Origin of the sequence: Nesterenkonia sp., from assembly GCF_029265375.1 — a bacterium.
GTDB lineage: Bacteria > Actinomycetota > Actinomycetes > Actinomycetales > Micrococcaceae > Nesterenkonia.
The window spans coordinates 1-56,864 of sequence record NZ_JAJUJJ010000011.1 but is presented as its reverse complement, the minus strand read 5'-3'; the positions used below and the strand labels follow the sequence as shown (position 1 = coordinate 56,864).

At 65.6% G+C, this 56,864-nt stretch carries 55 protein-coding genes, 2 tRNA genes and 1 pseudogene; 28 read left to right on the top strand and 30 right to left on the bottom strand.

Annotated elements, in window-relative coordinates:
* Positions 1 to 413: 413 nt before the first annotated feature.
* The 7 genes from Q1K09_RS06375 to rpmH form a co-directional block, all read right to left on the bottom strand.
* Positions 414 to 1,301 (bottom strand): AAA family ATPase, encoded by an 888-nt coding sequence (locus tag Q1K09_RS06375; RefSeq protein ID WP_300344076.1) that lies wholly within the window; start codon positions 1,299 to 1,301, stop codon positions 414 to 416.
* Positions 1,302 to 1,344: 43 nt separating this feature from the next.
* Positions 1,345 to 1,968 (bottom strand): 16S rRNA (guanine(527)-N(7))-methyltransferase RsmG, encoded by a 624-nt coding sequence (gene rsmG / locus Q1K09_RS06370; protein WP_300344117.1) that lies wholly within the window; start codon positions 1,966 to 1,968, stop codon positions 1,345 to 1,347.
* A gap of 107 nt (positions 1,969 to 2,075) precedes the next feature.
* Positions 2,076 to 2,696: a R3H domain-containing nucleic acid-binding protein gene (locus tag Q1K09_RS06365; protein ID WP_300344075.1), complete on the bottom strand. Its 621-nt coding sequence runs from the start codon at positions 2,694 to 2,696 to the stop codon at positions 2,076 to 2,078.
* Positions 2,693 to 3,673 carry a membrane protein insertase YidC gene (gene yidC, locus Q1K09_RS06360; protein ID WP_300344074.1) on the bottom strand — a complete coding sequence of 327 codons (981 nt, stop codon included), beginning with the start codon at positions 3,671 to 3,673 and terminating at the stop codon, positions 2,693 to 2,695. Before yidC ends, Q1K09_RS06365 begins: the two co-directional genes overlap by 4 nt.
* Positions 3,674 to 3,849: 176 nt before the next feature.
* Positions 3,850 to 4,302, bottom strand: a complete 453-nt coding sequence (gene yidD / locus Q1K09_RS06355; protein WP_366909094.1) for a membrane protein insertion efficiency factor YidD — start codon at positions 4,300 to 4,302, stop codon at positions 3,850 to 3,852.
* Positions 4,299 to 4,772, bottom strand: a complete 474-nt coding sequence (rnpA, locus tag Q1K09_RS06350; protein ID WP_300344073.1) for a ribonuclease P protein component — start codon at positions 4,770 to 4,772, stop codon at positions 4,299 to 4,301. The genes yidD and rnpA overlap by 4 nt, the downstream gene beginning before the upstream one ends.
* A 75-nt stretch (positions 4,773 to 4,847) precedes the next feature.
* Positions 4,848 to 4,985 carry a 50S ribosomal protein L34 gene (gene rpmH / locus Q1K09_RS06345; RefSeq protein WP_300344072.1) on the bottom strand — a complete coding sequence of 46 codons (138 nt, stop codon included), beginning with the start codon at positions 4,983 to 4,985 and terminating at the stop codon, positions 4,848 to 4,850.
* Between the two features lie 237 nt (positions 4,986 to 5,222).
* On the opposite strand from rpmH, the gene Q1K09_RS06340 reads away from it, so the two are divergent.
* The 14 genes from Q1K09_RS06340 to Q1K09_RS06275 all read left to right on the top strand — a co-directional run bounded on the left by Q1K09_RS06340 (position 5,223) and on the right by Q1K09_RS06275 (position 20,319).
* Positions 5,223 to 6,005 (top strand): TetR family transcriptional regulator, encoded by a 783-nt coding sequence (locus tag Q1K09_RS06340; protein WP_300344071.1) that lies wholly within the window; start codon positions 5,223 to 5,225, stop codon positions 6,003 to 6,005.
* Complete coding sequence (locus Q1K09_RS06335; RefSeq protein ID WP_300344070.1) at positions 6,002 to 6,940, top strand: ABC transporter ATP-binding protein; 939 nt, start codon at positions 6,002 to 6,004, stop codon at positions 6,938 to 6,940. Before Q1K09_RS06340 ends, Q1K09_RS06335 begins: the two co-directional genes overlap by 4 nt.
* Positions 6,940 to 8,595, top strand: coding sequence for a hypothetical protein (locus tag Q1K09_RS06330; RefSeq protein WP_300344068.1), 1,656 nt, complete (start codon positions 6,940 to 6,942; stop codon positions 8,593 to 8,595). The genes Q1K09_RS06335 and Q1K09_RS06330 overlap by 1 nt, the downstream gene beginning before the upstream one ends.
* A 147-nt stretch (positions 8,596 to 8,742) precedes the next feature.
* Positions 8,743 to 8,982 carry an NINE protein gene (locus Q1K09_RS06325; protein WP_300344067.1) on the top strand — a complete coding sequence of 80 codons (240 nt, stop codon included), beginning with the start codon at positions 8,743 to 8,745 and terminating at the stop codon, positions 8,980 to 8,982.
* Between the two features lie 120 nt (positions 8,983 to 9,102).
* Entirely contained in the window at positions 9,103 to 10,665 is a 1,563-nt protein-coding gene (gene dnaA / locus Q1K09_RS06320) for a chromosomal replication initiator protein DnaA (protein ID WP_366909091.1), read from the top strand.
* 608 nt (positions 10,666 to 11,273) lie between these two features.
* A complete protein-coding gene (dnaN, locus tag Q1K09_RS06315; protein ID WP_300344115.1) occupies positions 11,274 to 12,401 on the top strand; it encodes a DNA polymerase III subunit beta in 1,128 nt (375 codons plus the stop codon).
* An 18-nt stretch (positions 12,402 to 12,419) separates the two neighbouring features.
* The gene (gene recF, locus Q1K09_RS06310) at positions 12,420 to 13,646 is read left to right on the top strand and encodes a DNA replication/repair protein RecF (RefSeq protein ID WP_300344066.1); all 1,227 of its coding nucleotides are present in this window, start codon (positions 12,420 to 12,422) and stop codon (positions 13,644 to 13,646) included.
* Complete coding sequence (locus Q1K09_RS06305; protein WP_300344065.1) at positions 13,639 to 14,202, top strand: DciA family protein; 564 nt, start codon at positions 13,639 to 13,641, stop codon at positions 14,200 to 14,202. Before recF ends, Q1K09_RS06305 begins: the two co-directional genes overlap by 8 nt.
* A gap of 261 nt (positions 14,203 to 14,463) precedes the next feature.
* Positions 14,464 to 16,533 (top strand): DNA topoisomerase (ATP-hydrolyzing) subunit B, encoded by a 2,070-nt coding sequence (gyrB, locus tag Q1K09_RS06300; protein WP_300344064.1) that lies wholly within the window; start codon positions 14,464 to 14,466, stop codon positions 16,531 to 16,533.
* A gap of 53 nt (positions 16,534 to 16,586) precedes the next feature.
* The gene (gyrA, locus tag Q1K09_RS06295) at positions 16,587 to 19,202 is read left to right on the top strand and encodes a DNA gyrase subunit A (RefSeq protein WP_300344063.1); all 2,616 of its coding nucleotides are present in this window, start codon (positions 16,587 to 16,589) and stop codon (positions 19,200 to 19,202) included.
* A gap of 60 nt (positions 19,203 to 19,262) precedes the next feature.
* On the top strand, positions 19,263 to 19,925 hold the full coding sequence (locus tag Q1K09_RS06290; protein ID WP_300344061.1) for a DUF3566 domain-containing protein: 663 nt from the start codon (positions 19,263 to 19,265) through the stop codon (positions 19,923 to 19,925).
* A gap of 71 nt (positions 19,926 to 19,996) precedes the next feature.
* Positions 19,997 to 20,070: transfer RNA gene (locus tag Q1K09_RS06285), tRNA-Ile, on the top strand.
* Between the two features lie 40 nt (positions 20,071 to 20,110).
* Positions 20,111 to 20,230: a DLW-39 family protein gene (locus Q1K09_RS06280; RefSeq protein ID WP_300344059.1), complete on the top strand. Its 120-nt coding sequence runs from the start codon at positions 20,111 to 20,113 to the stop codon at positions 20,228 to 20,230.
* Positions 20,231 to 20,246: 16 nt separating this feature from the next.
* Positions 20,247 to 20,319: transfer RNA gene (locus Q1K09_RS06275), tRNA-Ala, on the top strand.
* A gap of 171 nt (positions 20,320 to 20,490) precedes the next feature.
* Here the strand turns inward: Q1K09_RS06275 and Q1K09_RS06270 are convergent.
* The 3 genes and pseudogenes from Q1K09_RS06270 to Q1K09_RS06260 form a co-directional block, all read right to left on the bottom strand.
* Positions 20,491 to 20,730, bottom strand: a pseudogene (locus tag Q1K09_RS06270) (type II toxin-antitoxin system RelE/ParE family toxin); the annotation flags it as partial.
* Positions 20,731 to 20,772: 42 nt separating this feature from the next.
* The gene (locus Q1K09_RS06265) at positions 20,773 to 20,958 is read right to left on the bottom strand and encodes a hypothetical protein (protein ID WP_300344058.1); all 186 of its coding nucleotides are present in this window, start codon (positions 20,956 to 20,958) and stop codon (positions 20,773 to 20,775) included.
* Between the two features lie 179 nt (positions 20,959 to 21,137).
* Positions 21,138 to 22,040, bottom strand: a complete 903-nt coding sequence (locus Q1K09_RS06260; protein ID WP_300344057.1) for an amidohydrolase family protein — start codon at positions 22,038 to 22,040, stop codon at positions 21,138 to 21,140.
* Positions 22,041 to 22,119: 79 nt separating this feature from the next.
* Here Q1K09_RS06260 and Q1K09_RS06255 point away from each other — a divergent pair, with 79 nt between their 5' ends.
* Positions 22,120 to 23,124 carry an MFS transporter gene (locus tag Q1K09_RS06255; RefSeq protein ID WP_366909107.1) on the top strand — a complete coding sequence of 335 codons (1,005 nt, stop codon included), beginning with the start codon at positions 22,120 to 22,122 and terminating at the stop codon, positions 23,122 to 23,124.
* 47 nt (positions 23,125 to 23,171) lie between these two features.
* Here the strand turns inward: Q1K09_RS06255 and Q1K09_RS06250 are convergent, their stop codons facing one another.
* From Q1K09_RS06250 to Q1K09_RS06220, 7 genes are all read right to left on the bottom strand, one after another.
* Positions 23,172 to 23,522: a VOC family protein gene (locus tag Q1K09_RS06250; protein ID WP_300344056.1), complete on the bottom strand. Its 351-nt coding sequence runs from the start codon at positions 23,520 to 23,522 to the stop codon at positions 23,172 to 23,174.
* 11 nt (positions 23,523 to 23,533) lie between these two features.
* Positions 23,534 to 23,896, bottom strand: coding sequence for a dihydrofolate reductase family protein (locus Q1K09_RS06245; protein ID WP_300344113.1), 363 nt, complete (start codon positions 23,894 to 23,896; stop codon positions 23,534 to 23,536).
* Positions 23,897 to 23,947: 51 nt separating this feature from the next.
* Positions 23,948 to 24,160 (bottom strand): hypothetical protein, encoded by a 213-nt coding sequence (locus tag Q1K09_RS06240; RefSeq protein ID WP_300344055.1) that lies wholly within the window; start codon positions 24,158 to 24,160, stop codon positions 23,948 to 23,950.
* 40 nt (positions 24,161 to 24,200) lie between these two features.
* On the bottom strand, positions 24,201 to 24,797 hold the full coding sequence (locus Q1K09_RS06235) for a dihydrofolate reductase family protein (RefSeq protein WP_300344054.1): 597 nt from the start codon (positions 24,795 to 24,797) through the stop codon (positions 24,201 to 24,203).
* A 3-nt stretch (positions 24,798 to 24,800) separates the two neighbouring features.
* Entirely contained in the window at positions 24,801 to 25,133 is a 333-nt protein-coding gene (locus Q1K09_RS06230) for a VOC family protein (RefSeq protein ID WP_300344053.1), read from the bottom strand.
* 136 nt (positions 25,134 to 25,269) lie between these two features.
* Entirely contained in the window at positions 25,270 to 25,494 is a 225-nt protein-coding gene (locus Q1K09_RS06225; protein WP_300344052.1) for a type II toxin-antitoxin system VapC family toxin, read from the bottom strand.
* A gap of 45 nt (positions 25,495 to 25,539) precedes the next feature.
* Positions 25,540 to 26,349, bottom strand: a complete 810-nt coding sequence (locus Q1K09_RS06220) for a winged helix-turn-helix transcriptional regulator (protein WP_300344051.1) — start codon at positions 26,347 to 26,349, stop codon at positions 25,540 to 25,542.
* A gap of 201 nt (positions 26,350 to 26,550) precedes the next feature.
* On the opposite strand from Q1K09_RS06220, the gene Q1K09_RS06215 reads away from it, so the two are divergent.
* From Q1K09_RS06215 to Q1K09_RS06200, 4 genes are all read left to right on the top strand, one after another.
* A complete protein-coding gene (locus tag Q1K09_RS06215) occupies positions 26,551 to 27,213 on the top strand; it encodes a hypothetical protein (RefSeq protein ID WP_300344049.1) in 663 nt (220 codons plus the stop codon).
* A 71-nt stretch (positions 27,214 to 27,284) separates the two neighbouring features.
* Positions 27,285 to 27,818, top strand: a complete 534-nt coding sequence (locus Q1K09_RS06210; RefSeq protein WP_300344048.1) for a peptidylprolyl isomerase — start codon at positions 27,285 to 27,287, stop codon at positions 27,816 to 27,818.
* Positions 27,819 to 27,951: 133 nt separating this feature from the next.
* A complete protein-coding gene (locus Q1K09_RS06205; RefSeq protein WP_300344046.1) occupies positions 27,952 to 28,746 on the top strand; it encodes a rhomboid family intramembrane serine protease in 795 nt (264 codons plus the stop codon).
* Positions 28,747 to 28,971: 225 nt separating this feature from the next.
* A complete protein-coding gene (locus Q1K09_RS06200; protein ID WP_300344044.1) occupies positions 28,972 to 29,742 on the top strand; it encodes a hypothetical protein in 771 nt (256 codons plus the stop codon).
* Positions 29,743 to 29,827: 85 nt separating this feature from the next.
* On the opposite strand, the gene Q1K09_RS06195 is transcribed toward Q1K09_RS06200, so the two are convergent.
* From Q1K09_RS06195 to Q1K09_RS06185, 3 genes are all read right to left on the bottom strand, one after another.
* Complete coding sequence (locus Q1K09_RS06195; protein WP_300344112.1) at positions 29,828 to 30,487, bottom strand: gamma-glutamyl-gamma-aminobutyrate hydrolase family protein; 660 nt, start codon at positions 30,485 to 30,487, stop codon at positions 29,828 to 29,830.
* 61 nt (positions 30,488 to 30,548) lie between these two features.
* Positions 30,549 to 30,716: a hypothetical protein gene (locus tag Q1K09_RS06190; protein WP_300344042.1), complete on the bottom strand. Its 168-nt coding sequence runs from the start codon at positions 30,714 to 30,716 to the stop codon at positions 30,549 to 30,551.
* Entirely contained in the window at positions 30,716 to 31,594 is an 879-nt protein-coding gene (locus tag Q1K09_RS06185; RefSeq protein ID WP_300344040.1) for a class E sortase, read from the bottom strand. The genes Q1K09_RS06190 and Q1K09_RS06185 overlap by 1 nt, the downstream gene beginning before the upstream one ends.
* Positions 31,595 to 31,663: 69 nt before the next feature.
* Between Q1K09_RS06185 and Q1K09_RS06180 the strand changes: the two genes are divergently transcribed.
* Entirely contained in the window at positions 31,664 to 31,966 is a 303-nt protein-coding gene (locus tag Q1K09_RS06180; protein ID WP_300344038.1) for a cell division protein CrgA, read from the top strand.
* A gap of 33 nt (positions 31,967 to 31,999) precedes the next feature.
* Here Q1K09_RS06180 and Q1K09_RS06175 read toward each other — a convergent pair whose 3' ends face one another.
* From Q1K09_RS06175 to Q1K09_RS06130, 10 genes are all read right to left on the bottom strand, one after another.
* Entirely contained in the window at positions 32,000 to 33,844 is a 1,845-nt protein-coding gene (locus Q1K09_RS06175) for a S41 family peptidase (protein ID WP_300344036.1), read from the bottom strand.
* Positions 33,845 to 34,011: 167 nt separating this feature from the next.
* Positions 34,012 to 34,767, bottom strand: a complete 756-nt coding sequence (locus tag Q1K09_RS06170; protein ID WP_300344034.1) for a glutamine amidotransferase — start codon at positions 34,765 to 34,767, stop codon at positions 34,012 to 34,014.
* The gene (locus Q1K09_RS06165) at positions 34,764 to 36,185 is read right to left on the bottom strand and encodes a Mur ligase family protein (protein ID WP_300344032.1); all 1,422 of its coding nucleotides are present in this window, start codon (positions 36,183 to 36,185) and stop codon (positions 34,764 to 34,766) included. The genes Q1K09_RS06170 and Q1K09_RS06165 overlap by 4 nt, the downstream gene beginning before the upstream one ends.
* 3 nt (positions 36,186 to 36,188) lie before the next feature.
* Entirely contained in the window at positions 36,189 to 38,333 is a 2,145-nt protein-coding gene (locus tag Q1K09_RS06160) for a protein kinase (protein ID WP_300344030.1), read from the bottom strand.
* Positions 38,330 to 40,336: a protein kinase gene (locus Q1K09_RS06155; protein WP_300344028.1), complete on the bottom strand. Its 2,007-nt coding sequence runs from the start codon at positions 40,334 to 40,336 to the stop codon at positions 38,330 to 38,332. The genes Q1K09_RS06160 and Q1K09_RS06155 overlap by 4 nt, the downstream gene beginning before the upstream one ends.
* Positions 40,333 to 41,787, bottom strand: a complete 1,455-nt coding sequence (locus Q1K09_RS06150) for a penicillin-binding transpeptidase domain-containing protein (protein WP_300344026.1) — start codon at positions 41,785 to 41,787, stop codon at positions 40,333 to 40,335. The genes Q1K09_RS06155 and Q1K09_RS06150 overlap by 4 nt, the downstream gene beginning before the upstream one ends.
* On the bottom strand, positions 41,784 to 43,274 hold the full coding sequence (locus tag Q1K09_RS06145) for an FtsW/RodA/SpoVE family cell cycle protein (RefSeq protein WP_300344024.1): 1,491 nt from the start codon (positions 43,272 to 43,274) through the stop codon (positions 41,784 to 41,786). Before Q1K09_RS06145 ends, Q1K09_RS06150 begins: the two co-directional genes overlap by 4 nt.
* The gene (locus Q1K09_RS06140; RefSeq protein ID WP_300344023.1) at positions 43,271 to 44,836 is read right to left on the bottom strand and encodes a PP2C family serine/threonine-protein phosphatase; all 1,566 of its coding nucleotides are present in this window, start codon (positions 44,834 to 44,836) and stop codon (positions 43,271 to 43,273) included. Before Q1K09_RS06140 ends, Q1K09_RS06145 begins: the two co-directional genes overlap by 4 nt.
* A 7-nt stretch (positions 44,837 to 44,843) precedes the next feature.
* Positions 44,844 to 45,347, bottom strand: coding sequence for an FHA domain-containing protein (locus Q1K09_RS06135; RefSeq protein ID WP_300344022.1), 504 nt, complete (start codon positions 45,345 to 45,347; stop codon positions 44,844 to 44,846).
* Between the two features lie 61 nt (positions 45,348 to 45,408).
* Positions 45,409 to 46,170: a DUF3662 and FHA domain-containing protein gene (locus Q1K09_RS06130; protein WP_300344021.1), complete on the bottom strand. Its 762-nt coding sequence runs from the start codon at positions 46,168 to 46,170 to the stop codon at positions 45,409 to 45,411.
* Between the two features lie 446 nt (positions 46,171 to 46,616).
* On the opposite strand from Q1K09_RS06130, the gene Q1K09_RS06125 reads away from it, so the two are divergent.
* The 8 genes from Q1K09_RS06125 to Q1K09_RS06090 all read left to right on the top strand — a co-directional run bounded on the left by Q1K09_RS06125 (position 46,617) and on the right by Q1K09_RS06090 (position 56,479).
* A complete protein-coding gene (locus tag Q1K09_RS06125) occupies positions 46,617 to 47,843 on the top strand; it encodes an ABC transporter substrate-binding protein (protein WP_300344111.1) in 1,227 nt (408 codons plus the stop codon).
* 3 nt (positions 47,844 to 47,846) lie between these two features.
* Positions 47,847 to 48,881, top strand: coding sequence for a sugar ABC transporter permease (locus Q1K09_RS06120; protein ID WP_300344020.1), 1,035 nt, complete (start codon positions 47,847 to 47,849; stop codon positions 48,879 to 48,881).
* Complete coding sequence (locus Q1K09_RS06115) at positions 48,882 to 49,781, top strand: carbohydrate ABC transporter permease (protein WP_300344018.1); 900 nt, start codon at positions 48,882 to 48,884, stop codon at positions 49,779 to 49,781.
* The gene (locus tag Q1K09_RS06110; RefSeq protein WP_300344017.1) at positions 49,778 to 51,220 is read left to right on the top strand and encodes a GH1 family beta-glucosidase; all 1,443 of its coding nucleotides are present in this window, start codon (positions 49,778 to 49,780) and stop codon (positions 51,218 to 51,220) included. The genes Q1K09_RS06115 and Q1K09_RS06110 overlap by 4 nt, the downstream gene beginning before the upstream one ends.
* A 5-nt stretch (positions 51,221 to 51,225) precedes the next feature.
* The gene (locus Q1K09_RS06105) at positions 51,226 to 52,230 is read left to right on the top strand and encodes a LacI family DNA-binding transcriptional regulator (RefSeq protein WP_300344016.1); all 1,005 of its coding nucleotides are present in this window, start codon (positions 51,226 to 51,228) and stop codon (positions 52,228 to 52,230) included.
* Between the two features lie 148 nt (positions 52,231 to 52,378).
* The gene (locus Q1K09_RS06100; protein WP_300344015.1) at positions 52,379 to 52,918 is read left to right on the top strand and encodes a YceI family protein; all 540 of its coding nucleotides are present in this window, start codon (positions 52,379 to 52,381) and stop codon (positions 52,916 to 52,918) included.
* A 211-nt stretch (positions 52,919 to 53,129) separates the two neighbouring features.
* The gene (locus Q1K09_RS06095) at positions 53,130 to 53,528 is read left to right on the top strand and encodes a (deoxy)nucleoside triphosphate pyrophosphohydrolase (RefSeq protein WP_300344013.1); all 399 of its coding nucleotides are present in this window, start codon (positions 53,130 to 53,132) and stop codon (positions 53,526 to 53,528) included.
* A gap of 218 nt (positions 53,529 to 53,746) precedes the next feature.
* Positions 53,747 to 56,479, top strand: a complete 2,733-nt coding sequence (locus Q1K09_RS06090; RefSeq protein WP_366909079.1) for a DUF3427 domain-containing protein — start codon at positions 53,747 to 53,749, stop codon at positions 56,477 to 56,479.
* Positions 56,480 to 56,864 lie beyond the last annotated feature (385 nt).

Sequence of the window (56,864 nt, the reverse complement as noted above, 5' to 3'; positions counted from 1 at the left end):
CTCAGTCCGTGGGTCATCGGTAGGGGGGATCGACCATCCGATCGAGCGGAAGCGCCAACTTCGGGAATCAGCAGGACCGATGCGGCGACACGTGGTTCTCTCTGTGGCTTGGGTTCACGCTCTCCCGGGTAGCGCAAGGGCAAGCATCCTGGACGGCGACGGCACCCTGGTTGCCGGCGCCATCCTGCGGCTCATCGGCCGGCCAGTCTCCTCGCGCCGACCGCCGCTAGAGTCGGGCTTAAGAGCGGTTCCTCACCCCAGGCGCCGTTCTCGCCACCGCTTACCCGCCCAGACACCCGATCGACATTCCGCGCCCTCCATGGAGAGCTACTGGCCAGTAATATCGAGGTGTCGCACGTGCCGGGGCTTCGCCGCGGAATGGCCTAGCCCGGATGTTTCACGTGAAACGGCGCTCAGCCTCGCTGCACCAGTTCTGCGGCAGCCTCCAAATAGGCCAGGGCCCCGGTGGAGGAACGATCATAGGAGATCACGCTCTGCTGATAGCTGGGCGCCTCAGCAATCCGAACGCTGCGCGGGATCTTGGCCTCCAGCACCTCCTGGGGGAAGTGCTCCTTCACCTCTTCGACCACCTGAGCCGCGAGGTTCGTGCGCGCGTCATACATAGTCAGCAGAATGGTGGATACCCGCAGCGGAGGATTCAGGTGCTTCTGGATCATGCGGATGTTGTTCAGCAGCTGGCTCAGGCCCTCCAGCGCGTAGTACTCGCACTGAATAGGAATAAGCACTTCACGAGCGGCGACAAAGGCGTTGACCGTCAGCAGACCCAAGCTGGGCGGGCAGTCGATGAACACGTAGTCCAGCCGCTCATCTCCGGACTCTTCACGGTGCCGGAAGTACTCTTCCAACGCCCGCTGAAGGCGCTGCTCCCGAGCCACCAATGAGACGAGCTCGATCTCCGCTCCGGCCAAATGGATGGTCGCAGGGACCACCGAGAGCCGCTCCACATCCGGGCACTCCGCCACCACATCGGCCATGCTCAGGTCGTCGATCATGACGTCGTAGATGGAGTCGGTCTCGGCTGAATGCGGCACCCCCAGTGCGGTGGAGGCGTTGCCCTGCGGATCGATGTCGATGACCAACACATTGAATCCATGATCGGCCAGGGCGGCAGCGAGGTTCACCGTGGTGGTGGTCTTGCCCACTCCACCCTTCTGATTCGACACGGTGATGATCCGTGTCTCCTCCGGCTTCTCCAGGGTCAGCTCGGAAAGCTTACGTCGGCGCTGCTGCTCGTCCTGAAGCTGTGCTGCCAGGGGGGACTCGGATAGCGATTCGGTCATGCTCGCCAGTTTAGGCCAGGGGGAGGATGCTGCGCAGATCAGCTCAGCGCCGCCGCGCCCGCACCACGGTGGTGGGCTCAGGCAGCATATCCTCACCCAGCAGCTGCACCCGCGGGGTCTGCAGCCGCGCCTTCTTGATGGCCTTGCCGGCTGCAGCGATCTCCTCAGCAGCGCTGCGGCCTTTGAGCAGCATAAGTTCGCCGTCGTCATCGAGCAGCGGTACGGTCAGGGGTATCAGCTTCTTCAGTGATGACACAGCCCGTGCGGTGACCACATCGGCCATGACCTCGTCGCTGACCTCCTCGGCACGGGCTCGGATCACCTGGACGTTGTCCACACCGAGGTCCTTGACCACGGCATCCAGCCAGTCCACGCGGCGCTCCATGGGTTCGATGAGCATGAAGTCGACATCAGGCCGGCTCAGCGCCAGTGCGATTCCGGGAAGACCCGCGCCGGATCCGACGTCGGCCACTGTGCCCCCTGACGGGAGCTCAGGTCCCAGGACGGCGCAGTTGAGCACATGGCGCGACCAGATCCGCGGCACCTCCCTGGGCCCCAGCAGGCCATGGGTGATGCCGGTGGTGCACAGGTGCTCGGCGTAGGTCCGGGCCAGCGGAAGACGCTGGTCGAAGAGCCGCTCGGCAGCCCGGAGCAGCTCTCCCTCCAGGGGCTCGGGCGCCTCTGCAGGGGACTCCTGGGCCCCGTCGCCGTGACTGCTCACCGCGTCCGGTCCCTCTGCAGGTTCGCCGTGTCCTGTGCGGCTCACACGCCCACCTAGTCCGTGCTCACCACAACGTGGCGGCGCTTGCCCTCGCCCTCAGACTCAGAGACCAAACCGGCTTCGGCCACAAAGTCGTGGACAATCTTGCGCTCAAAGGCGCTCATCGGCTCCAGGTGCACCTCGTCTCCGGTCTCCCGGGCCTTGGTCACTGCGTCCTCGGCGATCTTCTTCAGCTGGTCATTGCGCTGGGCGCGGTAGCCGTTGATGTCGAGCACCAACCGGGTCCGGTTGCCGGTCGCGGTCAGCACTGCCAGGCGGGTCAGCTCCTGGAGGGCGTCCAGCACCTCGCCCTTGGAGCCGACCAGGTCCTGCAGCTCTTCGCTGCCGGCTTCAGCCTGGATGGAGATGAAGGTCCGCTCCCCGCGGATCTCAATTTCGATATCCCCGTCGAGATCGACAATGTCCAGAAGCTCTTCCAGATAGTCGGCGGCGATATCGCCCTCGTCGCTGCCGGTGTCGTCGCCTTCCGGCTCTGGGCCGTCGGCCTGCTCCTGCGGCTGGTGCTGCGCGACCTGTCCATCGGCGTCCTGGTTCTCCACCAGGCGGGCCTCCTCCGGGGCTGCGGTCTCGTTGCCGGCCTCGACAACGTCCTCAGATGTGGTGTTTTCGCTCATCGGCGTCCCTTTTTCTTCTTTTTCTTCTTCTTCGGCTGTGCGGTGTGCCCCTTGTGCTGGCCGCTGGGCTTCTGCGCCTCTTCGCGAGCCTTGCGGGCCTCTTCACCCACCGGCGGCAGTCCCTTGGCCGCGCGCCGCAGGTTCAGCTCCTTCTCCGCCAGGGAGCCCGGCGTCGGGTTGTTGCGGATGACCCACCACTGCTGGCCGAGGGTCCAGAAGTTGGTTGCGGTCCAGTAGATCAGCACGCCGACGGGGAAGTTCACGCCGCCGACGACGAACACCAGCGGCAGCACGTAGAGCATCATCTTCTGGGTCTGGGCGAACTGTCCCTGCAGCGCCGCCTCAGACATGTTCTTGCTCATCAGCTGCTTCTGGGTGAAGAACTGGGCGCCGACCATCATCACGATCATCACCGAGGTCAGCACCAGCACATTGACTTCGGCGGGGTCGGACTGGACGGCCGGCAGGAAGATATCGGCCATACCGACTCCGAAGATGTCGGAGCTGGAGAACCCGACGACCTCCTGCGGGCTCAGCGCGTAGTAGCCATCAGTCTGATACTCACCGTTGGTTCGGCCGATGCGGTTCAGCATCCAGAACAGGGCGAAGAAGATCGGCATCTGCGCCAGGATCGGCAGGCAGGTCATGAAGGGATTGACCTTGTGCTTCTTGAACAGCGCCTGCTGCTCGGCCGCCTGCTGCTGCCGGGAGACCGGGTCCTTCTTGCCCTTGTACTTGGCCTGCAGCTTCTGAATCTCCGGCTGGATGATCTGCATCCCGCGCTGGGACTTGATCTGCCGGACGAACAGCGGGATCAGAATGATCCGCACCACCAGCACCAGCAGGACGATGGAGATGGTCCAGTTCCAGCCTGAATCGGTGGGCAGCCCAAGCATAGAGAGCACGCTGTGGAACATGCTCAGAATGAAGGACACGGCCCAGCTGAAGGGCCACATAATCGCGTCTAGGAAAGCCATTGATCTCTCAGGGTGTCAGGCCGGGCGCAGCGGTCCCTGAGGACGACGGCGATCGCAGCTCCCGTGCGAGGAACTGGATCACCGCCTCAGGAACAGAGGGGGTGCCCGGCACGCAAGGCACGTAAAAATCCAGCCTTAAGGGTACTTGATGTCACTGGAAGCCTGTGAATCGAGTCTCAGGCGCCGTCGTCGGGATCCATCGGCGGGTGGTTGAGCCGCACAATCTCCGGGACCTCGCTGCACCGCCAGAGACGCCCAGATGCGGGCACATGATCGATGCCGCCGCTGCTGAACGGATTGCAGCGCAGGATCCTCCACAGGGTCAGAGCTGCGCCGCGCAGCAGCCCGTGCACCGTGACGGCCTCCAGGCCGTAGGCGGAGCAGGAGGGGTAGTAGGTGCACACCTGGCCGTAGAGCGGGGAGACGATGCGGCGCCACAGGGTGATGAAACCGATGAGAATCCACGACGGCGCCCGGCGGATCGGACCCCAGCGGTGCCGGCGCAGCTGCTCGGGGTTCGGCTGGGACCAGGGGAGGCCGGGGGTCTGCCCGGGCGGCACATAGAAGTCACGGTGGCTGACCCACGGGTCCTCGGGCGGCGGCTGATCCGGAACACCGGGGCTGCTCACCGGGACTGCTCCGCCCCGCTGCTCAGACTCTTCTGGCGTGCGGCGACCTGCCTGCTGCGGTAATCGGTGCCGGGGTTCTGCCGGCCCGCAGCCTTCTTCAGCGCCCGCCGCAGGGCTGAGGCCGTGTCCTGACGCAGATTCCGATGATCGGCCGAGGGCGCCTCGGACAGGGCTCGGAGCACGATCTGGGTATGCCGGCCCTCCGGGAGGCTCACCTGACCTGCCTCGATCAGCTCCCGGACAATGTGGCGCAGCCGGCGCGTGGTGCGATGCCGCACCACCGCATTTCCCACTGCTTTGGACACGATGAATCCGCACTGCCATCCCGCAGATGGTGCGGCTGGGTTGCTGCTCTGCGCCGGCGTGATCAGCACGGCGGCAACCACAGTGCTGGTGCCGGCCCGGGCACCACCGCGCATCACCGCGGAGAACTCCTTCGGTGAGGTCAGCCGGTGGCGCGCAGGGAGCATGGCCTGGGTCGTCTCAGACAGAAACGACCCGCCACCGGCCAGAAGCCGGGACGGGCCGCAGGTGTTCGCGTGGCCTCAGGCAGACAGCGACTTGCGCCCGCGGTTGCGACGTGCCGAGATGATGGAGCGGCCGGCACGGGTGCGCATACGGGAACGGAAGCCGTGCTTGCGGCTGCGACGGCGATTGCTCGGCTGGAAAGTCCGCTTGCTCACTGTGTACTCCCAAAGTGATGGATGTGAAGTCTTGATTGCTCTGGTGCGCCGCCCGAGGGCGCGCAAGGTCAGCAGAGCGACCTGTCAACACTACGCGCCGCATCCGCGCCAGGTCAAATCGGCATACCTCGCCGCGGGGTCCTGCCCGGCCCTCTGCCCTCGCTCACAGAACCTCAGTGCTGAACGGCGTGCCCGCCGCGTTCAGCCCGACAGCGCACGCACGCTTGGAGGCCACCTGTGGTGTACACCTACGGAGCAACCCGCTCCCGTCGCGGACACGAGTCCCAGGAGACTCCTGCACCGCGCACCGCCGCCGAGTCAGGGAACTCATCAGCGCCGGCGCCGGAGCGGATCCTGCAGGCAGCCATCCATCTCTACGGCGAGCACGGATTCGATCGCGTCACCATCAAAGAGATTGCTCGTCACGCCGGGGTCTCGGCTCCTCTGGTGATCCACCACTTCGGGTCCAAGGCCGGGCTGCGCAAAGCCTGCGATGAGCATGCCGCAGAGCAGTTCCGCGAGGCCAAGACCGAGGGGGTCCACCATCAGGGGCCGATGCCGCGCAACTATGTCTATGAGGCGCTGCGGACCAACCGTCCGCTGATCAAGTATCTGGTCAGGGCCTTCGCCGTCGGCGGGCCGGAGATGGACCAGCTGTTCGACCGGCTCATCGAGGACTCGCTGGAGTACACCGCGGAGGCAGAGGAGCTCGGCCTGGTCTACCCCAGCGCCAATCCCCGCAACCGCGCAGCAGTGCTGCTGCTGCAGCAGTTCGGCTCGCTGATGCTGCACCGCCAGATGAAGCGGCAGCTGGACTTCGACCCGCTGGAGGACGAACCCGAGGCTGCGGGCCCGTACTGGGAGACCGTCATCGAGCTCTACACCCGGCCGGTGATCAACCCGGACATCTTCGGCGAACTGCTGCAGGCCCAGCAGGAGACCACCGACGGCAGCACCGCCACCCCGACCGACGTCGACAGCGTCCATAACCCGGACACCACGAAAGGAACTGAACGGTGAGCGAGAACCCTCCGGTCATCTATGCGCAGGATCTGGTCAAGCAGTTCGGATCCGTGCGCGCGCTGGACAACCTCAGCCTGAGCATCGCTCCCGGAGAGGTGCACGGCTTTCTGGGGCCCAACGGCTCCGGCAAGTCCACCACCATGCGGGTGCTGCTGGGTCTGCTGCGCCCTGACTCCGGCACGGTGAACCTCTTCGGCCGCGATCCGTGGCGCGACGCAGTCGAGCTGCACAAACGGCTGGCCTATGTCCCGGGCGACGTCGAGCTCTGGCCCAACCTCACCGGCGGTGAGGTCATCGATATGTTCCTGCGCCTGCGCGGCAGCTATAACCGGTCTCGCCGCGATGAGCTGATCGAGAGGTTCGACCTGGACCCGCGGAAGAAGACCCGCACCTACTCCAAGGGCAACCGCCAGAAGGTGGCACTGATCTCCGCCCTCGCCGCCGACGTCGACCTGCTGCTGCTGGATGAGCCCACCGCCGGGCTGGATCCGCTGATGGAAGTGGTCTTCCAGCAGGTCATCAAGGAAGCGGCCAGCAATGGACACTCCGTGCTGCTCTCCAGCCACATATTGGCCCAGGTGGAGGCGCTGTCGGACCGCATCTCCATCATCCGGGCCGGCCATATCGTCGAGTCGGGGACGCTCTCGGAGCTGCGCCATATGACCCGAACCACCATTGAAGCCGAGACGGCGCAGCCGGCAGGATTCCTGGGGGAGCTCGACGGCGTCCATGATGCGCGCAGCGAGGGCGAACGGACAGTCTTCGAGGTCGACGGCGAGCACGTCCAGCAGGTGATGGACCGTCTGGCGCCGCTGGGCATCCGCTCGATCGTGGCGCATCCGCCCACGCTGGAGCAGCTGCTGATGCGTCACTACGGCGATGACCTGCACGGCCGCGGCGTCGAGGACGCCACTGCGAAGAAGGTGTCCTGATGAGCTCCACTGCGACTGTCTCTGCACGGCACGCCCCCAGCCCGGAAGCCAGCGAGTCAACCCTGCACGACACCTGGACCCTTCTGAGGTTCATGCTGCGCCGGGACAGGATTCGGCTGACCCTGTGGGTCCTGGGCATCGGGGTAATGGCCTTCTACTTCGCCAACGCGATCCAAGGCATCGCCGAGGATGAGGCGGAGCTGGCTCAGATGGCCGGAATGTTCACCGACCCCGTAGGCAGGCTGATGACCGGCCCCGCCTTCGGCATGGACGAGCCGACCTTCGAACGGTTCTTCTCCGCCGGGTACGTGCTGTTCATCTACATCCTCATCGCGCTGATGAGCGTCTTCACTCTGGTGCGGCATACCCGCGCGGAGGAGCAGACGGGGCGGGCGGAGCTCGTCCGGGCCAATGTGGTGGGCCGCCACGCCACACTGACAGCGGCGCTGCTGCTGGTGGCCGCCGCCAATGCGGCCACGGCGGTATTGGTCTGCCTGGCTGCGCTGGTCGGCGGCTTCGATCCGGCTGGAACAGTGCTGGTGGCCGCCGCTGGGGCCGGCGTTGGGCTGTTCTTCTCCGGTGCGGCCGCGATCACCGCTCAGCTGAGCGAATCGTCCCGCGGTGCTTCCGGAATGGCCGGGGGTCTGATCGGGCTGTCCTACGTCATCCGTATGGGCGGAGACATGGCCGAACAGGGCGGCAACGCCCTGTCCTGGTTCTCTCCGCTGGGCTGGTCCCAGCAGACGGCTCCCTATGTGGAGGACCGGTGGGGTCCGGTGCTGCTGCTGATCGGCGGCGCCGCACTCCTGGTGCTGCTCGGCTACTGGCTGAGCACCAAGCGCGATGTGGGCGCCAGCCTGATGCCCACCCGGCCGGGTCGGCGCGATGCTCGCCCGGCGCTGGGCACCCCGGTGGGCGTGGCCGCGCGGGTGCTGCGCGGCGGCCTGCGGGCCTGGGGCATCGCCCTGGTGCTCTCCGGAATGATGTTCGGCGGGTACGCCCAAGCTCTGGTGGATGCCGCAGGTGATCTACCCGAGGAGTTCGCCCAGATCTTCACCGGCGAATCCATCATGCTCGGCTATATGGCCTGTATGGCCGTGTTCATGGCGCTGTTCACCGCAGCGGCAGGCGTCAGCGCCCTCACACAGATGCGGGGGGAGGAGGTTCGCGGACGAGCCGAGCTGACACTGTCCGCGCCCGTGGGACGCACCGGTTGGCTGGCCGCACATCTGAGTGTGCTGCTGGTGGGTCTGGCGCTCATCCTGGTGCTTGTGGGTCTGGGGACTGCCGCCGCCGCGGTAGCGGTGCTGGAAGACGACGGCGACTACTTCGGCGAGCTGCTGTTGGCCACCATCCACCAGGGACCAGCCGTGCTCGCAGTGGTGGGAATCGTCGTCGCGCTCTTCGGCTGGTTCCCGCGCGCTGCGTCACTGGTCGGCTGGCTGATCATCGGCTACTGCGCTTTCATGACCAATTTCGGCCGGCTGCTGGAGGTCCCCGAGCTGATGCACGATGCGAACCTCTTCGGGCACCTGGCGGAGTACCCGGTGGAGGAGGTCAGCTGGACGCCGGTGCTGGTGCTGACCGGTCTGGGTCTGGTCGGCATCCTGATCGGTTTTGTGGGGTGGAACCGCCGGGAGATCAACCGGGCCTAACCGATCCAGGCGACCGTCAGTCCCTGCTGCTGGCCGGCAGCTCCGATCCAGGGGCGTCCGGCCAGCAGCGGACTGCAGAGCTGGCACCCGGGCTGGCTGCGAAACCGGCAGCCCCGCCGCAGCGTCACGCGCCTGTAGACTCGGACTATGGCATATCCCCGACCGTATGACGGCCCGCAGAAGGATCCCGGCATTGCGCTGGTGCTGACCATTTTAGGGTTCTTCTTCGTGGCAGGTCTGCAGTACTTCTATCTGGGGAAGCACCTCAAAGGCCTGCTGTTTCTGCTGACCATCGGATTCCTCTATATCGGCACCATCATTTCGCTGTTCACCATCGGCGGCGCCACCCGTAAGGTCAATCGCGAGCGCGCCCTGGGACTGCGATAAGTCACCTCACCCGCTGAGCGCCGGTTTCCCACAGGTGCGGGCACTTATCCACAGATGTTGTGGAATACTGTTCGAACAATCTGAACCGTGCCCGACCACCGAACCATCAGGGGGAGCAGCGTGTCCGCTGAGTCCGACGCCACCGTGTCCGTGAAATGGCAGCAGGTGCTCACCGAGCTGCGCGAGCACCACGGCATCACCGGGCTGAAGCTCACCGATATGGGCCGCGCCGTTCCGCAGTCCGAGCAGCTCATCGGCGACACCCTGCTGCTTGCCGTACCCCATGAGCGGGTGCGCAAACTGATGCAGTCCCAGCTGCAGGCGGAGCTGTCGGACGCCCTGCGCAGCGTCTTCGGCCGCGACATTCTGGTCGCCTATGTGATCGATCCAGACCTGGACAAGCAGCAGGCCCAGGCCAGCCGCGGGACCACCGAGGAGACGCTCTCTGCCGCTGAGACCCCTTCCCCCGCTGTGGAGAGCCCTGCCGCCTCTGCCCCGTCTCCGGGCGGCAGCGACACCCCGCTTCCGCCCCACCCGGTGCCGGACCGCAGCACCGCCGTCCCCTACCCGGCCGGCTCTGCCGAGCGCGGCCCGTCTGCCGGTGCGCAGCAGTCGGTCCCGGCGTCGATCGGTCCGGAGGGCGGAAGCTTCGAGACCTCACGGCTGAATCCGCGCTACACGTTCGAGACCTTTGTCATCGGCTCCTCGAACCGCTTCGCCCACGCGGCTGCCAATGCTGTGGCTGAAGCTCCGGCGAAGGCGTACAACCCGCTGTTCATCTACGGCGACTCCGGCCTGGGCAAGACCCACCTGCTCCACGCCATCGGCCACTACGCCCAGCGCCTCTACAGCGGCATCAGGGTCCGGTACGTGAACTCTGAGGAGTTCACCAATGACTTCATCAATTCCATCCGCGACGACGAAGGCGCCAGCTTCAAGCATCTCTACCGCAATGTGGACATCCTGCTGCTGGACGATATCCAGTTCCTCGCGGACAAGGAACGTACCGTGGAGGAGTTCTTCCACACCTTCAACACCCTCTACAACAACAATAAGCAGGTGGTCATCACCTCTGATGAGCCGCCCAAGCAGCTCTCCGGATTCGAAGAGCGGCTGCGCTCCCGGTTCGAATGGGGCCTGATCACAGATATTCAGCCGCCTGACCTGGAGACCCGCATCGCCATTCTGCGCAAGAAGGCCAATGCGGAGAACTTCTCATGCCCCGACGACGTCCTGGAATACATCGGCTCGAAGATCTCCACCAATATTCGCGAGCTGGAGGGAGCGCTGATCCGCGTGACCGCCTACGCGGCACTGAACAAGCAGGAAGTGGACCTGCCGCTGGCTGAGCAGGTCATGCGCGATCTGATCTCCGATGACAATGCACAGGAGATCACGGCGGAGAAGATCATCGACGCCACTGCGGAGTACTACGGCTTCACCGTCGATGAGCTGACCTCCAAGTCGCGCAACCGCACTCTGGTCACCGCCCGTCAGATCGCCATGTATCTGCTGCGGGAGCTGACTGAGATGTCCCTGCCGAAGATCGGACAGGCCCTCGGCGGACGTGACCACACCACCGTGATCTACGCCGAGCGCAAGATCCGCGAACTGATGGCCGAGCGCCGAGCGGTGTTCAACCAGGTCACCGAGCTGACCAACAAGATCAAGCAGGGCCGCTGACTCTGGTGACCCTCCGGTTGCAGGAGCATGTCAAACTCGTCGCTGACAGGTGTGGGCAGCGGTTCTGTGCACATCTCACACGCATGTAGTTCCGCGCCATCAGCGGAGACGCTGCCGACAGCCCGCAGCGTCTTCCACAGTTTTCCCCACATATCCACAGGCAGCGGTGAAGTTTCTCCACCACGCTTCCCACACCTGTGGATAACTCGGTGGATTATGTGAGGACGACACACCGGTTTCCTGTGGAGTCACCCGCCTCATGTGGGGAGATCCGCCTCAGCATGCTCAGAATCCTCCCCGTGTGATTTACAGCCCCACCGTTTCTCCTCCACCGTGGTCCTCACAGGCTCGACGGCGGCATCAGCGACCAGCAGCCGGTTATCCACAGAATCCACACCCGTTACTACCACTTCTGTCCTTCTTCTCCGACATGCTTCTGCACAAACAACAGTCCGCCCTCCGACGCTGCGCGGTCTCAAGATGTTGTGGTTCACCCCCGGACTTTCGGCCTATCTAGTGTTCGGGGTAAGCTCATGCCTCAGCAGACACGGCACCTCAGGGTGCTTGACATTGCACAGATCGACGATCGACGACTCGAGGAGACCGCAGTGCAGTTCACCGTTGACCGTGACGTTTTGTCCGAGGCGGTCTCCTGGACTGCACGATCCCTCTCACCGCGTCCTCCGGCACCGGTGCTCTCCGGGCTGCTGATCACCGCCGAGGACCAGATCGTCACCATCTCCAGCTTCGACTACGAGGTCTCCGCACAGCTGCACATCGAAGCCGACGTCGCAGCCGAGGGGACGGTGCTGGTCTCCGGCCGACTGCTCAATGACATCGTCAAAGCTCTGCCGAACGCCCCGGTGACCCTCTCGCTGGAGGAGTCCAAGGTGGTCGTCACCTGCCGGTCATCCACCTTCACTCTGACCACGATGCCGGTGGATGAGTATCCGGATCTCCCGGCGCAGCCCGAGGCTGCAGGAACTGTGGACGGCTCGGTCTTCGCCCGTGCGGTCTCGCAGGTCACCACAGCGGCAGCAAAGGACGACACTCTGCCGATCCTGCCCTGTGTGAAGCTGGAGTTCGAAGGCGACACCATCACCTTCCTGGCCACCGACCGGTATCGGCTGGCCATGCGGGAGATCACCTGGAGTCCCGCCGAGCCCAGCATCTCCACCTCCCTGCTGATCAAAGCCAAGACGCTCAACGACGTGGCCAAATCCCTGGCCGGAGGCGGGGACCTGTCCCTGGCCATGTCCGAATCCGAGAATCTGGTCGGCTTCTCCTCCGGCGGCCGGCGGACCACCAGCGTGCTGGTCGACGGCGAATACCCCAAGATCCGGCAGCTCTTCCCGGAGGAGACACCCATCAACGCGGTGGTCAGCACTGCTGAGCTGATCGAGGCATCGCGCCGGGTCTCCCTGGTCTCCGAGCGCAACGGGCATGTGCGCCTGCAGTTCACCGAGGACAACCGGGTCACGCTCGACGCCGGAGTAGATGACAACGCCTCGGCCTCTGAAGTCATCGAGGCCCAGCTCAGCGGCGAACCGATCACAGTGGGCTTCAACCCCACCTACCTGAACGAAGGTCTCAACGTCATCGACACCGAGTACCTGCGCTTCTCCTTCGTCTCAGCTCCCAAACCGGCCATGATCACCGGGCAGGAGTCCCCCGAGGGTGAGAACTCCACCGATTTCCGGTATCTGCTGATGCCGGTGCGTCTGCTCAACCAGTGATGGAAGGAGCCGAATCCCATGCGGCTCTCCCAACTGGTCCTGCAGAACTTCCGCAGCTATCACGAAGCTGATCTGGCCCTGCAGCCCGGCCCCAATGTGCTGCTGGGATACAACGGCGTCGGCAAGACCAACATTGCCGAGGCCATCGGCTATCTCAGCTCGCTGTCCTCCCACCGCGTGCCCCATGACCCTCCGCTGATCCGCCACGGGGCATCGCAGGCGATCCTTCGGGCCCAAGCCCACCGAGGCAGCCAGGAGGCCTACCTGGAGGTGGAGATCAATCCGGGCCGGGCCAACCGGGCGCGGATCAACCGCGGCGCCCCGGTGCGGTCCACTGAGATCCTGGGCATCCTGCGCAGCGTGCTCTTCGCTCCGGAGGACTTGGAGCTGATCAAAGGATCCCCCTCCGTGCGCCGCCGGCTCTTCGACACCCTGGCCGTTCAGATGCGCCCGGCTCTGGGAGCGCTGCGCCAGGAGTATGAGAAGGTGCTGCGCCAGCGCAACGCGCTGCTGAAGTCCATCCGCCATGAGGGCTTCACCCCCACCCATGAGTCCACCCTGGAGGTCTGGGACCAGCAGCTGGCCACTACCGGTGCACGGCTGCTGAAGACCCGTCTGGAGATGCTGGCGGCTCTGCGCCCGCATGTGGCAGAGGCTTACCATGAGCTCTCCGAATCAGTGCGCACCGCGCGGATGAGCTATCTGAGTTCGCTGACCGGTCATGACGAGGACGCCGAGCACGCGCAGACCGACCCTGCTGAGTCCTCCCCCCTGGAGTCCGCCGCAGCGGAGGAGCTCGCCGAGCAGCTGCTGGCGGCGCTGCGCGCAGCCCGGAAGAAGGAGCGTGAACGCGGCATCACTCTGGTGGGACCTCACCGGGACGATGTCCACTTCAGCCTGGATGCCACCCCGGTGAAGGGATACGCCTCCCACGGAGAGACCTGGTCCTTCGCCCTGGCCCTGCGTCTGGCCACCTACCGAGTCATGCTCGATGACGACCCGGCCGCCGGTGCGGAGCCGATCCTGATCCTCGACGACGTCTTCGCCGAGCTCGACGCCAGACGCCGACGCCGGCTGGCACAGCTGGCCACCGGAGCCGAGCAGCTGATCGTCACCGCGGCAGTCGACGACGACGTGCCCGAGCAGCTGCTGGCCAATGCCTACCGTGTGGAGTCGGCCGATCAGCTCAGCAGCGTGGTGCCGCTCTCCGGCTCTGAGTCCACCACGGGACCCAGTGATGATTGAGGATCCGCAGAGCCGTCAGACAGCTGATGAGCCGGAGGACGCAGCCACTGTGCTGTTCCACCGGCTCCGCAAGGCTGCCCAGGAGCAGGGATACCGCCGGCTGGCACGGCCCCCGCGAGGCTCCTCGCTGAGCACGGATCCCCGTGCCACCGCCCGGGCAGCCAAGGACGACGGCGCTGAGCGGCGGGAGGCGGATCTGCGCGATCCCAGGCCCCTGGGCGCTGCGGTGAAGGGTCTGATCCGAACTCGGGGATGGAGCGCACCGGTAGCGGTCGGCTCGGTGATCAGCCGCTGGGAGCAGCTGGTGGGAGCAGCCATTGCGGAGCACTGCACACCGGAGCGATTCGAAGACGGCGTGGTCACAGTGGTGTGCGACTCCACCGCCTGGGCGACCAACCTGAAGCTGATGAAGCCGCAGCTGATGGAGGTCTTCGCCCGGGAACTCGGCGCCGGAATCGTCACAGAGATCGAGATCCGCGGACCCCAGGCTCCCAGCTGGAAGAAGGGCGGCTACAGCGTCCGCGGCGGACGCGGACCCCGCGACACCTACGGGTGAAACTGCCGCCGCGCCGGCGCGCAGCGGACTCGCGGGCAGAAAACGGCGATATGCCGGGCTGGGGGGCGGGGAGATGATCTCCGCCCCATGAGTCAATCCCCGGATCGCTCCCAGAGGCCTTCGCCGGTCTCCTGGGGCATCATGGTGCCTCGCTTGGCGCAGAAAAATGCGGAAATCAGCGTACTACCCGGTAGACTGTGGACAGATGCTGACCATGGCGCCGCTGCAGTGCGCCATCATCCCGAGGAGACGATCCACCTGGTGACAGAACAGGGTACGTACGGTGCCAGTGACATCACGGTCCTAGAAGGTCTGGAGGCAGTCCGCAAACGCCCCGGAATGTACATCGGCTCCACCGGTGAGCGGGGCCTGCACCATCTGGTATACGAGGTGGTCGACAATTCAGTCGACGAGGCGCTGGCCGGCTACTGCTCCCATATTCAGGTGACGCTGCAGAACGACGGCGGCGTGCGAGTCGAGGACGACGGACGCGGAATCCCGGTGGACATGCACCCCAGCGAAGGCATGCCCACTGTGGAGGTCGTGATGACCGTGCTGCACGCCGGAGGCAAATTCGGCGGCGGAGGATACGCAGTCTCCGGAGGTCTCCACGGTGTGGGCATCTCAGTGGTCAACGCGCTCTCACGCAAAGTCGAGACCACTGTCCGCCGGCAGGGCCACGAATGGCGCATCGCCTTCGCCGAGGGCGGGAAGACCACCCAGCCGCTGACCAAGGGCGCCGAGACGCAGCAGACCGGAACCACCCAGGTCTTCTATCCGGACCCGGAGATCTTCGACAGCGTCGAGTTCAGCTTTGAGACCCTGCGCGCCCGCTTCCAGCAGATGGCATTCCTCAACAAGGGCCTGCGCATCACCCTGCGTGACGAGCGGCAGATCGAAGACAACGTCGTCGTCGAAGATGAGATCGCCGAGCACCATGAGGACTCTGCCGAGCTTGCCGAGGGCCAGGTGCCCGAGCCGGCCGAGCCCGGCCAGCATGAGGAGGCCTTCGCGGAGACCTCCAAGGGGCGGGTGGTGGTCTATCAGTACGACCACGGGCTGCTGGACTACGTCAACCACCTGAACTCCGCGAAGAAGGCCGACACCGTCCACGAGGACGTCATCGCCTTCGAAGCCGAGGATGACCAGCGCGGCATTGCCGCAGAGATGGCCATGCAGTGGACGCTGACCTACTCCGAGTCGGTCCACACCTACGCCAACACGATCAACACCCATGAGGGCGGCACGCATGAAGAGGGCTTCCGCTCCGCGCTGACCTCGCTGATCAACCGCTACGCCCGGGAGAAGGGCCTGCTGAAGGAGAAGGAGGACAACCTCACCGGCGAAGACATCCGCGAAGGTCTCACCGCAGTGATCTCCGTGAAGCTGTCCGAGCCCCAGTTCGAAGGTCAGACCAAGACCAAGCTGGGCAACTCCGAGGCCCGCGGATTCGTCCACGGAGTGGTCAACGAGCATCTGGGCGACTGGCTGGAGCGCAACCCCGGGCCGGCCAAGGACATCATCCGCAAGGCTCAGTCAGCAGCCCAGGCGCGGCTGGCTGCCCGCAAGGCCCGCGAACAGGCCCGCCGGAAGTCCCCTCTGGAGACCTTCGGGATGCCCGGCAAGCTTGCCGACTGCTCCTCCAAGGACCCCTCCGAGTCGGAGATCTACCTGGTGGAGGGCGACTCCGCCGGCGGCTCAGCCAAACGCGGACGCAATCCGCGCACCCAGGCGATCCTGCCGCTGCGCGGCAAGATCCTCAACGTCGAGCGCGCCCGGCTGGACAAGGCCCTGAACAACCAGGAGGTCCAGTCGATGATCACCGCCTTCGGCACCGGCATCGGCGAGGAGTTCGACATCGCCAAGCTGCGCTACCACAAGATCGTGCTGATGGCCGACGCCGATGTGGACGGCCAGCACATCACCACGCTGATGCTGACCCTGCTGTTCCGCTATATGCGGCCGCTGATCGAGCACGGCTACGTCTTCCTGGCCCAGCCGCCGCTGTACAAGATCAAATGGTCCAACGGGGACCCTGACTACGTCTTCACCGACGCCGAGCGGGACGAAGCACTGGCCGCCGGCCGCGCCGCCGGACGCAAGCTGCCCAAGGAGCTGGGCATCCAGCGCTACAAGGGTCTGGGCGAGATGGACTACTCCGAGCTGTGGGAGACCACTATGGACCCGCAGAACCGCACGCTGCTGCAGGTCTCCATGGAGGATGCCGCCGCGGCGGACGAAATCTTCGCCATCCTGATGGGCGAGGACGTGGAGTCCCGGCGCAGCTTCATCCAGCAGAACGCCAAGGACGTCCGGTTCCTGGACATCTGAACCCCGCCGTCGTCGTCGTACGTGTTGAGCACAGCTGAGAGAGAACTTCACTGATGAGCGAGAACCTGCCCCCCGAGGGATCTGAGCAGACCCCCGATCTCCCCCCTGCTGATGTGGCTGCGGCCCTCTCCGACCGGGTCCGTCAGGTGGACCTGCAGACGGAGATGAAGCGGTCCTACCTGGACTACGCCATGGCGGTGATCGTCGGGCGTGCGCTGCCGGATGTGCGCGACGGCCTGAAGCCGGTCCACCGCCGGGTGCTCTACGCGATGTACGACGGCGGCTACCGCCCGGACCGCAGCTTCAACAAATGCGCGCGTGTGGTCGGGGACGTGATGGGCAACTACCACCCGCACGGCGACTCGGCCATCTACGATGCCTTGGCCCGGCTCATCCAGGACTGGGTGATGCGCTATCCGTTGGCCGCCGGTCAGGGCAACTTCGGAAACCCGGGCGACGACGGCCCCGCAGCTCCGCGATACACCGAGACCAAGATGGCTCCGCTGGCCATGGAGATGGTCCGGGATATCAATGAGAACACCGTCGACTTCCAGGACAACTACGACGGCAAGCAGCAGGAGCCGGTGGTCCTGCCCTCCCGGTTCCCCAACCTGCTGGTCAACGGCTCCTCCGGCATCGCGGTGGGTATGGCCACGAATATTCCGCCGCACAACCTGCGTGAGGTGGCCGAGGGCGTCAAGTGGTACCTGGCCAATCCGCAGGCCAGCCGCGAGGAGCTGCTGGAGGCTCTGCTGGAGCGGATCAAGGGCCCCGATTTCCCCACCGGCGCCCAGATCCTGGGCACCAAGGGCATCGAAGAGGCCTACCGCACCGGCCGCGGGTCGATCACCATGCGCGCGGTGGTTAATGTGGAGGAGATCGCCGGCCGCACCTGCCTGGTGGTCACTGAGCTGCCATACCACGCCAATCCGGACCGGCTGGCGGTGAAGATCGCCGAGCTGGTCAAGGACGGCAAGGTCGCCGGGATCGCCGAGATCCGCGATGAGTCCTCCGGACGCACCGGACAGCGCCTGGTCATTGTGCTCAAGCGCGATGCAGTGGCCAAGGTGGTGCTGAACAATCTGTACAAGCACACCTCGCTGCAGGAGAACTTCTCCGCCAATATGCTCGCCCTGGTGGACGGGGTGCCGCGAACCCTCAGCCTGGACGCCTTCATCCACCACTGGGTCACCCACCAAATGGACGTCATCGTCCGGCGCACCCGGTTCCGGCTGGAGAAGGCCGAGCGCGAGGCCCACATCAAGGTGGGCCTGCTCAAGGCCCTGGACGATCTGGACCGGGTGATCTCCACCATCCGCGAGTCCTCCACAGTGGAGGTGGCCCGGCAGAACCTGAAGGCCCTGCTGGAGATCGACGACGATCAGGCCCAGGCCATCCTGGACATGCAGCTGCGCAAGCTGGCCGCACTGGAGCGTCAGCGTCTCCAGGAGGAGTACGACGAGCTGATGAGCATGATCGCCGACTTCAAGGAGATCCTGGCCTCCGAGGACCGTCAGCGCCAGATCATCGGCGATGAGCTGGACGGCATTGTCGAGCGCCACGGAGATGAGCGCCGCACCCACGTGCTGCGCGGCTACGACGCCGATATGTCCATGGAGGACCTCATTCCGGAGGAGGACGTGGTCGTCTCCATCACCCGCGACGGCTACGTCAAACGCACCAGAATCGACAATTTCCGCGCCCAGAACCGCGGCGGAAAGGGAGTGCGCGGCGCTCAGCTGCGCGCCGAGGACGTGGTGGAGCACTTCTTCGTCACCACCACCCACCAGTGGATTCTGTTCTTCACCAACCTGGGCCGGGTCTACCGCACCAAGTGCTATGACCTCATGGAAGCCGGCCGCGACTCCAAGGGCCAGCATGTGGCCAATGTGGTGGCCTTCCAGCCCGATGAGCACATCGCTGGGGTGCTGACCCTGAAGAGCTATGACGACGCCGACTACCTGGTGCTGGCCACCAAGGGCGGCCTGGTGAAGAAGACCCGGCTGCGCGACTACGACTCCCCGCGCCAGGCCGGAGTGATCGCCATCAACCTGCGCGAGGACGACGAGTTGGTCTCTGCCAAACTCATCTCCGCCCAGGATGATCTGATGCTGGTCTCCCGCAGGGGGCAGTCGCTGCGGTTCACCGCCACCGATGAGGCGCTGCGGCCCATGGGCCGGGCCACCTCCGGGGTGACGGGTATGAAGTTCCGCGAGGACGACGAGCTGCTCACCGCCGACGTCGTCACCGAGGACTCCTACGTCTTTGTCGTCACCGAGGGCGGCTACGCCAAACGGACCCATGTGGACGAGTACCGGATCCAGGGTCGCGGCGGACTGGGCATCAAGGTCGGCAAGTTCGTGGAGGACCGCGGCAACCTGGTCGGGGCGATGATCGTGGAGGAGGACGACGAAGTCCTGGTGGTCATGAGCTCGGGGAACGTGGTGCGCTCGTCAGTCTCCGGCGTTCCGCCTCGCGGACGCGACACCATGGGTGTCATCTTCGCCAAACCGCGGAAGAATGACCGGATCCTGAAGGTCGCCAAGTCCTCCGGAGCCACCCTGGCCGCCACCGGCGAGGACACGGAAGGCCACAGCAGTGACCAGGCCACAGACGAGACCCAGGTCACGCCTGAAGCTGAGGTTCAGGAATCTGGAAGCTCCGAGTAGTTCCATGCAGTACCGTGGTCTGACGATGAACAAGACTTTCTCTCCCCATGGAGGTCAACTGTGAGCGCAAGCAACGGCGGCCAGGGAAGCCAGTCCGGCTCGTCGCAGGGAACCGGCCGCTTCCCGGCGCCGCGGCCCCGCGCCTCCCAGCCCACGGAGACGATTGCTGCAGCTAAGCCCGGTGCAGGCACCCAGACAGCTCCGAGGCCCCGCCCGCGTCCCCACGCCCCCGGCGGCCAGCAGCGCGCTGGCGGCGGCCGTCCGGCGGCCCGCCCGCAGCCGCGCCCCGGCTCGGCCCAGCGTCCGGCCGGCAGGCCCCAGCCTCACCTGGTGCGCCCGACTCCCAAGGCGAAGGTGCGCAAGGCCCGGCTTCTGGTCTCCAAGGTGGACCCGTGGTCAGTGTTGAAAATGAGCTTCCTGCTGTCGGTGGCCCTGGGCATTATGACGGTGGTCTGTGCGGTGACTCTGTGGTCAGCTATGGACATCACCGGTATCTTCGGCCGGGTCAATGATCTGGCCAGCCAGGTGCTCGGCTCAGAGGACGGCGGCCCGGCCTTCGCCATCGAAGAGTTGGTGACGGTGGGTCAGGTGGCCTCCTTCGCCACTATCATCGCGGTGATCAACGTGGTGCTGCTCACGGTGCTGTCCATGCTCTCGGCGGTGCTCTACAACCTGTCGGCCTCACTGGTCGGAGGTATCGGAGTCACCCTCACAGACGACTGAGTTGTTGCCTGCCGAGGTACTGGTGTAATGTGTAGTGGTCGCTCTTCGGAGTGTCCCCTTGAAGAGGTTTCGGGCGTATAGCTCAGGCGGTTAGAGCGTCACACTGATAATGTGAAGGTCCGTGGTTCAAGTCCACGTACGCCCACTCGTTCACTCGCCCACGGTGTGGGCGCTGGGAAGGTTCTATGAAACGTCTGCTCCTCACCGCTGCCGCGGTCGCCGGATTCCTGGCGTATCGCGAATGGAAGCGCTCCGAGGAGACTAGGCAGGTCTGGGACCAAGCCACCGACTCCGTCAGGAGCTGAGTGAACAACCCTGCACGGGGGCATGGCGCAATTGGTAGCGCATCTGCTTTGCAAGCAGAGGGTTAGGGGTTCGAGTCCCCTTGCCTCCACAATTTTGGATGTATTTGAACACCGACATCGGCAGACGCCGAAGAAGGTGTCAGGCCGGCGAACGGTTCAGAGAGCCGGGCCATCTCCCTTTCGTCTTCGTGTATCTCGATGCCGGTGGTCAGCGCCTGGTTGGCTAGTCGTTTGTCTTGATCGCGCGTTGCCGTCGGAGGCTAGTCGTCGTAGATGCTGTTGCGGGGCCCTGCGTCCACGATCAGAACAACCAGCTTCTCGTCCCGGATGTCACAGACGACTCGCCAGCCGCCCTGGCGGTAGGACCACAGTCCTGCTTTATTCGCCGTCAGCGGCTTGCCTCGGTCGCGGGGGTTCTCCAGCTCAGCAACTTCGTCCAGGTACTTCTTGATCCGACTCAGGACAGGCTTATTCAGCTTCCTGAGGGCCTTCTCTGCCTTGTTGGTGTACTCGAAGGTTCACCACTTTGCTTCTTCGGCCACTCAGACGGTGCTCTCGTGCTCGTCCTCGGCGGTGACGCCCAGCTCGTCCCAGAGGTCACTCAGGGGCTTGGTCTCCAGCTCACCGCGACGGGCGGCCTCAGCATCACGCTCCAGGCCGTAGACGTACTCGGTCTCTTCCAGGTGCTCCTCCAGGGTGCGCACCAGGTAGTAGGACTTAGTGCGCATAACACCCTCTCCCGCTCAGTGCAGGATGGACGGAACATGTTTACGTTGTGGGTAAGGAACGGATGCCATAACCATCCTGCCGGTTGTTATGGGATACTGATCCAAATCATAAAATTCGGGAGCAGGTTTATGGGTTCGCACGCATGCTGGCCCTCACTGCAGTACCAACAGCGCAGACGTCAGACGCCGTCGCTGAGGCCCATGAGCCGGGCGCCGTTGCGCCAGAGCACGTGGCGCAGCCACTGATCCCCCAGGCCCAGCCTCACCAGCGCCTCCACCTGGTCAGCATAGGGGTGGGGAATATTGGGAAAGTCGCTGCCCAGCACGATCTTGTCCCGGAGTTCTGCCAGTCGCGCTCTGTAGCCCGCCGGCACTGGGGCGAGTGATTCGGCAAAGTCGGTGAACGCCAGGGTGGTATCCAAGTGGACGCCGTCGTACTGTTCGGCCAGGTCGGCGAACTCGTGATATTCCGGCATCCCCATATGAGCAATGACCAGCACCAGGCTCGGGTGGTCGTCAAGCAGCCGGGCAATAGGCTCAGCGCCGGTGTGCTGTCCCCGCAGCGGGGCTGAGCCTGCGTGGATCACCACCGGGATCTGCTGATCCGCCAGCTGGCCCCACACCGGGTCCAGGAGCCGATCAGTCGGGTCGTACTCGCCAACCTGCACGTGGGCCTTGAACAGCCGGGCTCCTGCCTGCACAGCCTGACGCACCACCTCGGCGGCGCCGGGTTCGGGGTAGAACGTGGCGCAGCGCAGCACATCGCTGTGCTCGTTCGCGAACTGGGCGTTCCACTGGTTCAGCCAGTCGGCCATGCCCGGCTTGTGAGGGTAGGTCAGGGCCGGTACCGCACGCAGTCCCAGGCGGCGCAGATGCCTCAGCCGCTGCAGCCCAGGCCAGCGGTAGCGGATGGGCCAGGGGGTGCCGTAGGACTGCTCAGCCTGGTCAAAGTAGTTCCACACCTTCTGCTGCATCCTCTCGGGCAGAAAGTGAACATGGATATCGGCCAGCCCAGGAAGTCCCAGCTGACGCACGAACTTGGGCACACGATCATCGGCCGCCGGGGAGGAGAAGTCCGTCACGTGCTACATGCTAGATGTAGGCTCGCCTCAGGCCACCAGCAGCTAGGAGCCCCCGTCATGGCGGAGCCCGCCGACCCCGCTGATCTGGACACATCTGGGAGCTGCGCTCGGGATGCTTGCCGTACCGCTGCTGGCGCTGACCGGACACCTCACTCTGCCGCTGCTGGCCGTGGCGCTCTTCGCCGTCGGCGTGCTCAGCGTCTTCAGCGCGGCCGCAGAGCAGTCCATCATTCCGGATCTGGTGCCGCGGCCGCTGCTGGTCACCGCCAATGCGCGGTTCGGACAGTCCGGAACAGTGGCCCAAACCTCGGGGCCGGCCGTGGGCGGCGCACTGGTGAGCTGGATCTCCGCGCCGGCGACCCTTCTCATCGCCGCCCTGAGCCACCTGGCGGCAGCACTGCTGATGACCACCGTCCAGGTGCAGGAACGGCGAACAGATGGACCGGCAGGATCCAGAGTCCTCCGCAGCATCGGCCAGGGGCTGGCTTTCGTCTACCGTCACCGCACGCTTGCCCCGCTGGGGATCTCCACCCACATATGGTTCATCGCCAACAGCGCGGCAATGACGGTCTTCGCGCTCTACGCGCTGCGCGAGCTGGGGCTCAGTCCCGTTCTCTACGGCGTGATGCTGGCCTGCGTGGGCGTGGGCGTGGGCGGACTCTTGGGTGCTTTCTGCGCTCCGGCTGCGGTTCGGCGGCTGGGCGAAGGACGCACCATCCTGATCGGAAAGACCATCACCCCATTGGCGTGGATCGGCGTGGCCCTGGTGCCCCACGCCGAACCCTGGGCTGTGGTGTGTTTGGCCGGGGCCAAGATGCTCTATGGATTCAGCATCGGCTTCGAAGATCCGGCGGAACTGGGGTACCGGCAGGCGGTCACCGCACCGTCGATGCTCGGACGGCTCAATGCCACGATGCGCTCGGCCAACCGGACTATGGCCGTGGTGGGGTCGCTGCTGGGCGGAGTGTTGGCCGGACTGCTGGGTTACCGGGTCACCATCTGGTGGATGATCCTGATCTTTGCGGTCGCCGTCGTCGTGGTGCTTGCCACTCCGCTGCGCACAGCCCGCGCGCCGCAGGACTGAGTACATGCGGTCGCTTGGGTGAGTTCGTCCATGTGGCGTACACCGCCTCAGGCCTCTGGTGGAGCGGCCAGAGCGATACGGTTTCCGTCTGGATCGCGGATCACTACGTGGCGCACTCCGTTGCTGTAGGTCTCCACGGGGTCCCGGTCGGATTGGACCGCATCCACGCGCGTCAGGATGCGGTCCAGGCCGCGCACTTCCATGGTCACCTCACCGCCGCCTGCCCGGCCCGGCTCCTGCCGGCTCACCAGCCATGCTGACTCGCTGATCATCCACATCAGTTCATCGCCGATCACCTGATCGGCGGGTCGGTTGAAAAGGACCTCATACCAGCTGCTCGAGGCCTTCTGGTCGGTGACCGAGAAGACGGTGAACAGCGCGGTCATCTCTGCGGTCATGCTGGCCTCGCTCAGGTGGTGGGATCGGAGGCGCACTGCGGCGCTCCGGCCGGCCGGTAGGTCTGCGGGACGATGCCCCGGCAGAAAGCATGTGTCTTGAGGAGTTCGAGAGCCAGATCGGGGCCGTCCTGCGGGAACAGGTGGTCGCCCTGACCGACGATCACCGGGACCACGAGCAGAGTGAGCTCGTCGACGAGATCGTTCGCAAGCAGCCAACGGGTCAGAGCACCGCTGCCGTGCACCTGCAGTTCGCCCTCGGACCCGCTCTTCAGGCTGCGAAGAGATGCAGCTATGTCACCGGACACCACGGTCGTATTCGCCCAGCTCGGCTCGGTGAGCGTCGTGGAGACGACGTACTTGCGCCGGGTATTCAGCGCGTTGGAAATGAGGTTATCCCCTCTGTCAGGCCCCCAGCTGCCGGAGCCTCAGGACCTGGCGAACATCTCGTCGGTGCGCCGGCCGAACAGGAAGGCATCGGCCCGCTGGTAGTAGTCGCTGACATAGGCCATCGAGTCCTCGTCGAACAATGGCCGGGCCCACCCGCCGCGTTCCATCCCGGGATCGAGATCGCGATGCCGGCCCCCGTTGGACTGGTAGACCCCGTCCACGGAGACCTGAATATTGACTGTCAGTCTCATAGTGATGCCCTCCTGCGCCCGCTCTCCCGGCGCGCAGTGCTCAGGTGACCCGGTAGGTCAGGTGGGTGGCATATGGCGTCACCACAACGTCGCTCTGGGTCAGAGAGACCTTGCTGGTGACCAGCTCGAACAGTTTGGTCCCGGCTCCCATCAGCACCGGGGAGAGGTGGACGCGCAGGTCATTCACCAAGCCGGCGACCAGCGCCTGGTCGATGACATCGGCGCCGGCCATGATGACGGTGTCGCGCTCGCCGGCGGTCTGCTGGGCCGCCTCCGCTGCCGCGCCGATACCGTCGGTGATGAAGGTGAAGCCGGTCAGACGGGTTGACTCCGGCGCTTGGTGTGTCACCACATAGATCGGCGGTCGGCCGGGGAGATCGTGGTCATAGGCGTAACTGACCTCGTCGTCCCACCCGTTCGGACCATCCACGAAATCGAAGGTCCGCCGGCCCATAATCACCGCCCCGTGCTGATCCGCCGCTTCCAGGAACTGGCGGTCATCCGGAGAGTTCTCCGAATGGAAGACCCATCTATGCAGGTCCTCTCCGCCAACCCCCAGGCCGTGCTCCGGGCCAGGGTTGGGGCCGGTGATGTATCCGTCCACGGACATCGAAATGTCCACGACGACGCGGCCCATGGGTCACTTCTCTCCGGCGACGCCGATGAGATTCCCCAACGGATCGCGGAAACGGCCGACCACGAGCTCCCCGGGTGCCACTGTGTGCGGTCCCATGATGCGCTCGCCGCCTGCCGCCTCCGCCCGCTGCAGGGCCGCTTCGACGTCGTCGACGGCGGCATACAGGGTCAGACGCTGCTCTTCCTCCTCCCCGGCATCAAGATTTCCGTTGATGCCTGCGGAGTCGGCGGAGACGAACCGATTCTGAAAGCTCCAGTCAAAGACCGTGGAGTAGAACTCCTGGAGACGGTCGGGGTCGGTGCTGATGATCTCGAAATGGACGATCGGGTGGGACATCGCAAAGCTCCTGAGCTGCCGATCGGGGTGGCATGGCTCACGCTACTCGCAAGAGTTGCTCAACACAACAGTTAGGTACTAATTACTTACCATCATGCTGTCGTGCGCCCCTATTGCCTCAAGGTGGCCGAGCGCACTAGCTCAGAACGGCTGCAATGTCTGTCTTGGAGAAGTCCTCTCCTTTGAACAGCAGGCTGGCGCCCGATGACTCGGCCAGGCCGTAGGCGCAGCAGTCCCCTAGATTCACGCCCGCCTCATGGCGGCCCTTGCCGAAACGCTTCCACCCCTGATGGGCGGTGCGAGCATGCGAAACAGTGAAAGGCTCGATCTCACAGGACAGGAGCTTCAACAGTTTGTGCACCCAGAAGGACCGCCTTAAGGGCAGAAGTGTCAAGAACGACCTGTTTCATGTCGGCAGACCATCGTCGTCAAAACCGAGAATCTCCTCGGGAGAACGACTGTCCAGTACCGGACGAGAGCGGGCGCGGAGGTCTTCGGAGCGGTCAGCCGCTGACGCGCGGGCATGGACTCTTCTCAGCGGCTCGGATGTCTTCGCCGGCCCGGGGAGCCGGAAGCACGTGAGAAAGGCGCGCAGTGATTCACGGTCGCCGGATACTTTGGCCGCTCCGGATGACTCGGCGTCTTCGATGGCGAGTCCGGCGTAGAGCATTGCGGCCAGAGACTCCGGTGTGGTGCTCACAGCCGCATCGGCGAGGGGCATGCCTTCGCCGGCAGCCCGCTGCACCTGAAGCTGACCGTGCCTGACCTCAGCGTGCAGCCGCTCGGCACCCAGATCGAAGTCCACTGAGACCTCCAGATGCTCGCCGGCCTCCGGGGAGAACATGGTCCGCATGGACATGGCCGCCGAGGCGCAGCTGAGGGGCTGGTTCATATCGAAGAAGGGCGAGCGAGCACCCCAGCGCCCCAATTCCATCACCACCGGCTCCAGCTCAGCGCCCCACTCGGTCAGCTCGTACACCCACGCGGAGACCGGTGGGTCCAACCTCCGACGTCGAAGCACCCCGCGCTCCTGAAGATCATCCAGCCGCTGGCTGAGCACCGGTTTGCTGATTCCGGGCAGCTCGCGGTTCAGGTCGGCAAAGCGCTTCGGTCCCAGCAGCAGCTCGCGGACCACCAGCATCGCCCAGCGCTCACCGATAATGTTCAACGCCTGGGCCATGCCGCAGGAATCGGGGTAGGTTCGTCGGTCGGCCATGACGGTTATTCTACGGCCGCAGTTCATTGATTGAACCGCAAAGTGTCAAAACATAACCTCTCATGCCGGGCTGACCGGGAACCCAGTCTGCTGCGCAGCCCCCTGCAGCGGTGAGCTGCCTCAGCAGCGGGGCCGGGGGACCGGGGATGAAATCCCCAGAGGGATGATCCGCTGCGCGGTGCAGCTCGCTAACCTGAAGGTGTGTTCAAACAGTGGAGGCGCCGTCGGGCGGTGCAGCGGGTCAAGCCTGGAGACGGCCGCCCGCTGAAGCCGTACAGGTGGTGGCAGTGGCTGTCCAGGGGACTGTTCTACGTGAGCATTCCCGCTGCTGATGGTGCTGAGCGAACCTACGCAGTGAATGTCAATTACTGGGACTATCTGCTCAACGAGGCCGCGGCAGACCTCTACGTTCAAGGTGCGCACCACGCCAGATCGAAACTCCCGACCGCCTTCCCAGTGCCCGGCGGGCACATCGAGGTGGCGATGGGAGCTATGGGCCTGAAGCGCTGCCACTACGTGAGTGAGGACGGCACCACCAGTCAGCTGACACCGGATCCTGACTCTGCAGAGGGTCACCGTGCCGCCTTGGATCGCCGCCGGCCGGTGCTCAGCAGGTGGATCGGGATCGGGTCCCTGGCGATCTTAGTGATAGCTCTCCTGCTCGGCGTCCCGCAACTGATCGAACTGGTCACCCGATGGGACCTCATCGCCGAGTACACCGGAACCTGGACCTCCCCGGTGCAGCTTCCTGACGGAGCCAATGGGGCGCTGACCGCAGCCGCTGTCCTCGCCTCGGTGGAGCGTGCCCTGCGTCTGCGCTACAACTGGCTGCTGGACGGCGGCGACTTCGATTCCAGCCTCTGACCGTCCCGAGGCGACTGCTCTGAGAGTGAACGGTGCGGCACCGGAACGCCCGGAATGGAAGAATGGCGGCCATGACAGCAACTGCAACGCATCAGGCGACCATCAAGACCACTGCAGGCGACGTCGTCGTCGAGCTCTTCGGCCACCACGCCCCGGTGACTGTGGAGAACTTTGTGGGCCTTGCCACCGGGGAGAAGTCGTGGAAGCACCCGGAGACCGGTGAGGACAAGACCGGCACGCCGCTGTACGACGGCACGATCTTCCACCGGATCATCAAAGACTTCATGATCCAGGGCGGTGACCCCCTGGGCCTGGGCGTGGGCGGTCCCGGCTACGAGTTCAAGGATGAGATCCACCCGGAGCTGGACTTCACCGAGCCCTACAAGCTGGCCATGGCCAATGCCGGCCCCGGCACCAACGGCTCACAGTTCTTCATCACCTCAGTACCGACCACCTGGCTGCAGGGCCGTCACACCATCTTCGGCGAGGTGCGTGACGAGGCGTCCCAGAAGGTGGTCGATGAACTGAACTCGGTGCGCACCGATAGCCGCGACCGCCCCACCGAGGACGTGGTGATCACGACTATCGAGGTCACCAAGCTCTGAGCACCCTCCGCGCCGCAGGAGCACCGGCTTCCGCCTCTGAAAGAGGGCACCGGTGAACTCCTGCTTCCAGCACCCGGACAGAGAGGCCTATGTGCAGTGTCAGCGCTGCGATAGGCCTCTCTGCTCTGCCTGCATGATCCAGGCCCCGGTGGGATTCCACTGTCCGGTCTGCCTGAAACAGGCTCAACGGGCCCGGCCGGTCCAGCGCACGCGGTACGGCGCCCGCACAGGCTCCGACAGGCCCATGGTCACCTATGCGGCCATCGCCCTCTGCGCAGTGGTGTATCTGCTGCAGCTGGCCGCGGTATATCTGCCCTCGCCTCTGGGACAGGCTCCCGATGTGACTGGGCTCTTCGCCTACGCCCCGGTCTACACCGCCGCCTGGTACCCCGACCCTGAGCCCTGGAGGATGCTGACCTCTGCAGTGCTGCATTCGCCCTCCAGCGCGATCCACATCCTGTTCAACATGATGGCGCTGTGGTTCATCGGCCGCGTGGTGGAACCAGCTGTCGGAGGCCTGCGCTTCGCCGCACTGCTGGTGCTCTCCGCCCTGGGCGGCTCGGTGGCGGTGATGTACCTCTCGGATCCTTGGGTGCACACAGTCGGGGCATCCGGGGCAGTCTTCGGGCTCTTCGGCGCCCTGTTCATCCTGCTTCGCTCCAGTGGAGCCCAGACCGGGGGACTGGTGGCTCTGGTGGCGGTCAATATGGTCATCGGCTTCATGCCCGGACTCAACATCTCGTGGCAGGGCCATCTGGGCGGCCTGCTGACCGGACTGCTGTGCGCCGGAATCATCGCCTATGCTCCCCGCGGGCGTCTGCGCGGACTCTGGCAGGCATGCGGGCTGGCCGGTGTGGGCGTGCTGCTGCTGGCCGCCGCGTGGGCGGGCTCCGGCCTGGTGAGTCCCTACGAATCCATCCTTCTCTGACGGTAGATCTCCACAGCAATCTGTGGAAAACGTGCTGATCTGGGGAGTTACACCCGTGTAGTTTTTCCACATTGGGGATAACTCCTGTGGAAAAGTGTGTGCAGCTGGGAAAGATCCGAAACAAACCTGAGCGAACCCCCCGCAAGTGGCGCGATGCGTAGCCCAGGGCACTGGATAGGACGTAGGCTAAGGGAAGCAACGCATCCTGATTCGGAAGGCACATGCATGTTCGGTAAGAAGAAGAAACCGAGCCACAGCTGGGAGCACAAGGTGCTCGCCGGAGTCGAAACTGCCCAGGAGTGGGCCGCGCCGAAGCTCGGCGCGACCGCAGACTGGGCGGAGAAAACCTACCGCAAGAGCGCTCCGAAGGTTCAGGACGCCTCGGCCAAAGCGCTGCATGCGGTAAACGACGGTGCAGCTGTGGCCGGTTCAAAGGTCAAGGAACTCTCCGGCGCGGCCGGAGTCGGCATCGCCGCGCAGTATGACAAGCTGCCGCCGCAGGCTAAGAAGGAAATCCAGAAGGTCATGTCTCGGTACGACGACGCAAAGGCGGACTTCACCACCAAGTACGTCCCGGCAGCCTCAGCGAAGCTGGGAGGCTACGCCGACCGCACCGCCAAGCTCATCCACAAGGCGGAGGTCGACCCCCGGGTGGAGCGGGCGCTGGTCCGGGCCACCGGGGATAAGAAGATCGTCAAGAAGCTGCGGAAGAACTCCGAGCAGGCCGCCAAGCGTGCCGCCAAGGAGCTGAAGAAGCAGCAGAAGGCCAACTCACGGAAGAAGGGCCTGCTCATCTTCGGCCTGGTGGCTGCCGGCGTGACTGCTGGTGTGGCCGCCTGGCGGGCCTCCCAGCCGGTGGAGGACCCGTGGAAGAAGCCCGAGCCGGTCTCCTCCCGCACCCCCGCCAGCTCCCCGAAGCCGGCGGCCCAGGCGGAGACCAATGCGGACACCAAGCCCACTGAGGCGGAGGTTCCGGCCCCCAAGCCGGCAGCCTGACAGCTCCTCAGAGACACAGAGGCGGCCCCATCCCTCCAGGGACGGGGCCGCCTCTGTGTGTGCCGGGGCTCAGCCGGAGGACTCCTCAGCGAATCGGATTCAGACTCGCGGCGCATTCGGCGGCACCGCGCTGACCCAGGGCCTCCAACCAGTTGCCCAGCATGCGGTAGCCGCCTTCGGTCAGCACCGACTCCGGGTGGTACTGCATTCCCCACAGCGGTGCGGTGCGGTGGGCCAGCCCCATAATGACTCCGTCCGCGGTGGTGGCGGTGACCTCCAGGATCTCGGGGACCGTCTCCGGCACCACCGCCAGCGAATGGTAGCGGGTGGCCTCGAAGGTCTCCGGCAGTCCGGCGAAGGAGGCGTGGCCGGTATGCGTCACCGGACTGGTCTTGCCGTGCATCAGCTGCTCGGCGTGACTGACGGTGGCGCCGAATGCCTCTCCCAGTCCTTGGTGACCCAGGCAGACGCCCAGCATCGGTTCGCGGGCCTGCTCGCACCAGCGGATCAGCTCAACGGTGATGCCTGCCTCTGAAGGCGTGCCCGGCCCCGGGGAGATCAGTACGCCGTCGTGCTCGGCGGCCAGCGCGGCGGCCTGCTGAGCAGGGAGATCATCATTGCGGATCACGGTGGTTTCGGCACCCAGCTCCCGCAGGTACCCCACCAGGGTGTAGACGAAGCTGTCATAGTTGTCCACCACCAGGATCCGGGCCGCGCGGCCCAGGTCCGGGGCGTCGTCGCGCATGTGGCGGTCCTGAGTCTGGGCGCAGGCCGGCAGCGACGTCGTCGGGTTGGTCTCAGTCATCTCAGGCCTCTTCGTCCAGCGTGACATCTCCCAGCGGGCTGTACTCGCTCAGCCAGGGGAAGGCGTACTCCATCAGGAGGAACACAATACCGGCCACAATCAGCAGCGCCAGAATGATGCGCAGCCACAGCGGGCCGGGCAGGACCTCGTTGAAGAACCAGGCGTACATCAGGCGCCTCCTGCGTAGAACATCTCGCGGATCGGCTCGTGGTGGGCCAGCTCGTCCGGGACTTCCCCGCCCAAGGGGGTGAAGTCCACGATCTGTGCATGGTGGATCAGCCGTTCGGCGTTGGAGTACATCGGGTGGCAGGTGGTCAGGGTCAGCATGCCGGTCTCTGGGTCCACACCGGGCTGGCCGGGCACCGGTGCCAGCACTTCGGTCTGCGAAGGGGCGACGACCTGCCGCTGGGCAACCTCATAGGTGTACATCCCGTCCGGGGAGACCAGGTACAGCCGATCGCCGATCTGCAGCTCGTCCTGCCTGCCGAGCATGCTGGCATAGGTGTTGCGGTGGCCCGCCACCGCAAAGTTCCCCGGCTGATCGGGCATCTGAGTGCTGGGATAGCGGCCCACTCCGCCGCGGTCGATCTGCTCGGCGGCCACACCCTCACGCACGGGAGCCGCCCACTGATCACCGAGTCTGGGGGCATAGAGGGTGGCCATCACCTGTCCGGTGGAGGCCAGCTGCTCCATTATCGGTGCGCAGCCGATCTCGGTGCCGTCCTCCAAGGTGTAGCAGACCTCGAAATCGGCCGGCTGGGGCCCCTGATCGCCCGCGGACTCGCCGGCAGACTCGCCGCCCGGCGGCTGCGGCATCTGCGCGTAGAACTCCTCCAGCGTGTCCTGACGGTCAGATTCCGCCTCGATCCCGGTCCACCACAGCTCCCAGACCACAAACAGCAGACCCAGAATGCCCAAGGTGATCAGCACCTCGCCGATGCCTCCGATGATGCGCGCGCTCCAGCTGCGCCGCGGACGCCGAGCAGGCCGGGAGGACCAGGCGGCACGTTCTGCCGGAGGCAGGTGGCGGGGGGTAGTGAGGGTCATCGTGGTCGATACTCCACTGTGCGTAGAATGGCGCGGAGACCAGCATACCCACAATCTATGGAGCACCACGTGCCAGAGTCGAAACACCGGAAGAACCGCAGGCGCGGCCAGGACGCGGCCGCTGAGGCGTCCGAGGCCTCACCGCTGAACTCCGCCGAGCCCTTCGACTTCAAAGATCTCGAGGCAGAGGAGTCCACACCCCGCTGGTACGTGGCCACAATGGTCGGGCTGATGATCGTGGGCCTGCTGTGGCTTGTCACCTGGTATGTCACCAGCGGCCAGCTGCCCCTCAGCGCCGCAGGGGGCTGGAATGTTGTCATCGGCTTCGGCGTGATCATGATCGGAATGTTCATGGCCATGCGCTGGAAGTAGCCCTCTGTCAGGTCCCTGCGGCGCCGCCCGGCCTCAGCCGGCGGAATCGGCCACCCGTGGAGCCGGCAGATCCGGAGCGGCAGCCGCCGGAGTCCGCTCCAAGCCGCGCAGCGCTTCAGCGACGGCCCGGTCCAGCTGCGGATCCTCTTCGGTGAAGAGCTGGCCGGGATCATGGATAACCTCGATGTCCGGGTCCACCCCGTGGTTCTCCACACCCCACCCGTAGCGGCCGATCCAGTACGAGTACTTCGGCTGGGTGACCCTGGTGCCGTCGACCAGGTCGAAGCGCCCATCGATGCCGATCACCCCGCCCCAGGTCCGCACCCCCACCACGGGCCCGATGTCCAGGGTCTGGGCCACCGCGTTGACGATGTCACCGTCGGAGCCGGAGTACTCATTGGCCACCAGCACCACCGGTCCGCGCCGGGCCGACTCCGGATACGGCAGCGCCTGGGGCTGATGGCGGACGGTGTTCCACGCCACCACGCGCTGGGCCAGCTTCTCGATCACCAGCTGGGACGTGTGGCCGCCGCCGTTGAACCGCATATCGGCAATGATCCCTTCGGCCCGGGAGGCCTTGTGCAGGTCCCGGTGCAGCTGAGCCCACCCGGTGGACTGCATATCCGGCACATGCACATAGCCCAGCCGGCCGCCGGAGGCTGCCGCCACATAGTCCCGGCGTGAGCGCACCCAGTCCTGATAGCGCAGCGGAGCCTCATCGGCCACCGGTACGACGACGACCCGCCGCTCGGCACCCTCCCGGCGCAGTGTCAGCTCCACCGGCTTCTCGGCTGCGCCCACCAGGTGCTTGGCCGGGCCGGACACCGGGTCCACCGGGTGCCCGTCCACTGCAGTGATCACATCCCCCTCCCGGGCGCCGACCCCGGCGGCCAGCAGCGGGGAGCGAGCCTTCGGATCTGAGGAGTCCCCGGGCAGAATCCGGTCGATTCGCCAGCCGTGATCGCAGCTGCTGAGATCGGCTCCCAGCAGGCCCAGGGCCCGCTCGGCTCCGGGAGCCTCCCCCTGAGGCAGCACATAGGCGTGGGAGGTGTTCAGCTCACCGACCATTTCCCACAGCAGGTCAGTCAGGTCGCTGTGGCAGCGGACCTTCTCCACCACCGGACGCCACCGGCGGCCGACGGCGTCCCAGTCCACTCCGTCCATGTCCTCGCGCCAGTACTGCTGGGCCATCAGGCGGTGGGTCTCGGCAAACATCTGCCGCCACTCGGCGGCCGGGTCCACCTGGAGCCGGAGCCGGCTCAGATCCACGGTGACCCGTTCGGCGTCGTCCTCCTCCACCGTCCGGACCGCAGGCACCACGGTCACCGAGTCCTCATGGCGGACCACGACTCGTTCCCCGCTGCTACAGACTGCGTAGCTGGTGACCTTCTGCGCCAGGGTCAGGGACTTGCGGGATTCGAAGTCCCAGCGGATGAGCTGATCGGGGGTCTTCTCCCCGGATGCCTGGGCACGCCGGCTCCCCAGCTCGCCCTCGTCCCGGGACTCTTTGACCCACAGCACCCCGCCGCGGGCTGCGCGCAGGTCCCGGTAGGCGTCTGAGGCCACCGGGAAGGGCACCAGCCGCTGCTCGGCCTCGGGGTCCACATCCGGGCTGCGCGGCGGCTGCTCGCCGGGCGCGCTGTCCGCATCGGATGCCGGCGTCGTCGACTGTCCGCTGTGCTCATCCCCAGCGGCAGCCTTCCCCGCGGCCGCCTCAGCTGCCCCGCCGCTCAGCGGCCACCCCTCGGCGCTGGGTCCGAACGGTGGAGGCTGGGAGGCGGCCAGCGGAATGAGCCACGGCCGGACCGAACCGGTGAAATAGTGGTCGAAGGAGTGCTCATCATAGGCGGGGTCGAAGGTGCGTGAGGACAGCAGCACCAGGTACTGCCCGTCCTCGGTGAACGCGGGGCTGAAGTCGTGGAACCGCCCGGAGGTCAGCTCGACGGTGCTGCCGCAGCGGGCTGTGGGCAGCGGCTCGCGGCACCGGGATCCGGACGCGGGATCTGACCCCAGGTTGGGGAGGCATCCCTGTGCCCTGCAGGGTCTCAGCGGGGGCGAGAGGCGGCGCTGCGCCGGGCTTTCTCGGTGAGCTCGGTCAGGCTCACCGGCGCGGTGTCCGGCGCCTGCAGGTCGCCCAGCGAGTCGCCGAACTTCTGCTGCACGGCGGCGGCGATCAGGAAGTCGGCCACTGCGGGGTTCTTCGGCAGCAGCGAGCCGTGCAGATAGCTGCCGAGCACATTGCGGTGCCGGGCGCCCTCGTGCGGGTCCTGTTCGTTGTTGCCCTCGCCTGTGACCACCCGGGCCAGCGGCTGGGCGTCGTCGCCGAGGTAGGTCTGCCCGGAGTGGTTCTCGTAGCCGATGATCTGACCGAACTGGTCAGATTCGGCGACCACATTGCCGATCAGCCGGGTGTCGGTGCCGTAGGTGGTCACATCCAGCAGGCCGATGCCTTGGATGCGGCGGCCCTGCCGGGTTTCGAAGTAGTGCCCGAAGAGCTGGTAGAGCCCGCAGATCATCAGCATGGGCGTGCCGGCCTCAGCCAGGGAGTGCAGCCGCTCACCGATGCTGAGCAGGTCCTGCTGGATGCGGTCCTGCCCGGAGTCCTGCCCCCCGCCGCCGATGAGGATGTCGGCGTGGGCGGGAAACTCGTCACCGGGATCGTAGGAGTGCATCACCGGTTCGTAGCCGTACCAGGCGATGCGGCGCTGCAGCACCAGAGCGTTGCCGTAGTCGCCGTAGATGTTCATATCCCGGGGATAAAGCTGCACCACGTGGATCTGCTGGGTGCTCCGGCTGCTCATGCGAAGGCCTCCACATCGGTGTAGGCGGCCAGATGCTTCCGCAGCGCGAGCATGGCGGTGTAGGTGCAGAAGATCCGCTTGGGCTGCCCCGGTTGCGCGGCCAGGAAAGCCTCCAGGGCGGTCTTCAGGTCCGGCTCTACTGCTTGAATGCTCACCTGGTCGTAGCTCAGCCGCAGCGCCATATCGTAGGCCCGCACTCCGGAGACCATGGCGACTCCCTCAGCGGCGAGCGAGTCGAAGCTGACGTCCCAGAGCCAGCTCATGTCCCGCCCGTCGGCGTAGTTGTCATTGATGGCGATCATGGTGGCCACGCCATCGGCGGAGAAGCTGCTCAGCCCCAGCCGGAAGCCGGCCGGGTTCTTCACCAGCACCAGGTCTACCGGCGCCCCGGCGACCGTGAGGGACTCGCCCCGGCCGAAGGCGGGGGAGACCTGCGCCAGAGTGCGCAGCAGGGCCTGGTGGTCCAGCTCCTCGCCCAGCACCATCCGTACCAGCGCCAGTGCGGCCGCAGCGTTGTAGGTGTTGTAGGCGCCGTTGACCTTCAGATCGGTGGTGACCTCCTGCTCGCCGATGCGGAAGCTTCCGCGCTGGGTGCCCAGCCCGGTCAGCAGCACATCGGCTTCGGGCAGCCCCGCCGAGTCGGCGGAAATGATGCCGGTGCCTGGGGGTTCAACGGGCTCCTCGCCGTCAGGCACGCCGTCACCTTCAGGTGTGGTGGTCGGCTGCGCCGGCCCAGAGCGTGGCGGAGTCTCTCCGCCCGCGGAACCAGCGTCAGGTGTGATGGCACTGTGGAGCTCGTCGTCGGAGGGGAAATGGCGGCGCAGCTCAGGCACCAGGCCGAAGTAGCGCACCTGCTGCCCGCTGAGCGATTCGGCGATGCCCGCCACGCGGGAGTCCTCCCGGTTGAGCACCACGCCCTCGGTGGTGGTCTGGGCGATGCTGCGCAGCATCCCGGCGGTGGTGTCGATCTCCCCGAAGCGGTCCAGCTGGTCGCGCATCACGTTCAGCAGCAGGCTGTGCCGGGGCCTGACTGCGCGCACAAAGTGCACCGCGTGGGCCTCGTCCAGCTCCAGGACGGCGATGTCCGCCTCCAGCCGTCCGGTGAGGCTGATCTCCCCCAGCAGGGAGGCAACGACGCCGCGCGTGAAGTTGGACCCCGACCGGTTGGTGAGGACCTTCAGCCCTTGGCCGCGCAGCAGCTCGACCACCATCTTGGTGGTGGTGGTCTTCCCATTGGTGCCGGAGACGACGACGACGCCCTTGGGCAACTGGGCCAGGGTGCGGGCCAGAAAACTGGGGTCGATCCGCTCCACCACCAGGCCGGGGAATGCGGATCCGGAGCCTCCGCGCAACCGGGTCAGGGTGCGGGCCGCTTTTCCCACGGCTATGGAGGCGCTGCGCGGTACTCTCAGCGCCACAGGCTAGTTCTCCCCGCCGTCGTCGTTGTTCCCGCTGCCATTCCCGTTGCCGCGGCCATTGCCGTTATTGCCGTTTCCGTTCCCATTGCCGTTGGACTCCTCATCCTCAGAGTCGGAGTTCTCGTCCTCGTCCCCGGAGTTCTCGTCCTCGTTCCCGGAGTTCTCGTCCTCGGAGTCCTCCTCGTCCTCCTCCGGCTCCTCTTCGGGCTGGTATCCGGCGGAGATGATGATGGCCTCGCCGTTGGGGATGCGGTCGCCGCTGGTGACGGATTCGCCGGCTGCTTCGATCCCGATGACCTCGCCGTCGAACTCCACGTCCTCGGTCTCCACCCATTCCAGCTCATAGGGGATGCCGGCCGCTCCGAGGGCAGCCTCCACATCGGAGCGCCACTCGCCGACGGCCACGCCCTCGGGCACCTCCATCATCCCGGTGGAGACCACCAGGTTGACCTCACTGCCGGAGTCGACGTCGGTGCCGGCTTCAGGGTCGGTGCTGATGACCTCGCCCTCGCCCAGCTCAGGATCGTCCTCCTTGGTGATCTCGCCGATCTCCAGGCCGATATCCTCCAGGGTGGCGCGCACTGATTCCTCACTCTCCCCGATCAGCCCATCGGGAATGGTCACCGAGTCAGCTCCCTCGGAGAGGACGAGCACCACCTCGGAGCCGCGCTCGACCTGCTCACCGGCGCTCGGCTCGGTGCCGATGGCGTGGTCAGCGGCTATCTCATCGTGAGGCTCGGTGCGGATCTCATGGTTCAGTCCGGCAGCGTTGAGCTCGTCGATCGCATCGGAGCGGGGCATCTCGGCCACCTCCGGGATCTGCACCGGCTCACCGGAGTCCAGCACGCGGGAGAGCACAAAGGTGCCGCCGGCGATCACACCCAGGATCAGCACCAGCAGGAGGATCGCCCAGAGGCCGCGGCTTCGCCGCCTCGGCGGCTCCCGGTAGTCCTGGTAGTAGTCGTCGATATCCGGGTCCTCCGGGGTGCGGGCGGACAGCGGGGTGCCCACCGCCCCGGGGGCGACGACGTCGTCGAAACTTCCTCTGCCGGCACCGGCGGCACCGGCGACGGCGGCCATCTCCGCGGTGGGCGCCTCATCCACCGGGATCCCGCGCAGCGCGTCGGCGACCGCCTGGTCGAACTCTTCGGCGGACTGGAAGCGCAGGGCGGGGTCCTTGGTCAGCGCCTTGGCCACCACGGACTCCATGGCTGGGGAGACCCGGTTGTTGAGGTCGGAGACCATCGGCGGGTCCTCGCGCACATGCTGGTAGGCCACCGAGACCGGGGAGTCCCCGGTGAAGGGGGGCCGGTTGGTCAGCAGCTCGAAGAGCACGCATCCGGCTGAATAGAGGTCCGAGCGGTGGTCCACCACCTCTCCGCGGGCCTGCTCGGGGGAGAGGTACTGGGCGGTGCCCACCACCGCGGAGGTCTGGGTCATGGTCTGCGCGGAGTCGGCCAGCGCCCGGGCGATCCCGAAGTCCATGACCTTGACCTCGCCGTCGTTGCCGACCATCACATTGGAGGGCTTGATGTCCCGGTGGACGATTCCCTTGGCGTGGCTGTAGCTGAGTGCGCCCAGCACCCCGGAGATGTAGCCGGCCGCCTCCTGCTCGCTCAGCGGCTGGCCCAGCGCGTGGTCGATCTTCTCCTGCAGCGGCTCGGAGACATGCGGAACCGCCTGGGTGGCGTCGTCGTCAGCAACCCCGAGCACATCGGAGTCGGAGGTCATCGGCCGGGTTCCGCCGGTGGCCTGGGACTCCGGCGGGGGCGGCGGCATCTGCTCCGACCCGGTCTTCCGGTCGGCGGGGGTGCCGTGGAGGATATGCCGCAGCGTGACGCCGTCGACGAACTCCATGACGATGAACGGCGTCTTCACATCCCCGCCGTTCTCGGGCACCTCCACCTGCCCGGTGTCATAGACCCCGACGATGTTCGGATGGTTCAGCGAGGCCGAGGACTGCGCCTCACGGCGGAACCGGGTTTGGAACATGGGATCCCGGGCCAGGTCCGGGCGCAGCATCTTCACCGCGACGATCCGGTCCAGGGACAGGTCCACCGCACGGTAGACATCGGCCATGCCACCGCGGCCGATGAGGGCCTCGATCCGGTAGCGGCCGTTGAGCACGCGCTGTGATGTCTCGGTCATGGTCCTGCCGTCCATCCTTGCCCGGTGAAGCTTTCAGGTCCACTCTGCGCACCGAAGGCGAGGTACGACGGCGGCTGATAGGGCTGCCGCTCGGGCCAGCGGTAGTCGCGGTTCCACCCGAACCAGGAGCCGGAGACCGTCTGAGACTCCGTTTCGGTGGCGGTGGGGGAGCTGCTGGAGTCACTGGCGACCGGCGTGGTGGGGGAGGACTCAGCCTCCGGCTCGGTGGCCTCTTCCCCGTCCCCGGGGTCGGAGCCGTCATCGGTGCCGCTGCCGGAATCGTCTGCCGCGCCGCCGTCGGAGCTGTCAGCCGCACCGCCGTCCTGGTCGCCGTCGGAGCCGTCTGCTCCACCGCCGTCCTGGTCGCCGTCGGCCTCGCTGGCCTCATCGGTGGGGCTGGTGTCCTCAGTGGGAGTCGACGGGGTGGTGGGGCTTTCGGTCGGCGTCGGCTCCTCAGTGGTCGGCTCGTCGGTGGTCCGCTCCGGCGTGGTGGGCTGCACCGGCGGGGGCGCCTGGGTGGTCTCCGGGGCCGGGGGCGGGCCGGCGGAGTAGAACAGGGTCACGGTGGTGCCTTCGGGCAGATTGCCTGAAGGAGTCACTCCGGTCACCGCCCCTGCGGTGGTTCCGGCCTGCACCGGCTCGGTCTCCACCTCCAGTCCTTCGCCCTCCAGCAGCTCGGCGGCGTCCTGGACGTCCATGCCGAGCAGGTCCTCCTCGATCACCTCGACCAGCGGGGCCTCGGCAGTCACGGTCTGCACCGGGGTGGGAGCCGGCGCCACCGTGGTGGCGGGCTGATCAGGCTCCGGCTCCTCAGAGGCCATCATGGGCAGCACCCAGGCGCCGAAGAGGGCCAGCAGCACCAGCAGCACCAGCACGATCACCGGCCAGTGCCAGCGGGATCCGGAATCCTCGGCGTCCTCCGGGTGGGGCCGATCGGAACCGTTGGCTGTGCCGGCCGACATGGCCGGCATCGCCGCCGGAGTCGGGGCATCGGGCGTCAGTGCGCTCTCAGCGGCGCCCGAAGCCGCCGAAGTGGCGCCGGCGGCGGCCCCGGCCGGGCCTCCCCCCGGGGAACCACTCCCGGCAGCCGGCGCAGTGGGCAGCACCTCGGTCGCATCGCCGGGACCGGCCTCACCCGCCAGGTGGGCGCGCATCGGCGGCACGGCCTCCAGGGCGGCGGTGGTGTCGTGGCGCAGCAGCGCCTCGGCGGCGTCGGCCATCTTGGTGGCATTGGCCGGACGCTGGTCCACCTCTTTGGCGAGCATGCACATGATCAGCGCCCGCACTGGGGCCGGAATCGAATCCGGCAGCGGAGGCGGGGCTTCGTTGACCTGCTTGAGCGCGATGGCGATCTGCGATTCACCGGTGAACGGCCGGTGGCCGGCCAGCGCCTCATAGCCGATGATGCCCAACGCGTAGATGTCTGAGGAGCCGGTGGCGTGCTGCCCGGTGGCCTGCTCGGGGGAGAGGTACTGGACGGTGCCCATGACCTGGCCGGTGGCGGTCAGCGGCACCTGGTCGGCCAGCCGGGCGATGCCGAAGTCCGTGATCTTCACCCGCCGAGTGGGGGTGATGAGCAGGTTTCCGGGTTTCACGTCCCGGTGCACCAGGCCCTGATCATGGGCGACCTGCAGGGCGCGGCCGGTCTGAGCCAGGATGGACAGCGTCTTCTCCCAGGGGAGGGTCTTGTCCTTCTCCAGGATCACGCTCAGCGGCCGTCCGGGCACCAGCTCCATCACCAGGTAGCCGGAGCCGGCCTGCTCGCCGTAGTCGTAGATATCGGCGATGCCGGGGTGATTCAGCAGGGCGGTGTGCCGGGCTTCGGCGCGGAACCTGCGGAGGAACGCTTCGTCGCCGGTGTACTCCTCTTTGAGGATCTTGATCGCGACGGTGCGGCCGAGGACCTCGTCGTCGGCCTTCCACACCTCGCCCATGCCTCCGATGGCGATGCGCTCGGTGAGCTTGTAGCGGTCACCCATGGTGATCCCTACTGCGGGTCTCATTCCTCTATCACCGCTTCCAGCATAGTAAGCATCTGGGAGCCGGTGAGCTGGCTGCCCTCGGAGAGTTCGATGCGCTCATAGACCACGGTGACCGCGTACTGCGGATCATCTGCCGGCGCGAATCCGGTGATCCATGAGTTGACCAGGCCGTCGTCGTCGCCGATCTCTGCGGTGCCGGTCTTCGCGGCGACGTCGAACCGCTCCGACTGGGCCCGGAATCCGGTGCCGGATTCCACGGTCTCCACCATCATCTCGGTGATGTCGGAGGCGGTCGAGGAGTCCATCACCTCATTCAACACCTCCGGGCTGGGCTGCTGCAGGATTTGCAGGTCGGAGCCGCGGATGGTGTCCACCAGCTGCGGATGCATCATGGTGCCGTCATTGGCGATGGCGGCGGCCGCCATATTCAGCTGCATGGCGGTGGCGGTCACATCCTGCTGGCCGATGGAGGACAGCGCCAGCACGTCATCGGAGAGCTCGTCGGTGGGGAACCGGGAGGGCGTGGTGCTCAGCGGAACCTCGATGCTCTGGTTCCACCCGAAGGCCTCCGCGGCGGCAAGGATCTCATCCTGGCCCAGCTCCATGGCAGCCTCAGCGAAGGGGGTGTTGCAGGACTGGGCGAAGATCCAGATGAATTCGGCCTGCTCGCGCTGATGGCAGCCGCCGTCGGCGAAGTTCTCCAGACCGTGCTCGGTGTTCGGCAGATCCAGGGTCTCCGGGACGTCCAATTCGGTGTCCAGGTCGTAGTCTCCGGACTCCAGCATCGCCAGGGTGTCCACCAGTTTGAACGTCGATCCGGGGGCGACCGGCATATTCAGCGCCCGGTTGGTCCAGATGCTCAGGCCCGGCTGCTCCTCCAGCCGCTGCTGGGCCTCTTCGAACTCCGAGGCCGAATGCACCGCCAGGTCATTGGGGTCGTAGCTGGGCTTGGAGGCCATGGCCCGGATCTCTCCGGTGGTGACATCGGTGACCACAATGGTGCCGCGCCGATCCTCGGGAATCAGATCGTAGGCAAGCTGCTGCAGCTCCCCGTCCAGGGTCAGCTCCACCTGGGCGCCCTGCATGGTCCGTCCGGTGAACAGTGCGGTGATGCGGTCGAAGAACTGCGAGTCGGACTGCCCGGAGAGATAGTCGTTGAGCTCGCTCTCCAGACCGGAGGAGGATCCGGTGACCGAGAAGAAGCCGGTGATCCCGCTGTAGAGCTCGGGTTCGTGGTAGACCCGCTGGAAGTCGTACTGAGTATGGTCGCTGGGCACCGATTCGACGATCGGGGCACCATCGACGGTGATCGGTCCGCGTGGGGCACCGGCGTTGGCGATGGTCTGCCGGGCGTTCTCATCGCGGGAGTTCAGGTCATCGGCCAGCACCACCTGGATGAGCGAGAGCGCCACGAACAGGGAGAGGAACAGGGCGACGGAGACCACCCAGGTGTGGCGGATAGCGTTGTTCACCGCTGACCCCCCTGACTGCCGGCGGAGGCGGAGTCCGCAGCCGGGCCTGCCGCATCAGTAACACCGGTCTGCTCGGCGGTGGTCTCGGTACGGGCCTGATCGCTGCTGAGCGGATCCTCGGTGCCGGCGGCTCCGGCGCCGGTGGTGTTGAGCATCGGACCCGCGTAGATGGGCCGTCGGGCGGCATTGCTGATCATCAGCACGATCGCCACAATCAGCCAGTTAGCCAGCAGTGCGGAGCCTCCCGCGGCCAGGAATGGGCTGACTAGGCCGGTCATCGGGATCACGCGGGTGATTCCGCCGACCACCACAAAGACCTGCAGCACCAGGATCACCGCCAGGCCGGCGGCCAGCAGCTTTCCGAAATGGTCACGGGTGCCGACGGCGGCGCGCATATACCGGGAGAACAGGATGAAGTAGAGCAGCAGCATCGCGCCCAGCCCGATGAAGCCCAGCTCCTCGCCGAAGGCGGCGATGATCATGTCCGAGTTCGCCAGCGACACCATCTGCGGGTTTCCGTTGCCCAGACCGGTGCCGGTCAGCCCGCCGTGGGCCAGCCCGAACATTCCCTGCACCAGCTGGTGGGAGCCGTACATCTGGCCGTAGATCTCCGGGTCGAAGGCGTGGAGCCAAATGTCGAACCGGTTTCGGGCGTGGGGCACCATCTGGTAGGCCAGCACCGCTCCGGCGGCGATGAAGACCCCGCCGATGGCGATCCAGGAGAACCGGGAGGTGGCCACGTAGATCACCGCGACGAAGAGCCCGAAGAACATCAGGGCGTTGCCCAGGTCGTTCTGCACGATCAGCACGCCCAGGGCGATCACCCACGCCAGGAACAGCGGGCCGAGGTCCTGCAGCCGGGGGAAGGTCAGCGGACCCACCTTCCGGCCGGCCAGCAGGATCAGGTCTCTGTTGTTGGCCAGGAAGCCGGCGAAGAAGATCGCCAGGGTGATCTTGGCCAGCTCGCCGGGCTGGAAGCTCATCGCACCGATGCTCACCCACACCTGGGCGCCCTGGATGTCCCGGCCCAGGCCGGGCACGATCGGCAGGAAGAGCAGAACAATGCTGACCAGCAGGGAGATGTAGGTCAGCTGGCGCAGCCTGCGGTGGTCCTTCAGCCAGATCAGCAGGGCCGCTGCGGCGGCCATGGAGACCGCGGTCCACACCAGCTGACGGTCGGCGACGCCTTCGTATGCGGCGGTGAAGTCCAGCCGGTGGATCATCGCGATCCCCAGACCGTTGAGCGTGACCGCGATCGGCAGGATGAACGGGTCGGCATAGGCGGCGCGCAGCCGCAGCACCACGTGGAAGCCGACGGCGAGCACCACCTGCACGGCTGCCTCGATCCAGTAGCGCTGGTCGATCTGGTCCTCCATGGTCAGCCCCACCAGCACCTGGGCGCCGATGCCGATGACCAGGGCGATCAGCAGCAGGACAAGCTCCGCATTGCGGCGCGGCTTGGGATGGTCCGTCTCTGCGCTGCTCACTGCCCACCGCCTTCCTCTGCGCTCTGCCGGAGGTTCTCCACGATCTGCTCTGCATGGGCCCGGTCTTCGGCGAAGATGCCGCTGGTCACCCGGTTTCGGTCGTAGTGGGGGAGGTCCTCGAGCCGGATGTCGACGTGCTCGTCGACCTCGGAGAGGCTGATCGGCCCCAATGTCTGGGAGACCCCGCTGTAGATGGCCACTTCGCCGTCGTCGGCGCCCACATAGTACTGGGTCTGGGTCCATACGTAACCCAGGAAAGTCACCACGGCGATGAGCACCACCAGCAGCGTGACGAAGACCGGCAGGAACCAGGAGCGACGGCGGCGCACCGTCTCCAGCTGCTGGAGATCCTCCTCGTCCAATTCGATCCCGAAGTCCGCCTCGGCCTCGTCGTCGCCGGTCTCCAGCGATTCGGAGGGCTCGCTGCGCTGGCCGGCTGATTCAGTCTCGGCCTCGGGAGTGCCCGGCTGCGGCTCGCCGAGCATCTCGGAGTATGTGTGGCGCACCGGGCGGAGCGGCTGGCCGGTCAGCAGCGGCACAGGGTGCTCGTCCACATTGCGGGGGATCACCGGGATGGTGCCGGTCTCGGCGGCCTGCACTGCGGCGCCGACCAGAGTGTGGGGGCGCACCCCGAGCTTGCGCTGGACCATCGCGGCTGACAGCGGTGAAAGCTCAGCGTCGTCGGGACGATGCCCGGACAGGGCCTCCCGGTTGACCACCGGCACCACGTCCAGCTCCATAGTTTCGCTGCCGGCATCCGGATCGGTGTAGGAGGAGCTGGCCGCGGCCACCGCCTCTTCGGTCAGCGGCAGGTCGTCGGATCCGGTGAGGTCCTCCTCGTCGGCCTCCACCACCTCCAGGCACACCACCGTGACATTGTCCGGGGCCCCGCCTTCCAGGGTGAGGTCAACCAGTTCGTCGACGATCGTCTCCAGCTCGTCACCGCTGCGCAGCTTCTGCTCGATCAGCCGGTCGGAGACCACCGCATTGAGTCCGTCGGAGCACAGCAGCCAGCGCTCGCCGGCCTCCAGCGGGAAGCTGGTGATGTCGAGTTCGGGGGAGGCGTCCACATCGCCGAGCACGCGCATCAGCACGTTCTTGTGCGGATGGTATTCCGCAGCCTCGGGGTCCAGCCGGCCCTCGTCGACCAGCCGCTGCACGAAGGTGTGGTCGTGGCTGACCTGACGGAACCGGCCCTTCTTCAGCCGGTAGGCGCGGGAGTCGCCGATATGGGCGAACTGCAGCTTGTCCCCGGTGATCAGCGCGGCCGTGATGGTGGTGCCCATTCCGGCGAGCTTCGGATTGGTCTGGACCAGTTTGTTCAGGAAGGCGTTGGCGGTCTGGATCTCGTCCGGCAGCACTGTGTCCGGCTCGGCGAATCCCCGGGTGTCCAGGTGAGCCAGGTCCAGCACGGTGGAGGCGGAGGCGATGTCGCCTCCGGCGTGGCCGCCCATCCCGTCGGCGACCACTGCGAAGTAGCGCCCGGCATACCCGGAGTCGTCGTTCTTGGAGCGGACGACCCCGGCGTCGGAGCGTGCGGCGAAGCGGAAGACCAGTGCCATAGGTGTCTTAGGTTCTCAGTTCCAGCACGGTTTTGCCGATGCGGATGCGGTCGCCGGGCTCCACTGTGGAGGCGCGGGTGAGCTGCTCCTCGCCCAGCCAGGTGCCGTTGGTGGAGCCCAGGTCCTCCAGGAACCAGCGGGAGCCCTGGGGGAAGAGCCGGGCGTGCTTGCCGGAGGCGTAGTCGTCCTCCAGCACCACAGTGCACTCCTGGGCGCGGCCGAGCATGATCGGAGCCGAACCCAGCTCCACCTCGGTGCCGACCAGCGGCCCTTCGGAGACCACCAGCCGTCGCGGCCGCGGGCGGGGCTGCTGGCCCGAGTGGTGGACGGTGGCCGGGGTGCCCCCGGAGGCCTCAGCGCTGGGGGCAGGCGGAGCGGTGCGCGGAACCCGGGTGCGGGAGCGCTTGGAGATCTTCATGTCCCGGCCCTGGGCGGCGATGATCGACAGGATGAGGATCCACAGCAGCAGCAGCAGGCCGAACTGCAGGACGGTGATGGCCAGTTCGCTCATCGCCCCACCCCCTGCAGGGTCCGGGTACGGCGGATGGTCACAGTGCTCATAGGCGTCTCCTTCAGCCTAGGCGGAAGCGCAGCCGAGCGTTGCCCAGAGCGATCACAGCGCCATCGTGCAGCTCAGTCTCGGCCGAACGCAGATCCTCGCCATTGACGTAGGACCCGTTGGTGGAGCCCAGGTCCCGGGCGAACCAGCGGCTGCCGGCGCGCTGGATCTGCAGATGCTGCCGGGAGACGCCGGTGTCGGAGATGGTGACATCCGCCGAGGAGGACCGTCCCACGATCGTGGTCTCCTGGTTCAGGGGCAGGGCCCGGCCTTCGTACTCAATGGTGGCCGCAGCGGAGGATGCCGGGGCCGGGGGCCTGGGGCCGCGGGACGGCAGGGCGCTGGTGGCCGTCGGCCCGGCCGCCGGAGCATGGGCGGGGCGGGAGACAGCGGCGGCGGGATCCACATCCCGGTCGGTCTGGGTTTCGATGCTCATCTGGCCGCGCTTGAGCTCGGTGTTCTTCACGAAGGTGGCTTTCACCGGTCCCAGCAGGGTGTAGCCCTGGGAGTCGGCGTGGCGGATGATCTCCTCGCAGAGCTCCTCAGCCAGAGCCTGGCCGTACTTCTTGGCTTCGGCGAAGTCCGCCTCGGAGAGCCGGATCTTGTAGAGGTTGGGCACCACATTGGCCCCAGCGGCAGCTTGGGCGGACTCGCGGTCCATGTGGCGGCGTACTGCTGTGGCGATCTCCACGGGGCCGAGGCCTCCTCCGCGTCCTGTGAAGGCGCCGCGGACGGCTCGCTCGATACCGCGCTCCAGACTGTCGAGCAGACCCACGGGCACCTCCTTGGCTGGGCAGTGTTGGGCGGGCCCGGTGCGGACCCCGCCGGTGGGCAGTCTGCGCCCGAGTCTACTTGCTTCGCCACCATCTTCCTGCTCAACCTGCAGAATCGGTGCCGCTGATCCGCCCAGGTCGCGGCGAGAGCCCCGGGCTGTGAAGCTTGTCACCGCCTGCGGTCGGTGTTACGGTCATCACACCGTGAGAGCGCTCTCACGACGTTCGGGGCGCAGCGGAGCCGACCCCTGGCGCCGCTGAAAGGACGCAGACAGCTCACCCGTCGGCAGCGGGCCGCAGCTGGCTTCCCGGCCCCGGATTCAGCGCAGCTGCTGAGCACCGGCAGCAGCACAGACCTTGAGGAGGACACGTGAGCACCACAGACCACACACCCGGCCCCAGGCCCCGCCGACACTTGGCAGCCGCAGCCGCCGCGGCCGCCGCGCTGATGCTCAGCGCCTGCGGCAACGAGGCTGACGGCGAGACCAGCGGCTCGGAGGCAGAGGCCCCAGAGAGCCTGACGGTCACCACCTTCAACGAATTCGGCTACGAAGAGCTTTTCGAGGAGTACGAGGAGCTGACCGGAATCCGGATCGAGCACAACAAAGTCGACACTGCAGAGAACGCCCGCGATGCCCTGCGCAACAGCCTGGGCGCCGGCACCGGGGCCAGCGACATCGAAGCCGTGGAGGTCGACTGGCTGGTGGAGTTCATGCAGTACTCCGACCGGTTCGAGGACCTCTCCGACCCGGAGGTCGAAGGCCGCTGGCTGGACTGGAAGTATCAGGACGCCGTCGATGAGGACGGCCGGCTCATCGGCTACGGCACCGATGTGGGGCCGCAGGCCCTGTGCTACCGGGCGGACCTGTTCGAGGAAGCCGGGCTGCCCACCGACCGCGAAGAGGTGGCCGAGCTGCTCGACGGCGACTGGGAGAACTACTTCGAGGTCGGCCGGGAATTCGTGGCCAACTCCGAGGCCGCCTGGTACTCGGGCAGCGACAACATCTGGCAGGGCATGATCAACCAGGTGGAGGTGCCCTACGAGACTGAGGACGGAGAGATCATCGCCGACACCAATCCGGAGGTGAAGGACCGCTATGACGCGCTGGTGACCGCCAGCGTGGATGACGGACTCTCCGCCGGACTGTCCCAGTGGTCCGGAGACTGGACCGATGCCTTCCAGCGTGACGGCTTCGCCACCATGCTCTGCCCCGGCTGGATGCTCGGAGTCATCGAGGGCAATGCCGACGGCGTCGAGGGCTGGGACATTGCTGATGTCTTCCCCGGCGGCGGAGGAAACTGGGGCGGCTCCTACCTGACCGTGCCCAGTCAGGGGGAGAACGTCGAGGCCGCCAAGGAGCTGGCCGCCTGGCTGACCGCACCGGAGCAGCAGATCAAGGCTTTCGAGGCCATCGGCGCCTTCCCCTCCACTGTGGAGGCCCTGGAGTCAGAGGAGGTCCAGTCGGCCACCGATGAGTTCTTCAACGACGCCCCGGTCGGAGAGATCCTGGCCAACCGCGCCGAGGCGGTGGAGATCCAGCCGCTGAAGGGCCCGAACTACCTGCTGATCAATGTGGCCATCCAGGACGCGCTGAACCGGGTTGATGTCGACGGCGTCGACGACGCCGAGAGCTCCTGGGAGAAGTTCGTCGACGACGTGGAGGCCATGAGATAGCCCATGGCTGCTGTCACCTCCGCTGAGCGGGCGCAGGTGAGGAACACCGGCTCCGGGGCGGGCCGATCCGCGGGACCCGGCCGCAAACCGGCGGCCGGGAGCCTGCGGAATCGGCTCTCCGCCTGGGACCGCAGGTTCTCGCCCTACCTCTACATCAGCCCGTTCTTCCTCCTGTTCGCCCTGGTCGGCCTGTTCCCGCTGGCCTACACCGCGTGGGTCGCCGTCCATGACTGGGACCTCATCATGGGCCAGGGCGAGTTCACCGGGTGGGAGAACTTCGCCGACGTGCTGGGCCAGCGGGACTTCTGGGTCGCGCTGCGCAACACGCTGAGCATCTTCATCCTCTCCACCGGGCCGCAGGTGGTGGCCGCCATCGTCATCGCCTACATGCTTGATACCAATCTGCGTGCCAAGACGTTCTGGCGCATGGGGGTGCTGCTGCCCTATGTGGTCACCCCCGTGGCGGTGGCGCTGATCTTCTCCAACCTGTTCAGCCAGCGCTTCGGCCTGGTCAACTCTGTGCTGGAGAGCATCGGCATCGGCGGCATCGGCTGGCACTCTGAGGTGCTTCCCTCCCACCTGGCGATCGCTACCATGGTGAACTTCCGCTGGACCGGGTACAACGCGCTGATCTTCCTGGCCGCCATGCAGGCCATTCCGCGGGATCTCTACGAGCAGGCGGAGATCGACGGCGCAGGCAGGGTGCGGCAGTTCCTCTCGGTGACAGTGCCCATGCTGCGCCCGACGATCATCTTCGTGGTGATCACCTCCACCATCGGCGGTCTGCAGATCTTCGATGAGCCCAGGATGTATGACCAGTACGGCCGCGGAGGCACCGACGGCCAGTGGCGGACCCTGACCATCTACCTCTATGAGCTGGGGTGGACCCGTTCCGACTTCGGGCTGGCCTCCGCAGTGGCGGTGCTGCTGTTCCTGCTGATTGTGGCCATCGGCATCATCAACTTCAGCATCACCCGGCGCATCGCCGACGCCGAAGCCGCCGACCGGCGGATTCGTAGGCAGAAAGGGGCCCGATAGATGTCCGCAGCTGCACCTATTTCCCCAGTCGACGCGCAGGCCCAGCCGCCCCGGCGCCCGCGCCGCAGAGCAGCTTCGGCCTCGGGGCGCCGCCCCGGGTTCATCGTCTACGGGTGCCTGGCCGCCGTCGTGCTCGGCGGGATGTTCCCGCTGTGGTGGAGCGTGCTCATCGGCTCCCACCACTCCACGATCCTGGCTCAGACCTCCTTCCCCTGGTGGCCGGGCGGGAACTTCTTCGCCAATGCCGCCGAGGTGATGGACACCATCCCGTTCTGGCGGGCCACGGCGAACTCGCTCATCGTCTCCACCACCACCGCCTTCTCCGTGGTGCTGTTCTCCACTCTGGCCGGCTACGCCTTCGCCAAGCTGCGTTTCCGCGGCTCGGGGCCGCTGCTGGTCTTCGTGATCGCCACTATGGCGGTGCCCACCCAACTGGGCGTGGTCCCGCTCTACCAGGTCATGGCGGCCCTGGGCTGGACCGGTGAGCTGACCGCGGTGATCGTGCCGGGATTGGTGACCGCCTTCGGAGTGTTCTGGATGACTCAGTACCTGCGTCAGGCGATCCCGGATGAACTCATCGAGGCCGCCACAGTGGACGGCTGCAGCATGATCCGCACCTTCTACCACGTCTGCCTTCCGGCAGCCCGGCCCGCGGCCGCCATGCTGTTCCTGTTCACCTTTGTACTGAACTGGACCAACTTCTTCTGGCCGTTCATTGTGCTGGGCCCGCAGAACCCCACACTGCCGGTGGCGCTGCAGCAGCTGCAGGCCGCCCACTTTGTGGACTATTCGCTGGTGCTCACCGGGGCCACGCTGGCCACTGTGCCGCTGCTGATCCTCTTCGTCTTCACGGGCCGCCAGCTCGTGTCCGGAATTATGCAAGGAGCTGTCAAAGCATGAATCACGCTGTGCCCGCTGAAGCTGTCGCCTCCCCCACGGCAGTCAGGTTCCCACCGAACTTCCTGTGGGGATCAGCCACCGCCGCCTACCAGGTGGAGGGCGGGTGGAACGACGGCGGCCGCGGGGCTTCCATCTGGGACACCTTCTCCAAAACCCCAGGGAAGGTGTTCGAGGGCCACACCGGGGACACCGCCTGTGACCACTACCGGCTCTTCCGGGAGGACGTGGCACTGATGAAGCGGCTGAACCTGCAGGTCTACCGCTTCTCCGTCAGCTGGTCCCGGGTGATGCCGGACGGGGTGACTCCCAATCCGGAGGGGCTGAAGTTCTACTCGGATCTGGTGGATGAGCTGCTGGAGGCCGGCATCACCCCGTGGCTGACCCAGTACCACTGGGACCTCCCGCAGGCGCTGGAGGACGCCGGCGGCTGGACGGTGCGCAGCACGGCAGAGGCGTTCGAACGCTATGCGGTGGTGCTGCATGAGGCCCTGGGGGACCGGGTGCGGCACTGGACCACGCTGAACGAACCCTGGTGCGCGGCATTCCTCGGCTACGCCAACGGCCACCACGCGCCCGGCCGCACCGAGCCCAGCGCTGCTCTGGCCGCGGCTCACCACCTTCTGCTGGCCCACGGACGGGCCGTCACAGCGCTGCGTCAGCGGGACCCGCAGCTGCAGCTGGGCCTGACTCTGAACTTCACCGATTATCAGCCGGCTGATCCTGACTCGGCGGCGGACCGGGACGCGGCCCGTCGGCTGGACGGCTCGTTCAACCGGTTCTTCATCGAGCCGGTGCTGAAAGGCGCCTATCCCTCCGATGTGCTGGCCGACCAGGCCGGCCTGTGGCCCCAGGGGCTGGTGGCCGAGTGCGATATGGAGACCATCTCCACACCGATCGACGTGCTGGGGGTGAACTTCTACACCGGAGAGCTGCTGAGGGGTGCGGACCCTGAACAGGCCGCTGAGAAGGCCGCCGCCGCCCGGCGCGCTGGTCCGCCGACCCCGAATGTGGGCAGCGAACACGTCAGTCCGGTGCCCCGCGAGCTGCCGCGCACTGCCATGGGATGGGAGGTGCTCCCGGAGGCGCTGCACAGGCTCCTGGTGCGGCTGCACACCGATTACACCGGTCCGGCGAATGTGGCGCTGTATGTCACTGAGAACGGAGCTGCCTACGAGGATGAGCTCACCGAGACCGGAATCCACGACGCCGAACGGCTCGACTACATCCGCCGGCACCTTCATGCTGTCCACGCCGCGATCGAGGACGGCGCGGATGTGCGCGGATACTTCGTGTGGTCGTTGCTGGACAATTTCGAGTGGGCCTTCGGCTACTCCAAGCGATTCGGCATTGTCCATGTGGACTACACCACCCAGCGGCGGACACCGAAGGACAGCGCACACTGGTATGCCCAGGTCGCTGCCACCGGCATGGTGGACTAGGGGGCATGCCGGCAAAACGACTCCCCACCCTGGAGGATGTGGCCGCCCGGGCCGGTGTCTCCCGGGCTACTGCTTCCCGCGTGGTGAATATGGATCCCCGTGTGGGCAGTGCCGCGCGGGAGGCTGTGCAGACTGCGGTGACCGAGCTGGGGTACCGGCCCAACCGCAATGCGCGCTCGCTGGTGCGCCCCGAGCCCGACTCCATCGCCGTGGTGGTGCCCGAGGCCGAAGATCGAGTGTTCACGGACCCGTTCTTCGCCTCGCTGCTGGCATCGATCACTCAGTCGTTGGCCGACTCCCCGGTGCAGGTGCTGCTGGCCATGGGTCAGCCGGGGAACTCGCTGAAGATTGAGCGCTACCTGCGCGGTGGCTACACCGACGGGGCCATCGTGGTCTCCCATCACCGTGATGACCACATCTGGCAGGTGCTCACCGAGACCCGGCTCCCTGCGGTATATGTGGGCCGGCCCTATGTGGGCGATGTGGGCATCCCGTATGTGGATGTGAACAACCACGCCGGCGGCAGGTTGGCAGCGGAGCACCTGGTCACCGCTGGACGGCGGTGCATCGGCACCATCACCGGAGCCATGGATATGGCTGCCGGTGAGGACCGGCTGGCCGGGTGGCGGCAGGGGCTGCATGAGGCGGGACTGCCCGATGACCTGGTGGAGCATGGTGACTTCTCCTCGGAGTCCGGGGCGCAGGCGGTCGCGCGGCTGCTGGCGCGCCAGCCGGAGCTGGACGGACTGTTCGTCGCCAGTGACCTGATGGCGGTCGCTGCGATCCATGAGCTCCAGGGGCGCGGGATCCGGGTGCCGGAGGATGTGGCCGTGGTCGGTTTTGACGATTCGCAGGCGGCTCAGCTGACACGCCCTCCGCTGACCACCTTGCAGAACCCGGTGGCGCAGATGGCGACGACGGCGGTCTCGATGCTGATGGGGCTGCTGGAGGAGCAGCCGGCGTCGTCGGTGGTCCTGGAGACCGAACTGGTGCACCGGGCCTCAGCCTGAATCGGTGACGCCGGAGTGAACTTCCCGTGAACTGGTTCAATTTTGAAATAAATGTGGGCTAGAGTGAGTTGAGATCCAGCGAACCGCAAGCAACAGCGGGAAACCTACTGCGAGTGATCGCATCCATCCATCACTGAAGGAGACACACATGGCAGTCACCCTGACTCCCGGCACCTGGACCCTGGACTCGGCACATTCGGAGATCGGCCTGACCGTGCGTCACGCCGGCATCTCCAAGGTGCGTGCGGTCTTCGAGGAGGCCACCGGCACCCTGAAGGTCGCCGAGGACGGCACCACCGACGTCAACGCCGTGGTGCGCGCTGAGTCCTTCAACTCCAAGAATGAAGATCGCGACGCCCACGTGCGCGGCGAGGACTTCCTGGACGTTGAGAAGTACCCGGAGATGACCTTCGTGGCCACCGGCGTGAAGCCCACCGGCGAGACCTTCGACCTCACCGGCGAACTGACCATCCGCGGTGTCTCCAAGGAGGTCACCTTTGAGGTGGAGTTCGGCGGCCAGGCCGTGGATCCCTTCGGCGCCACCCGCGCCGGCTTCTCCGCTTCTTCCGTGATCTCCCGCAAGGAGTTCGGTCTGAGCTGGAACGCGGCCCTGGAGACCGGCGGCGTGCTGGTCGGCGACAAGGTCACCCTGGACCTGGAGGTCGCCTTCGTCCACCAGGGCGAGTGAGCCCTGGGCTGAGGCCCATCCCGATCTTCGCGCAGCGCCCTCGCAGTCGGACCGGACCCGGCGGCGGGGGCGCTGCTGTGTAGTGGCAGGCCTTTTGTGCTGCTGGACCAGTGGACTAGAAGCTCGCCGATTGGGACGTTTGGCTCCCTAGCCTTGTCGTAGCTCACCGGTAGGCTTGACGGCGAGCTGCAGAGGGAAAGCCGAGGGACGCATGAAGAAGCAGATCAACGTGGTGGGTGCCGTCATAGTTCAGGACGGGAAGATCCTATGTGCCCAGCGTGGACCGAGCGGTAGCCTGCCCAATATGTGGGAGTTCCCTGGTGGCAAGATCGAACCGGGAGAAACGCCAGAACAAGCGCTCTATCGAGAAATCACCGAGGAACTTGAGTGCGAAGTCCTGGTGGGCGAGCATGTGGATACAACCACGCACGAGTACGACTTCGGCATCGTTACCCTCACCACCTTTTACTGTGAACTCATCGCGGGCCGGCCGCAGCTCACCGAACATGCTGAAGTCAAATGGCTCGGGCCGGCAGACCTGCGGACTCTGGAATGGGCTCCCGCTGACGTTCCGGCGATTAAGAAGATAGAAGCGAAGTTCAGCGCATGAGTCTGAGTCCAGATTTCGCATGGGCCTCGGGACCACTCGAGACCGATCTTCGGTACGGCTTTCTCAATCGTTCCCACCCGGGGCGTGGGACCTTCGCTCCGCAACTTGTCTTGAACGCCTCTAACGGTGAGACAGTACTTCGGAGCCTCAGAACAGAACTCCGCCGAGCGGACGAGTTCCTTTTCTCCGTTGCGTTCATCTCACCGTCAGCCATAGCGATGCTGCGCCAGGATCTTTACGATTTTCACGGTGAAGGCGTCATCGTCACCGGTACTTACAACACCTTCAACCCTCCGAGGGTCTTCTACGATCTGCTGCGAATCCAGGAGCAACATCCCCGCGTCAAGATCCGCGTACACAATGCGGACGCCTTTCACCCCAAGGGGTATATCTTCCGCCAACGTGGCAGCGTAACGGCCCTCATCGGCAGTTCTAATCTCACTGCCACAGCGCTCACGAAGAATCACGAGTGGAACCTCAAAGTATCAGCAGCCACTCAGGGCGATCTGGCCACCCAGATCGACCGTCTCACTCAGGATCAACTGGCGGCATCGATTCCTCTGAGCGAAGAGTGGATTGAGTCCTACTCCGATACCTACTCAGTGTTGCCGCCTTCCCCTTGGCCGCTTGAGGTTGCAGGGGACCAGCAGGCGCGGGGCGCTATTGGAACGAGCACGTCAACCAGGCCGGGTCGCCCAGAAATTAGGCCCAACTCGATGCAGAAGCAGGCGTTGGCTGCGATTCAGGAGATGAGAGACCGGGGTTGTGACCGAGCGGTGGTGATATCCGCGACGGGCACTGGCAAGACGATCCTGTCTGCGCTGGATGTCGCCTCGTATTCTCCCCGACGGTTCCTATTTCTCGTACACCGAGAACAGATCATTGATCGTGCCATCGCTGAGTACAAGAAGGTACTGGGAGGGCGCGACGCCGATTATGGCAAGGTGGTCGGCCGTACGAGAGAAACGGATGCCAAGTACGTCTTTTCGACCATCCAAACCTTTTCCCGTTACGACGTACTGAGCTCATTCGGCCCGGATACCTTTGACTACGTTCTCATCGACGAAGTGCATCGAGCCGGCGCGGCCACCTACCAGCAAGTATTGGCGCACCTCAAGCCGCCCTTCCTATTGGGCATTACCGCCACGCCTGAGCGGACCGACGGCTTCAACATCTTCGAGCTATTCGACTACAACGTCGCCTACGAGATTAGATTGCACGATGCTCTCGAAGCCGACATGCTCTCACCGTTCCACTACTACGGCGTCTCCGAAGCCACCTTCACTGATGGCACCACGATTGACGCTGATGCCAGTCTCGACGTCTTGACCGGTCAATTCCGCGTTGACCATCTTCTCAGTGCTATTGCGAAATATTCCCAGCAAGGCGTGCAAACCCAAGGACTCATCTTCTGCAGTCGTAAAGACGAGGCCCGTCGTTTATCAGATCAATTAAATCAACGCAGACTCAATGGACAGATGCTGCGCACCAAGGCGCTGACAGGCGACGACAGCAGCGCAGAACGTGCCAGGGCCGTAGAACAGTTGCGGGCAGGCGAGCTGGACTACCTGTTGACGGTTGACATCTTCAATGAAGGAGTCGACATTCCCAGCGTCAACCAGGTCATCATGTTGCGGCAGACACAGTCGGCCATCATATTCGTCCAACAACTAGGCCGCGGGTTACGCAAAGCCCCAGGCAAGGATCACCTCACCGTCATCGACTTCATCGGCAATTACGCCAATAACTACATGATTCCCATCGCCTTGTTCGGCGATAGATCGCTCAACAAGGAATCCATGCGCAAGAGCCTCACGGTTGCAGAAGAGGACGGATTTCTCGCAGGACTATCCAGCGTCCACTTTGATGAGGTTGCGCGTCGCCGCGTGTTTGACTCCATCGCCACGGCCAGACTGGACAGCCTTCGTGACCTCAAGAGAGAGATTGAACTCATTGAACAGCGCGTAGGACGTGTTCCCCAGCTCCGGGACTTTTGGGAACAGCAGTCTGTCGATCCCGTGGTGCTCGCGACCCGGCAGGAACACTATCCAGCTCTCCTGCACAAAGTCCGCAAGGTAGATCCTCTCCTCACCCCGGGCGAGTCGCGCATGCTGCACTTGTTGTCACATGAGGTTCTTCCCGCCAAGCGACTTCACGAATTTGTTCTCCTCGTTGCTTTGTTGGAACAGAAGTCGATCACGAAAGACGAACTCCTGCGGCGATTGCACGAGAGCGGGCTACTCGCAGACGAACTGGTGGCTAAGAGTGTGATCGACACGTTCACATTAGACGGCTACAACGCGGGGGACCGTGCACGGTACCAGGACCCATTGGCCTTCGCTGAGCACGATGGGACTGTTTGGGTGAGTAATGAGTTGCATGAGGCCTACCACAGTAGGGAATCATTTCGTCGGTACGTCGACGACCTCATCTGGACCGGAAAACGCAGAAACGCCTCCGAGTACCGGCATGACAGAATCTTTACGCCCGGCAGTCAGTACTCCCGCCGAGACGTCTGTCGATTGCTGGGGTGGGCTCGGTCGAACGCGTCGACGATATACGGATACCGCACTGATGTTGATACGGGTGTGGCCCCGATTTTTGTGACCCTACATAAGGGTGATGATGTTGAAGCTAGCGTCGCTTATGACGATGCCCTCCTGGATCCGTCAACGATGCGCTGGTACACCCGTAGCCGCCGAACACTCCGCAGCGGCGAGGTGAGCGCAATCGTCAATAACGAGGTGGACGTCCACGTCTTCGTCCAGAGGGATGACGCTGAGGGAACAGGCTTCTACTATCTCGGCCAGGCGCACGCAGAGAGTCCTGATCAGACGACGATGCCGGGCAAGAACGGCGAACCCTTAGATGTTGTCCGGATGCTCCTAAAGTTTGAAGAGCCAATCGATCATTCACTCTTCGAGTACTTTCATCCGACGCTCACTGGCTGATTTCGCATGACTACATTGCCCGGGACAGCGAAGAAGAAGGGGCTAGGGCGCCGGGTCCCCGGGGCGCCAGGCACCATTGGTCGGCGCCCTCAAGTGAGACGAAATACCCCCAGCTAACGCGCTGAGGAGCCGCAGCTTCGTCGGCTGCGGGGCCCGGCCCAGCGCCGATACGCTGGTGGGCGTGCCTGATCAGTCCCTTGAGCCCAGCGTGGATGCCTGCGATCCCGCCATGCGGGTGCGCCCCTGGAATGCCCCCGGTGTTAGGTCCAGGTCTTATGTGAGTTGCGGGGATTGATCTTCTCTTCTGTGGCGGCAGCTCGCGGCATAGACCGCCGGTGCCTGGTAGCCCAGCGCTGAGTGCCGCCTGTGGTGATTGTAGTCATGC

Bases quoted from the DNA above. Each gene is read 5' to 3' on its own strand.
- Q1K09_RS06105 (WP_300344016.1), top strand. From the start codon at position 51,226: ATGCCGGCAAAACGACTCCCCACCCTGGAGGATGTGGCCGCCCGGGCC.
- Q1K09_RS06250 (WP_300344056.1), bottom strand. From the start codon at position 23,522: ATGACCGCAGAGATGACCGCGCTGTTCACCGTCTTCTCGGTCACCGAC.
- gyrA (WP_300344063.1), top strand. From the start codon at position 16,587: ATGAGCGAGAACCTGCCCCCCGAGGGATCTGAGCAGACCCCCGATCTC.
- Q1K09_RS06330 (WP_300344068.1), top strand. From the start codon at position 6,940: ATGAGCTCCACTGCGACTGTCTCTGCACGGCACGCCCCCAGCCCGGAA.
- Q1K09_RS06125 (WP_300344111.1), top strand. From the start codon at position 46,617: ATGCTCAGCGCCTGCGGCAACGAGGCTGACGGCGAGACCAGCGGCTCG.
- Q1K09_RS06160 (WP_300344030.1), bottom strand. From the start codon at position 38,333: ATGACCGAGACATCACAGCGCGTGCTCAACGGCCGCTACCGGATCGAG.
- recF (WP_300344066.1), top strand. From the start codon at position 12,420: ATGCGGCTCTCCCAACTGGTCCTGCAGAACTTCCGCAGCTATCACGAA.
- Q1K09_RS06265 (WP_300344058.1), bottom strand. From the start codon at position 20,958: ATGCGCACTAAGTCCTACTACCTGGTGCGCACCCTGGAGGAGCACCTG.
- Q1K09_RS06220 (WP_300344051.1), bottom strand. From the start codon at position 26,349: ATGGCCGACCGACGAACCTACCCCGATTCCTGCGGCATGGCCCAGGCG.
- Q1K09_RS06235 (WP_300344054.1), bottom strand. From the start codon at position 24,797: ATGGGCCGCGTCGTCGTGGACATTTCGATGTCCGTGGACGGATACATC.
- Q1K09_RS06140 (WP_300344023.1), bottom strand. From the start codon at position 44,836: ATGGCACTGGTCTTCCGCTTCGCCGCACGCTCCGACGCCGGGGTCGTC.
- Q1K09_RS06135 (WP_300344022.1), bottom strand. From the start codon at position 45,347: ATGAGCGAACTGGCCATCACCGTCCTGCAGTTCGGCCTGCTGCTGCTG.
- Q1K09_RS06115 (WP_300344018.1), top strand. From the start codon at position 48,882: ATGTCCGCAGCTGCACCTATTTCCCCAGTCGACGCGCAGGCCCAGCCG.
- Q1K09_RS06200 (WP_300344044.1), top strand. From the start codon at position 28,972: ATGTTCGGTAAGAAGAAGAAACCGAGCCACAGCTGGGAGCACAAGGTG.
- Q1K09_RS06155 (WP_300344028.1), bottom strand. From the start codon at position 40,336: ATGAGACCCGCAGTAGGGATCACCATGGGTGACCGCTACAAGCTCACC.
- Q1K09_RS06185 (WP_300344040.1), bottom strand. From the start codon at position 31,594: ATGACCCTCACTACCCCCCGCCACCTGCCTCCGGCAGAACGTGCCGCC.
- Q1K09_RS06230 (WP_300344053.1), bottom strand. From the start codon at position 25,133: ATGTCCCACCCGATCGTCCATTTCGAGATCATCAGCACCGACCCCGAC.
- Q1K09_RS06365 (WP_300344075.1), bottom strand. From the start codon at position 2,696: ATGAGCGAAAACACCACATCTGAGGACGTTGTCGAGGCCGGCAACGAG.
- Q1K09_RS06195 (WP_300344112.1), bottom strand. From the start codon at position 30,487: ATGCGCGACGACGCCCCGGACCTGGGCCGCGCGGCCCGGATCCTGGTG.
- Q1K09_RS06305 (WP_300344065.1), top strand. From the start codon at position 13,639: ATGATTGAGGATCCGCAGAGCCGTCAGACAGCTGATGAGCCGGAGGAC.
- Q1K09_RS06325 (WP_300344067.1), top strand. From the start codon at position 8,743: ATGGCATATCCCCGACCGTATGACGGCCCGCAGAAGGATCCCGGCATT.
- Q1K09_RS06280 (WP_300344059.1), top strand. From the start codon at position 20,111: ATGAAACGTCTGCTCCTCACCGCTGCCGCGGTCGCCGGATTCCTGGCG.
- Q1K09_RS06120 (WP_300344020.1), top strand. From the start codon at position 47,847: ATGGCTGCTGTCACCTCCGCTGAGCGGGCGCAGGTGAGGAACACCGGC.
- rnpA (WP_300344073.1), bottom strand. From the start codon at position 4,772: ATGCTCCCTGCGCGCCACCGGCTGACCTCACCGAAGGAGTTCTCCGCG.
- Q1K09_RS06375 (WP_300344076.1), bottom strand. From the start codon at position 1,301: ATGACCGAATCGCTATCCGAGTCCCCCCTGGCAGCACAGCTTCAGGAC.
- Q1K09_RS06095 (WP_300344013.1), top strand. From the start codon at position 53,130: ATGAAGAAGCAGATCAACGTGGTGGGTGCCGTCATAGTTCAGGACGGG.
- Q1K09_RS06170 (WP_300344034.1), bottom strand. From the start codon at position 34,767: ATGAGCAGCCGGAGCACCCAGCAGATCCACGTGGTGCAGCTTTATCCC.
- Q1K09_RS06240 (WP_300344055.1), bottom strand. From the start codon at position 24,160: ATGAGACTGACAGTCAATATTCAGGTCTCCGTGGACGGGGTCTACCAG.
- Q1K09_RS06205 (WP_300344046.1), top strand. From the start codon at position 27,952: ATGATCCAGGCCCCGGTGGGATTCCACTGTCCGGTCTGCCTGAAACAG.
- Q1K09_RS06090 (WP_366909079.1), top strand. From the start codon at position 53,747: ATGCTGCGCCAGGATCTTTACGATTTTCACGGTGAAGGCGTCATCGTC.
- Q1K09_RS06110 (WP_300344017.1), top strand. From the start codon at position 49,778: ATGAATCACGCTGTGCCCGCTGAAGCTGTCGCCTCCCCCACGGCAGTC.
- Q1K09_RS06190 (WP_300344042.1), bottom strand. From the start codon at position 30,716: ATGTACGCCTGGTTCTTCAACGAGGTCCTGCCCGGCCCGCTGTGGCTG.
- Q1K09_RS06100 (WP_300344015.1), top strand. From the start codon at position 52,379: ATGGCAGTCACCCTGACTCCCGGCACCTGGACCCTGGACTCGGCACAT.
- yidC (WP_300344074.1), bottom strand. From the start codon at position 3,673: ATGGCTTTCCTAGACGCGATTATGTGGCCCTTCAGCTGGGCCGTGTCC.
- Q1K09_RS06210 (WP_300344048.1), top strand. From the start codon at position 27,285: ATGACAGCAACTGCAACGCATCAGGCGACCATCAAGACCACTGCAGGC.